The organism is uncultured Hymenobacter sp., from assembly GCF_964243305.1.
Lineage (GTDB): Bacteria > Bacteroidota > Bacteroidia > Cytophagales > Hymenobacteraceae > Hymenobacter.
This window is the reverse complement of the sequence record NZ_CAXTEF010000006.1, coordinates 55293-108623: the sequence shown is the minus strand read 5'-3', so window position 1 is coordinate 108623 and position 53331 is coordinate 55293. Positions and strand designations below refer to the sequence as shown.

Annotated in this window: 61 protein-coding genes (1 of these 61 cut by a window edge); 39 read left to right on the top strand and 22 right to left on the bottom strand. The window is 62.6% G+C overall.

What is annotated here, in order from left to right:
* A protein-coding gene (locus ACFE70_RS06150; RefSeq protein WP_375416846.1) for a septal ring lytic transglycosylase RlpA family protein crosses the window boundary here: on the top strand, positions 1 to 575 show its 3' portion. The gene continues 277 nt to the left of window position 1, outside the view; the window shows 575 of its 852 coding nt (coding positions 278-852); its start codon lies beyond the left edge, outside the window; its stop codon occupies positions 573 to 575.
* A gap of 135 nt (positions 576 to 710) precedes the next feature.
* Here ACFE70_RS06150 and ACFE70_RS06145 read toward each other — a convergent pair whose 3' ends face one another.
* Positions 711 to 1415, bottom strand: a complete 705-nt coding sequence (locus ACFE70_RS06145; protein WP_375416845.1) for a TIGR04283 family arsenosugar biosynthesis glycosyltransferase — start codon at positions 1413 to 1415, stop codon at positions 711 to 713.
* A gap of 35 nt (positions 1416 to 1450) precedes the next feature.
* Between ACFE70_RS06145 and ACFE70_RS06140 the strand changes: the two genes are divergently transcribed.
* The 3 genes from ACFE70_RS06140 (at position 1451) to ACFE70_RS06130 (ending at position 4546) form a co-directional block, all read left to right on the top strand.
* A complete protein-coding gene (locus tag ACFE70_RS06140) occupies positions 1451 to 1783 on the top strand; it encodes an arsenosugar biosynthesis-associated peroxidase-like protein (RefSeq protein ID WP_375416844.1) in 333 nt (110 codons plus the stop codon).
* Between the two features lie 335 nt (positions 1784 to 2118).
* Positions 2119 to 3171, top strand: coding sequence for an arsenosugar biosynthesis radical SAM (seleno)protein ArsS (gene arsS, locus ACFE70_RS06135; RefSeq protein ID WP_375416843.1), 1053 nt, complete (start codon positions 2119 to 2121; stop codon positions 3169 to 3171).
* A gap of 103 nt (positions 3172 to 3274) precedes the next feature.
* Positions 3275 to 4546: a M16 family metallopeptidase gene (locus ACFE70_RS06130; protein WP_375416842.1), complete on the top strand. Its 1272-nt coding sequence runs from the start codon at positions 3275 to 3277 to the stop codon at positions 4544 to 4546.
* Positions 4547 to 4700: 154 nt separating this feature from the next.
* On the opposite strand, the gene ACFE70_RS06125 is transcribed toward ACFE70_RS06130, so the two are convergent.
* The 3 genes from ACFE70_RS06125 to ACFE70_RS06115 all read right to left on the bottom strand — a co-directional run bounded on the left by ACFE70_RS06125 (position 4701) and on the right by ACFE70_RS06115 (position 6187).
* Positions 4701 to 5087, bottom strand: a complete 387-nt coding sequence (locus ACFE70_RS06125; RefSeq protein WP_375416841.1) for a hypothetical protein — start codon at positions 5085 to 5087, stop codon at positions 4701 to 4703.
* A gap of 43 nt (positions 5088 to 5130) precedes the next feature.
* Positions 5131 to 5559: a hypothetical protein gene (locus ACFE70_RS06120; RefSeq protein ID WP_375416840.1), complete on the bottom strand. Its 429-nt coding sequence runs from the start codon at positions 5557 to 5559 to the stop codon at positions 5131 to 5133.
* A 175-nt stretch (positions 5560 to 5734) separates the two neighbouring features.
* Positions 5735 to 6187 (bottom strand): hypothetical protein, encoded by a 453-nt coding sequence (locus tag ACFE70_RS06115; protein WP_375416839.1) that lies wholly within the window; start codon positions 6185 to 6187, stop codon positions 5735 to 5737.
* A 91-nt stretch (positions 6188 to 6278) separates the two neighbouring features.
* On the opposite strand from ACFE70_RS06115, the gene pheS reads away from it, so the two are divergent.
* From pheS to ACFE70_RS06070, 9 genes are all read left to right on the top strand, one after another.
* Positions 6279 to 7430, top strand: coding sequence for a phenylalanine--tRNA ligase subunit alpha (pheS, locus tag ACFE70_RS06110; RefSeq protein ID WP_375416838.1), 1152 nt, complete (start codon positions 6279 to 6281; stop codon positions 7428 to 7430).
* Between the two features lie 51 nt (positions 7431 to 7481).
* Positions 7482 to 8111 (top strand): Uma2 family endonuclease, encoded by a 630-nt coding sequence (locus ACFE70_RS06105; protein ID WP_375416837.1) that lies wholly within the window; start codon positions 7482 to 7484, stop codon positions 8109 to 8111.
* Between the two features lie 50 nt (positions 8112 to 8161).
* Positions 8162 to 8383: a DUF4160 domain-containing protein gene (locus ACFE70_RS06100; RefSeq protein WP_375416836.1), complete on the top strand. Its 222-nt coding sequence runs from the start codon at positions 8162 to 8164 to the stop codon at positions 8381 to 8383.
* Positions 8384 to 8385: 2 nt separating this feature from the next.
* Positions 8386 to 8646 carry a DUF2442 domain-containing protein gene (locus ACFE70_RS06095; protein WP_375416835.1) on the top strand — a complete coding sequence of 87 codons (261 nt, stop codon included), beginning with the start codon at positions 8386 to 8388 and terminating at the stop codon, positions 8644 to 8646.
* Between the two features lie 88 nt (positions 8647 to 8734).
* Complete coding sequence (gene rimO / locus ACFE70_RS06090; protein ID WP_375416834.1) at positions 8735 to 10060, top strand: 30S ribosomal protein S12 methylthiotransferase RimO; 1326 nt, start codon at positions 8735 to 8737, stop codon at positions 10058 to 10060.
* A 200-nt stretch (positions 10061 to 10260) separates the two neighbouring features.
* Positions 10261 to 11859: a bacillithiol biosynthesis cysteine-adding enzyme BshC gene (gene bshC, locus ACFE70_RS06085; protein ID WP_375416833.1), complete on the top strand. Its 1599-nt coding sequence runs from the start codon at positions 10261 to 10263 to the stop codon at positions 11857 to 11859.
* A gap of 81 nt (positions 11860 to 11940) precedes the next feature.
* Positions 11941 to 12801 carry a carboxypeptidase-like regulatory domain-containing protein gene (locus tag ACFE70_RS06080; RefSeq protein WP_375416832.1) on the top strand — a complete coding sequence of 287 codons (861 nt, stop codon included), beginning with the start codon at positions 11941 to 11943 and terminating at the stop codon, positions 12799 to 12801.
* Between the two features lie 22 nt (positions 12802 to 12823).
* Positions 12824 to 13426, top strand: coding sequence for a 5-formyltetrahydrofolate cyclo-ligase (locus ACFE70_RS06075; protein ID WP_375416831.1), 603 nt, complete (start codon positions 12824 to 12826; stop codon positions 13424 to 13426).
* A gap of 331 nt (positions 13427 to 13757) precedes the next feature.
* Positions 13758 to 14582, top strand: coding sequence for an energy transducer TonB (locus tag ACFE70_RS06070; RefSeq protein WP_375416830.1), 825 nt, complete (start codon positions 13758 to 13760; stop codon positions 14580 to 14582).
* 111 nt (positions 14583 to 14693) lie between these two features.
* Here the strand turns inward: ACFE70_RS06070 and ACFE70_RS06065 are convergent, their stop codons facing one another.
* The 3 genes from ACFE70_RS06065 to mnmD all read right to left on the bottom strand — a co-directional run bounded on the left by ACFE70_RS06065 (position 14694) and on the right by mnmD (position 17193).
* Positions 14694 to 15212: a GDYXXLXY domain-containing protein gene (locus ACFE70_RS06065; RefSeq protein WP_375416829.1), complete on the bottom strand. Its 519-nt coding sequence runs from the start codon at positions 15210 to 15212 to the stop codon at positions 14694 to 14696.
* A gap of 2 nt (positions 15213 to 15214) precedes the next feature.
* Entirely contained in the window at positions 15215 to 16420 is a 1206-nt protein-coding gene (locus tag ACFE70_RS06060; protein ID WP_375416828.1) for a DUF2157 domain-containing protein, read from the bottom strand.
* Positions 16421 to 16518: 98 nt separating this feature from the next.
* Positions 16519 to 17193, bottom strand: coding sequence for a tRNA (5-methylaminomethyl-2-thiouridine)(34)-methyltransferase MnmD (gene mnmD / locus ACFE70_RS06055; protein ID WP_375416827.1), 675 nt, complete (start codon positions 17191 to 17193; stop codon positions 16519 to 16521).
* Positions 17194 to 17250: 57 nt separating this feature from the next.
* Here mnmD and ACFE70_RS06050 point away from each other — a divergent pair, with 57 nt between their 5' ends.
* A complete protein-coding gene (locus ACFE70_RS06050) occupies positions 17251 to 17676 on the top strand; it encodes a thioesterase family protein (RefSeq protein WP_375416826.1) in 426 nt (141 codons plus the stop codon).
* Positions 17677 to 17695: 19 nt separating this feature from the next.
* On the opposite strand, the gene ACFE70_RS06045 is transcribed toward ACFE70_RS06050, so the two are convergent.
* Positions 17696 to 18025 (bottom strand): type II toxin-antitoxin system PemK/MazF family toxin, encoded by a 330-nt coding sequence (locus ACFE70_RS06045; RefSeq protein WP_375416825.1) that lies wholly within the window; start codon positions 18023 to 18025, stop codon positions 17696 to 17698.
* A gap of 72 nt (positions 18026 to 18097) precedes the next feature.
* Entirely contained in the window at positions 18098 to 18322 is a 225-nt protein-coding gene (locus ACFE70_RS06040) for a hypothetical protein (RefSeq protein WP_375416824.1), read from the bottom strand.
* A gap of 143 nt (positions 18323 to 18465) precedes the next feature.
* Between ACFE70_RS06040 and rlmN the strand changes: the two genes are divergently transcribed.
* From rlmN to ACFE70_RS06020, 4 genes are all read left to right on the top strand, one after another.
* Positions 18466 to 19551, top strand: coding sequence for a 23S rRNA (adenine(2503)-C(2))-methyltransferase RlmN (rlmN, locus tag ACFE70_RS06035; protein WP_375416823.1), 1086 nt, complete (start codon positions 18466 to 18468; stop codon positions 19549 to 19551).
* Between the two features lie 16 nt (positions 19552 to 19567).
* Positions 19568 to 19840, top strand: coding sequence for a hypothetical protein (locus ACFE70_RS06030; protein WP_375416822.1), 273 nt, complete (start codon positions 19568 to 19570; stop codon positions 19838 to 19840).
* 122 nt (positions 19841 to 19962) lie between these two features.
* Positions 19963 to 20565: a DUF3575 domain-containing protein gene (locus ACFE70_RS06025; RefSeq protein ID WP_375416821.1), complete on the top strand. Its 603-nt coding sequence runs from the start codon at positions 19963 to 19965 to the stop codon at positions 20563 to 20565.
* A 118-nt stretch (positions 20566 to 20683) separates the two neighbouring features.
* A complete protein-coding gene (locus ACFE70_RS06020; protein ID WP_375416820.1) occupies positions 20684 to 21250 on the top strand; it encodes a DUF3575 domain-containing protein in 567 nt (188 codons plus the stop codon).
* 99 nt (positions 21251 to 21349) lie between these two features.
* Here ACFE70_RS06020 and ACFE70_RS06015 read toward each other — a convergent pair whose 3' ends face one another.
* Complete coding sequence (locus tag ACFE70_RS06015; protein ID WP_375416819.1) at positions 21350 to 22315, bottom strand: YihY/virulence factor BrkB family protein; 966 nt, start codon at positions 22313 to 22315, stop codon at positions 21350 to 21352.
* Between the two features lie 217 nt (positions 22316 to 22532).
* Between ACFE70_RS06015 and ACFE70_RS06010 the strand changes: the two genes are divergently transcribed.
* Entirely contained in the window at positions 22533 to 23354 is an 822-nt protein-coding gene (locus ACFE70_RS06010) for a hypothetical protein (RefSeq protein ID WP_375416818.1), read from the top strand.
* Positions 23355 to 23411: 57 nt separating this feature from the next.
* On the opposite strand, the gene ACFE70_RS06005 is transcribed toward ACFE70_RS06010, so the two are convergent.
* Positions 23412 to 24173 (bottom strand): DUF3891 family protein, encoded by a 762-nt coding sequence (locus ACFE70_RS06005; RefSeq protein WP_375416817.1) that lies wholly within the window; start codon positions 24171 to 24173, stop codon positions 23412 to 23414.
* Positions 24174 to 24308: 135 nt separating this feature from the next.
* Positions 24309 to 25313 (bottom strand): NAD-dependent epimerase/dehydratase family protein, encoded by a 1005-nt coding sequence (locus tag ACFE70_RS06000; RefSeq protein ID WP_375416816.1) that lies wholly within the window; start codon positions 25311 to 25313, stop codon positions 24309 to 24311.
* A gap of 162 nt (positions 25314 to 25475) precedes the next feature.
* Between ACFE70_RS06000 and ACFE70_RS05995 the strand changes: the two genes are divergently transcribed.
* The 4 genes from ACFE70_RS05995 to kbl all read left to right on the top strand — a co-directional run bounded on the left by ACFE70_RS05995 (position 25476) and on the right by kbl (position 29032).
* A complete protein-coding gene (locus tag ACFE70_RS05995) occupies positions 25476 to 25913 on the top strand; it encodes a BLUF domain-containing protein (RefSeq protein WP_375416815.1) in 438 nt (145 codons plus the stop codon).
* Between the two features lie 76 nt (positions 25914 to 25989).
* Positions 25990 to 27111, top strand: coding sequence for a patatin-like phospholipase family protein (locus tag ACFE70_RS05990; RefSeq protein ID WP_375416814.1), 1122 nt, complete (start codon positions 25990 to 25992; stop codon positions 27109 to 27111).
* A 12-nt stretch (positions 27112 to 27123) separates the two neighbouring features.
* Positions 27124 to 27762, top strand: a complete 639-nt coding sequence (locus ACFE70_RS05985) for a hypothetical protein (protein ID WP_375416813.1) — start codon at positions 27124 to 27126, stop codon at positions 27760 to 27762.
* 16 nt (positions 27763 to 27778) lie between these two features.
* The gene (kbl, locus tag ACFE70_RS05980; RefSeq protein ID WP_375416812.1) at positions 27779 to 29032 is read left to right on the top strand and encodes a glycine C-acetyltransferase; all 1254 of its coding nucleotides are present in this window, start codon (positions 27779 to 27781) and stop codon (positions 29030 to 29032) included.
* A 102-nt stretch (positions 29033 to 29134) separates the two neighbouring features.
* On the opposite strand, the gene ACFE70_RS05975 is transcribed toward kbl, so the two are convergent.
* The 3 genes from ACFE70_RS05975 to folP all read right to left on the bottom strand — a co-directional run bounded on the left by ACFE70_RS05975 (position 29135) and on the right by folP (position 31508).
* Positions 29135 to 29497: a hypothetical protein gene (locus tag ACFE70_RS05975; RefSeq protein WP_375416811.1), complete on the bottom strand. Its 363-nt coding sequence runs from the start codon at positions 29495 to 29497 to the stop codon at positions 29135 to 29137.
* Between the two features lie 101 nt (positions 29498 to 29598).
* Positions 29599 to 30522, bottom strand: coding sequence for a diadenylate cyclase CdaA (gene cdaA / locus ACFE70_RS05970; protein WP_375416810.1), 924 nt, complete (start codon positions 30520 to 30522; stop codon positions 29599 to 29601).
* Positions 30523 to 30638: 116 nt separating this feature from the next.
* Positions 30639 to 31508, bottom strand: a complete 870-nt coding sequence (gene folP / locus ACFE70_RS05965; RefSeq protein ID WP_375416809.1) for a dihydropteroate synthase — start codon at positions 31506 to 31508, stop codon at positions 30639 to 30641.
* Positions 31509 to 31645: 137 nt separating this feature from the next.
* Between folP and ACFE70_RS05960 the strand changes: the two genes are divergently transcribed.
* The 6 genes from ACFE70_RS05960 (at position 31646) to ACFE70_RS05935 (ending at position 38818) form a co-directional block, all read left to right on the top strand.
* Entirely contained in the window at positions 31646 to 32191 is a 546-nt protein-coding gene (locus tag ACFE70_RS05960) for a DUF1599 domain-containing protein (RefSeq protein WP_375416808.1), read from the top strand.
* 220 nt (positions 32192 to 32411) lie between these two features.
* Positions 32412 to 33566, top strand: coding sequence for a BT_3928 family protein (locus tag ACFE70_RS05955; RefSeq protein ID WP_375416807.1), 1155 nt, complete (start codon positions 32412 to 32414; stop codon positions 33564 to 33566).
* A gap of 242 nt (positions 33567 to 33808) precedes the next feature.
* Positions 33809 to 36043 (top strand): TonB-dependent receptor family protein, encoded by a 2235-nt coding sequence (locus ACFE70_RS05950; RefSeq protein WP_375416806.1) that lies wholly within the window; start codon positions 33809 to 33811, stop codon positions 36041 to 36043.
* A gap of 184 nt (positions 36044 to 36227) precedes the next feature.
* Complete coding sequence (locus ACFE70_RS05945; protein ID WP_375416805.1) at positions 36228 to 37307, top strand: ABC transporter permease; 1080 nt, start codon at positions 36228 to 36230, stop codon at positions 37305 to 37307.
* A gap of 198 nt (positions 37308 to 37505) precedes the next feature.
* The gene (locus tag ACFE70_RS05940) at positions 37506 to 38060 is read left to right on the top strand and encodes a shikimate kinase (RefSeq protein ID WP_375416804.1); all 555 of its coding nucleotides are present in this window, start codon (positions 37506 to 37508) and stop codon (positions 38058 to 38060) included.
* Positions 38061 to 38161: 101 nt separating this feature from the next.
* Complete coding sequence (locus tag ACFE70_RS05935) at positions 38162 to 38818, top strand: sterol desaturase family protein (RefSeq protein ID WP_375416803.1); 657 nt, start codon at positions 38162 to 38164, stop codon at positions 38816 to 38818.
* A gap of 89 nt (positions 38819 to 38907) precedes the next feature.
* Here ACFE70_RS05935 and ACFE70_RS05930 read toward each other — a convergent pair whose 3' ends face one another.
* Together ACFE70_RS05930 and ACFE70_RS05925 are read right to left on the bottom strand one after the other, a co-directional pair.
* Positions 38908 to 39093 carry a hypothetical protein gene (locus ACFE70_RS05930; RefSeq protein WP_375416802.1) on the bottom strand — a complete coding sequence of 62 codons (186 nt, stop codon included), beginning with the start codon at positions 39091 to 39093 and terminating at the stop codon, positions 38908 to 38910.
* 153 nt (positions 39094 to 39246) lie between these two features.
* Entirely contained in the window at positions 39247 to 39972 is a 726-nt protein-coding gene (locus ACFE70_RS05925; protein ID WP_375416801.1) for a 2'-5' RNA ligase family protein, read from the bottom strand.
* A gap of 447 nt (positions 39973 to 40419) precedes the next feature.
* Between ACFE70_RS05925 and ACFE70_RS05920 the strand changes: the two genes are divergently transcribed.
* Positions 40420 to 41478: an aldose epimerase family protein gene (locus tag ACFE70_RS05920; RefSeq protein ID WP_375416800.1), complete on the top strand. Its 1059-nt coding sequence runs from the start codon at positions 40420 to 40422 to the stop codon at positions 41476 to 41478.
* Between the two features lie 92 nt (positions 41479 to 41570).
* A complete protein-coding gene (locus ACFE70_RS05915) occupies positions 41571 to 42596 on the top strand; it encodes a LacI family DNA-binding transcriptional regulator (protein ID WP_375416799.1) in 1026 nt (341 codons plus the stop codon).
* 82 nt (positions 42597 to 42678) lie between these two features.
* On the opposite strand, the gene ACFE70_RS05910 is transcribed toward ACFE70_RS05915, so the two are convergent.
* Entirely contained in the window at positions 42679 to 44589 is a 1911-nt protein-coding gene (locus tag ACFE70_RS05910) for a DUF294 nucleotidyltransferase-like domain-containing protein (RefSeq protein WP_375416798.1), read from the bottom strand.
* 161 nt (positions 44590 to 44750) lie between these two features.
* Positions 44751 to 45404 carry an exonuclease domain-containing protein gene (locus tag ACFE70_RS05905; protein WP_375416797.1) on the bottom strand — a complete coding sequence of 218 codons (654 nt, stop codon included), beginning with the start codon at positions 45402 to 45404 and terminating at the stop codon, positions 44751 to 44753.
* 131 nt (positions 45405 to 45535) lie between these two features.
* Here ACFE70_RS05905 and ACFE70_RS05900 point away from each other — a divergent pair, with 131 nt between their 5' ends.
* Together ACFE70_RS05900 and ACFE70_RS05895 are read left to right on the top strand one after the other, a co-directional pair.
* Complete coding sequence (locus ACFE70_RS05900) at positions 45536 to 45730, top strand: YqaE/Pmp3 family membrane protein (protein WP_375416796.1); 195 nt, start codon at positions 45536 to 45538, stop codon at positions 45728 to 45730.
* A gap of 236 nt (positions 45731 to 45966) precedes the next feature.
* Complete coding sequence (locus ACFE70_RS05895) at positions 45967 to 46308, top strand: hypothetical protein (protein WP_375416795.1); 342 nt, start codon at positions 45967 to 45969, stop codon at positions 46306 to 46308.
* A 185-nt stretch (positions 46309 to 46493) separates the two neighbouring features.
* Here the strand turns inward: ACFE70_RS05895 and ACFE70_RS05890 are convergent, their stop codons facing one another.
* A complete protein-coding gene (locus ACFE70_RS05890) occupies positions 46494 to 47192 on the bottom strand; it encodes an XRE family transcriptional regulator (RefSeq protein WP_375416794.1) in 699 nt (232 codons plus the stop codon).
* 206 nt (positions 47193 to 47398) lie between these two features.
* Here ACFE70_RS05890 and ACFE70_RS05885 point away from each other — a divergent pair, with 206 nt between their 5' ends.
* The 6 genes from ACFE70_RS05885 to dnaB are packed head-to-tail and all read left to right on the top strand — an operon-like array spanning position 47399 to position 51247.
* Positions 47399 to 47548 carry a hypothetical protein gene (locus ACFE70_RS05885; protein ID WP_375416793.1) on the top strand — a complete coding sequence of 50 codons (150 nt, stop codon included), beginning with the start codon at positions 47399 to 47401 and terminating at the stop codon, positions 47546 to 47548.
* Complete coding sequence (locus ACFE70_RS05880; RefSeq protein ID WP_375416792.1) at positions 47545 to 47928, top strand: hypothetical protein; 384 nt, start codon at positions 47545 to 47547, stop codon at positions 47926 to 47928. The genes ACFE70_RS05885 and ACFE70_RS05880 overlap by 4 nt, the downstream gene beginning before the upstream one ends.
* On the top strand, positions 47925 to 48311 hold the full coding sequence (locus ACFE70_RS05875; RefSeq protein WP_375416791.1) for a hypothetical protein: 387 nt from the start codon (positions 47925 to 47927) through the stop codon (positions 48309 to 48311). Before ACFE70_RS05880 ends, ACFE70_RS05875 begins: the two co-directional genes overlap by 4 nt.
* A 39-nt stretch (positions 48312 to 48350) precedes the next feature.
* Positions 48351 to 48929 carry a hypothetical protein gene (locus ACFE70_RS05870; RefSeq protein WP_375416790.1) on the top strand — a complete coding sequence of 193 codons (579 nt, stop codon included), beginning with the start codon at positions 48351 to 48353 and terminating at the stop codon, positions 48927 to 48929.
* The gene (locus ACFE70_RS05865) at positions 48926 to 49807 is read left to right on the top strand and encodes a DUF1376 domain-containing protein (protein ID WP_375416789.1); all 882 of its coding nucleotides are present in this window, start codon (positions 48926 to 48928) and stop codon (positions 49805 to 49807) included. The genes ACFE70_RS05870 and ACFE70_RS05865 overlap by 4 nt, the downstream gene beginning before the upstream one ends.
* Before the next feature lie 6 nt (positions 49808 to 49813).
* Positions 49814 to 51247, top strand: a complete 1434-nt coding sequence (dnaB, locus tag ACFE70_RS05860; protein WP_375416788.1) for a replicative DNA helicase — start codon at positions 49814 to 49816, stop codon at positions 51245 to 51247.
* A 19-nt stretch (positions 51248 to 51266) separates the two neighbouring features.
* On the opposite strand, the gene ACFE70_RS05855 is transcribed toward dnaB, so the two are convergent.
* Both ACFE70_RS05855 and ACFE70_RS05850 read right to left on the bottom strand, forming a co-directional pair.
* Positions 51267 to 52961 (bottom strand): hypothetical protein, encoded by a 1695-nt coding sequence (locus ACFE70_RS05855; RefSeq protein ID WP_375416787.1) that lies wholly within the window; start codon positions 52959 to 52961, stop codon positions 51267 to 51269.
* 19 nt (positions 52962 to 52980) lie between these two features.
* Positions 52981 to 53229, bottom strand: coding sequence for a hypothetical protein (locus ACFE70_RS05850; RefSeq protein WP_375416786.1), 249 nt, complete (start codon positions 53227 to 53229; stop codon positions 52981 to 52983).
* Positions 53230 to 53331: the final 102 nt, after the last annotated feature.

Sequence of the window (53331 nt, the reverse complement as noted above, 5' to 3'; positions counted from 1 at the left end):
ACGGCAAATCAGTAGTGGTGCGCGTCAGCGACCGCGGACCGTTCCGCCACCAGCGCATCATCGACTTGTCGGAGGTTGCCGCCCGCCCCCTGAACATCGTCTGCTGCGGCGCCGCCACCATCATTGCCGAAGTCGTGCCGGCCTCTACTCCCCTCGGCCCCACGAAAGCCCCCGCCAACCTGGCCGCGCTGCAAGCTGCTGACCCCGCCCCGCAGGCCCCCTTCACCACCTACGGTGCACCCGCCGCTGAGCTGGCCGCCGAGGTCGCGTCCATAATCCCTACCCCCCTCATCACGCTCGAAGTGATGCTGGCCAGTGTGCCGGCCGCCCCCAGGTCTTATGTGGTGCAGGCCGGCACCTTCGCCGACGTAGCGAATGCGCGGGCGGTGCAGACGCGCCTGCAGGCGCTGGACCCGAGGCTGGAGGTGCGGGTAGTGGATGAAACCGTTGCCGGGCGGCCACTCAGCCGGGTGCTCATCGTCAACTTTGCCGAGCGCCCCGCCGCCGAAAACCTGCGCCGCCGCCTGCAGCTCTGGGGCATCGGCGGGCTGGTGCGCGATGTGGCGCAGCTGTAGATTCTACAGTGATTCCCAGGTGCGGGTACGTCCTTGTGAAAGAAGTTAAAAGGTGAGAGTCAAAAGTTAAAATGCTGATTTATAAAGGTTTTGACTCACAGCTTTTAACTCACAGCTACTGCTCTCAGAGCCGAGTTAAATCTTGCCCTGCCGAATCAGCCGCCGGTACAGCCGCACCAGGGTGGCCTGCGCCACGCCCAGCCGGTAGAGCAGGCAGAGCAACCCGAACGTGAGCTGAAGCCGGTATACGCCGTTGGCGCGGTATTTCCGGGCGGAGGTGATGACGGCGCCCGGCAGCACGACGAAGCGGCCCTGCCGCCGCAGCCGCCCGATGATTTCCTGGTCCTCGAACACGATGAGCCGCTCGTTGTAGCCGCCAACTGCGGCCCACACCTCGCGGCGCACGAACAGGCTTTGGTCGCCGAAGCGCAAGGCGTCCCAATCGAAGCGCGTGCACCAGGCACTGAGCTGCAAAAACCAGTGCGGGTCGTCGAAGGCGAGGCGGTAGCAGCCGCTGGCGGCGCAGGCCCGGCGCAGGTCGGTTAGCAGCGTGGCGGGGGGGTAGGAATCGGCGTGCAGAAAGTAGAGCAGGGCGCCGCGCGCCCGCGCTGCGCCGTAGTTAAGCTGGGCGGCGCGGCCCTTGCGCGGACTATGCACGAGCTGGGCGCCGGCCGCAGCGGCTTCGGCGGCGGTGGCATCGGTGCTGCCGCCGTCGGCCACGATAAGCTCAACGGCGGGGGCCGCGGCCCCCAGCCGGCGCAACGCCCACAGCAGCGGCCCGATGTGGCCGGCCTCGTTGAAAGTAGGAATGATAATGCTGAGCCAGGGTGCCGAAGCCATGAGGAGGGTCAAGCTGGTTGGCGTACATTCAGGGCATGAAAACCTATTATAACCCCGACGACCTGGCCAAATTCGGCCAAATCAGCGAGTATGGTCCCGACCTGGCCCGCAAGTTCTTCGACTACTACGGCGAAGTATTCAAGGAAGGCGCGCTGAGTGAGCGCGAAAAATCACTGATTGCCCTGGCCGTGGCCCACGCCGTGCAATGTCCCTACTGCATTGATGCTTACACGACGGATGCCCTCCAGAAGGGCGCCGACGAGCAGCAGATGATGGAGGCCATCCACGTGACGGCGGCCATCCGCGGCGGCTCGTCGCTGGTGCACGGCGTGCAGATGATGAATAAAATCAAGGAAGTGACGATGTAGGGCGGTTGGGGTTGTGAGAGGGGGTAGGGTATTCTATCCATCTGTCATGCTGAGCTTGCGAAGTATTCTATCACGCTAGAATGATGTAGTACTCAATTATATACTGCTCGTTGAGGCGTGACAGGATGCTTCGCAAACTCAGCATGACTGGACCAATGAGTTGATTGCTCCCTCACGTTAATCCAGCCAGCTTCTGATGCCGCCGCGAACAATCCGGCCCCGCCGCCCGAATCCACGGCTGAGCAAACTGTTGCCGGGAGTCCGTGGTTGTGGCAAGATTGAAAACCCGGCCGCGCGCCTACCCCCTCCCGCCGGCCGCTGGCTTCTTACTGCTCATGAAATCACTGCTCGCAACCCGCCCCGAGGCGGCCAATCCCGTCTTCCAGCTTGACGTGCTCAACCAGGCACGGCGCCAGGGCGACAGCTTTCCCGCCTTTGCCGGCAAGCTGCGCGAGGCGGGTCTGTTTCCGTTGCAAGCCACGGGCATCAGCACCTTGCAGCTCAACGTGGGCAAGATGTGCAACCAGGTGTGCAAGCACTGCCACGTCGATGCCGGCCCCGACCGCAAGGAAATCATGACCCGCGACACCATGCGGCAGTGCCTGGCCGCGCTGCGGGCCGCCCCCGGCATCCGCACCGTCGACCTGACCGGCGGCGCCCCCGAAATGAACCCCGACTTCCGCTGGCTGGTCGAAGAAGTCAGCGCCCTGGGCCGCCAGTTGATTGTGCGCTGCAACCTGACCATCATTCTGGCCAACAAAAAATATTACGACCTGCCCGACTTCTTCGCCCGGCACGGGGTGCGGGTCGTCTCATCGCTGCCCTACTTCACGGCCTCGCGCACCGACGCGCAGCGCGGCGAGGGCGTGTTTGAGAAATCCATCAAGGCCTTGCAAATGCTCAACGCCGCCGGCTACGGCCTGCCCGGCTCGGACCTGTCGCTCGATTTGGTGTTCAACCCCAGCGGGGCCTTTCTGCCCGGCAACCAGGCCGCGCTGGAAAAGGAGTTTAAGCGCCGCCTGGCCAGCTACGGCATCAGCTTTCACCAGCTGCTCACCATCACTAACCTGCCGGTGAGCCGGTTTCTGGACTACCTGCTCGAAAGCGGCAACTACGATACGTACATGAGCCAGCTCGTGCAGGGCTTCAACCCGGCCGCGGCGGCCAACGTGATGTGCCGCAGCACCCTTTCCGTGGGCTGGGACGGGCAGCTCTACGACTGCGACTTCAACCAGATGCTGGACCTGCCCGTGGGCGGCGCCGTGCCGCGCCACATCCGCGACTTTGAGCTGGCCGCGCTGGCCGGCCGGGCCGTGGTGCTCAACCAGCACTGCTACGGCTGCACGGCCGGCGCCGGCTCCAGCTGCGGCGGCGCGACAGCCGCTTAAATCTTTTCCCTTTATTTCAAGTGGTCGGCCGCGGACCAGGTTTTTGGCGCATTGCCGCGCCGGCCCGGCCGCTAACGCCATTCCCTACCCCCTCCTTTTTTTCATGATTCAGTTCGAAGAATTCACCCTCGCCAACGGCCTGCGCTGCCTCGTGCACGAAGACCATACGACGCCAATGGCCGTGCTCAATGTGATGTACGACGTGGGCTCGCGCGACGAGGACGCCGGCCACACCGGCTTCGCGCATCTGTTTGAGCACCTGATGTTTTCGGGCTCCGTCAACATTCCCTCCTACGACGAGCCCTTGCAGCGCGTGGGCGGCGAAAACAACGCCTTCACGTCCTCGGACGTGACCAACTACTACCTGTCCCTACCCGCCGCCAACCTCGAAACCGGCTTCTGGCTCGAATCCGACCGGATGCTGGACCTGGCCTTTTCGGAAAACGGGCTCGAAGTGCAGCGCAAGGTTGTGGTCGAGGAGTTCAAGCAGAGCTACCTCAACCAGCCCTACGGCGACGTCTGGCTCAAGCTCAAGCCCCTGGCCTACCAGGTGCACCCCTACCAGTGGAACACGATTGGCAAGGAGATTTCGCACATCGAAAACGCCGTGATGGATGACGTGCGCAGCTTCTTCCGCCAGCACTACGCCCCGCAGAACGCCATCCTGGTGGTGGCCGGCGCCGTGAGTGTGACCGAAGCTAAGCAGCTGGCCGAGAAGTGGTTCGGGTCAATATCGGGCGGGGTGCCCTACCGCCGCCAACTGCCTACGGAGCCCGCCCAAACCGAAGCGCGCCGGCTGGAGGTGACGGCCGACGTGCCGCTCCCGGCGCTCTACAAAGCCTACCACATGCCCGCCCGCCGCGACCCCCGCTACCACGCCGTCGACTTGCTGAGCGACATCCTGGGCCGGGGCAAGTCAAGCCGCCTGCACCAGCGCTTGGTGAAAGAACAGGCGTTGTTTAATAATATTTCCGCCTCACTCACCGGCTCGCTTGACGCGGGCCTGCTGGTCGTCAGTGGCAAGCTCAATGCCGGCGTGGATTTGGCCGAAGCCGATGCCGCTGTCGAGGCGGTAGTGGCAGAATTCGTCAGCGCCGATGTCGACTCGCTGGAGCTGGCCAAGGTGAAAAATCAGGCCGAGGCCAGCCTCATTTTTGGCGAAATCGACCTGCTCAACCGCGCCCTTAACCTGGCCTACAGCAAGCTGCTCGGCGACGCCAACCTTGTCAATCAGGAAAGCCAGCTCATTCAGGCCGTGGACGTGGCCGCCGTGCGCGAGGCCGCGCAGCTCGTACTGCGCCCCGAGAATTGCAGCACGCTGTATTATCAGGCTGAAAAAGCAGCGCCGGCCGAGCTGGCCGACGTAAAAGCCTGATTGCTACCGCCAGTTTAGCTTTAGAATCTGAATACAACCAAAATCAAGCGAGGGACGGTAAAAAGCATGATTAGCTTTTTGCCGTCCCTCGCTTGATTTCTATATAATTAGCTTTTAAATACTCGTTGCGATACTCGTCAAAAAATAATGCCCGCTAGGGGCGGCGCCGGGCCTTGGCGGGCGCGGCGGATTTGGTGCCGCCGTTAAGCGTGGTGTTGGCGTTGCGGGTAGTAGCGGCGCCGAGCGCCGCCGCGCGCGGGGCGCGGTTGCTGTAGCTGCTCTTGGGCAGGTAGGTCGAGCGCTTGCGCATCGGCACGCCGGGGGCCAGATACACCTGGTCTTTCAGCTCCGGATGCTGGGCCAGCGCCTCGCCGTAGGGACGGCCGGTGCGGGGCGAGATGCCCGGCCCAACCGCCCGGCGCGGGCCGCGCACCGAATAGGCCGCGCGCTTTTTGGCGGTTTTGCGGCGGGTGGTAGTTTGGGCACTGGCCTCAGTCAGGCCAGCCAGCAGAAGCGCGGCAACGAGCAGGTAGCGGAGCATGATGCGGGAGAGGGGGGTAGGAAGTTCGCCGGAAAGCTGCTGCCTACTGCCCGTTGGCAAGCGTGGTCTGGGAGTGGCTGGCGGGGCGGGGCGGGCGTACGCTGTAGGGTACGGCCTTCTTGCTGGTGCGGATGTTGACTGGCATTCCGGGAGCGGCATACACGTTGTCGCGGCCGTAGGGCGACTGGCTGGCGCCGTAGCTGGCATCGGTGGGCGTGGTGCTGGCTACCATCGTGGTGCTTTCATCGAGCGGAGGCCAGCCGTCGTTAAGGGCGGCGGCCGACTTGGCGGCGGCTTTGCGGGCCACCCGGTCGGCTTGCTTGTCGGCTTTTTTGGCGGTGCGCTGGGCTTTTTTGGCCGTGCGGTCCGCTTGGGCGGCGGCCTTCTTGCTGGTGGCCGTGGGGGTGGTCTGGGCCTGGGCGCCCGCCAGCAGGCAGACCGATAAGGCGAGGGTGGTGAGCGTGCGAAGCATGGCGAAAAGAGGAATAAAGTGGAAGATGCCAGCCTGAAAAACGAAAACTGTGCCGCTTTCTCGCCATTCCCTACCCCCCTTACTGGCGCCAAGCCCGCTTAAAGCCCAATAAGCCCCCACTGCCAGGCAATGAGGGCTTATTGGGCCTTTGAATAATAGTCAAAAACGGGTGAGTTTACCGCTGGCCCGCCGGCTTGAGGGTGCTGCTTTTCTTGGTAGAAGAAGCGGGCTTGGCCGCTTTGCCATCATAAGAGTCGGTTTTCTGGCCCCTTACCGGGTTCACGGGCTGGCCGGGCGCGGCATACACGCCCTGGCCCTTGCTATCGGCCGATTCCTGCGAGCCGATGCTGCCGTTGGCGTTCACGGTGTTGGGCGTGTCGGGGTTGTTTTTGGAGTCGCTGGCGGCGGTGCCGGTAGCGGTGGCCGCGGCCGAGGTGCTGTTCGCGCCCGACGCTTTCGTGGTGGAGGAGCTGCGCTTGGCCGTGCCCGAAACGGGCTGGCCAGGGGTTGGTTTCCGGGCCGGGGTGCCCTGGCGGGTGCCGGCCGGAGCTTGCTGCGCCTGGGCGCTGGCGACGCTTAGCAGCCCGCAGGCGCCGAGCACGAAAAGAGATGATAGAGAGCGTTTCATTGGCTGAATAGAAGAAGGTTAGACTTAGCGGACAAACCTTCATACGCCCAAATCGGGTCACAGGGTATGACCCCGGTCTTACCTTTGCCTTATGATAGCCGAATCCATTGCCCGGCTCGCCGCCGACCTCAGCGCCGCCGACCTCACTTCCGCCGCCGCCCTCGACCAGTTCCGGCTAACTTACCTGGGCCGCAAAGGCCAACTGGCCGACTTGTTTGACTTGCTCAAAACCGTGCCCGCCGACGAGCGCCGCGCCGTGGGCCAGCAGCTGAATCAGCTCAAGCAGCAGGCCCAGGCCCGCTACGACGAGGCCCAGCAGGCACTGGAAGCGGCCAGCGCCAACCAGCCCGCCGATGCTGGCTTCGACTACACCCTGCCCGTGGTGCCCGGCCAGCTCGGCACGCGCCACCCGCTCATGCTCGTGCGCGAGGAGATGCTGCGCGTGTTTGCCCGCATCGGCTTCAACGTGCAGGAAGGCCCCGAAATTGAGGACGACTGGCACAACTTCACGGCCCTCAACTTCCCCGAAAACCACCCCGCCCGCGACATGCAGGACACGTTTTTCGTGCAGGGGGGGGTAGGACAGGAGGGTAGGAGGGTAGGAGTAAGAGGAGTTGATGGTGAGCGAGAAGCCGCTACTGATTCCTCTTCGCCGGCACCCGAACAAGCACTACCAACTCCTGCCCTCCCACCCTCCCACCCTCCTAAACTCCTCAGAACCCACACCAGCAACGTGCAGGTGCGGGTGATGGAAACCCAAAAGCCGCCCATTCGCTGCGTGGTGCCGGGGCGCGTGTTTCGCAACGAGGCCATCTCAGCGCGGGCCCACATGATGTTTCACCAGGTCGAGGGCCTGTTCGTGGACGAGGGCGTGAGCTTTGCTGACCTCAAGCAGACCATTTATTACTTCGTGCAGGAGATGTTCGGCGAGCGGGTGCAGGTGCGGTTTCGGCCCAGCTTCTTCCCCTTCACCGAGCCCAGCGCCGAGGTCGACATCACCTGCCTGATTTGCGCCGGCGCGGGCTGCAACGTGTGCAAATACTCCGGCTGGGTCGAGATTCTGGGCTGCGGCATGGTCGACCCCGCGGTGCTCGAAAACTGCGGCATCGACCCCGAAACGTACTCCGGCTACGCCTGGGGCATGGGCATCGAGCGCATCGCCATGCTCAAGTACCAGATTAAGGATTTGCGCCTCTTTACGGAGAATGACCTGCGGTTTTTGCGGCAGTTTGAAAGCGCGTAAATCATTGGCTCGCTGAATCATTCGGCGCTCAAAACCTGTTGAGTCTTTCCTATGAAAACGATGACCCTCACCCTGCCTTTTCCTTCCGACCAGGAGCTGGAGGAGGGCTCGCGCTTCAGCGTGGCCGAGCGGCTGCAAAACATGACGGAAGACGAGTTCTTCGCCTTCTGCCAAGCCAACCGGGAATCCAAATTCGAGCGCCGCGCCGACGGCACCATTGAGCATATGGCCCTAACCGGCGGCGACACGGGTCGCCGCAACAGTGAGTTGGTCACTGACCTGACCATTTGGAACCGTCAGGCCCGTCTGGGCCTCGTGTTTGATTCCTCCACGGGCTTTCGGCTGCCGAGCAGCGCGGTGCGCTCGCCCGATGCGGCCTGGGTGAGCACGGCCACCTGGGAAACGCTCAGCGACGAGCAGCGCCGGAAGTTTCCGCCGCTGTGCCCGGAGTTCGTGGTGGAGCTGATGTCGGCCCGCGACTCGCTAGACGAGATGACGCCGAAGATGCAGGAGTACATGGCCAACGGCTGCCGCCTGGCCTGGCTCCTGGACCCCAAAACCCAGACTGCCCGCGTCTTCCGCCCTGATGGCTCGGTGAGCGTGGTCAAGTCATTCGAGGAGATTTTGAGCGGCGAGGACGTGCTGCCTGGCTTTGCGTTCGCCCTGACTGCTTTACGTTAACGTCCGCTTAAATGTCCGAAATCTGTCGGTTTTATGGAATCATTATTTGAATGTTTTTCCGCCACCACAATCCGTCGCATTTTCACGCTGAGTATCAAGGAGAAGAAGCCTTGTTTGACATTCAAACCTTAGAGATACTAGGAGGCAGCCTACCCAAGCATGCTCGTCTGCTGGCTACCGAGTGGGCTCTAGAACACCGGGCCGAGCTGCTGACAAACTGGGAAAAAGCAGCCCGGCCAGAACCACTTCTCAAAATAGAGCCTTTGTCTTAGCCATGATTCATATTATTGACTTGCAGCCGTTGCCCAACGCGCAACTGCTACTGCGCTTCGATGATGGCACCGATAAAGTGGTTGATATTAAACTATTTATCGGCTCTGATGCTCTGACGGCGCCCCTGGCCGACCTGGCTTTTTTTCAGCAAGCTGCCCTGTACCCGAATGGTCGGGGAATTTTTTGGCCCAACGACTATGATATGTGTCCCGATTACCTGCGCTACCATGCCGTGGATGCCCGCGCCGGACAGCCGGCCTAAGCCCCCTCGAGCTATTCATAATTCCTGCCAGATGTTCCTACCCCTCTTAATCAGCGACATCCGCCCCATCTGCATCATCTGTGATTAAATGAAGGTCCGCAATCAAACTCAGAATAAAGTAAACGTCATCACCCTCGGCTGCTCCAAAAACCTGGTCGACAGCGAGGTGCTGATGGGTCAGCTTCAGGCCAATAAGTTTGAAGTCACGCACGAGGCGGAGAAGAACGACGCCAACATCGTGGTCATCAACACCTGCGGCTTCATCGACAACGCCAAGCAGGAAAGCATCGACACCATCCTGCGTTACGCCGACGAGAAAGAGGCTGGCCGGCTCGACAAGCTCTACGTCACGGGCTGCCTCTCGCAGCGCTACAAGGATGAGCTGGAAATCGAAATCCCGCAGGTCGATGCCTATTTCGGCACCCTGGAGCTGCCACAGCTGCTCAAGACGCTGAACGCCAACTACCAGAAGGAGCTGGTCGGCGAGCGGCTGCTGACCACGCCCAAGCACTACGCCTACTTCAAAATCGCGGAGGGCTGCAACCGGCCGTGCTCGTTCTGCGCTATCCCGCTCATGCGCGGCAAACACGTGGACCGGCCCCTGGACGAGCTGGTGCGCGAGGCCACGCGCCTGGCCGGCCTGGGCGTTAAGGAGTTGATTCTCATTGCCCAGGACCTGACTTACTACGGTCTGCAAGCCTACGGCGAGCGCAAGCTCGCCGAGCTATTGCAGCGCCTCTCCGACGTGCCCGGCATCCGCTGGATTCGGTTGCAGTACGCCTACCCCTCCCAGTTTCCGCTGGACGCGCTGGACGTGATGGCCGAGCGCAGCAACATCTGCAAGTACCTCGACATGCCCTTGCAGCACGCTTCGGATAATATGCTGCGCATCATGCGCCGCGGCATCGGCCGCCGCCGCACCTTGGAGCTGGTGGACACCATGCGGCAGCGCGTACCGGGTATTGCCTTGCGCACCACGCTCATCGCTGGCCACCCCGGCGAGACGGAAGCTGATTTCGACCAGCTCTACGACTTCGTGGAGCAGACGCGCTTCGACCGGCTGGGCATCTTCACGTATTCGCACGAGGAAAACACCCACTCGCACACCTTGGTTGATGATGTGCCGGCCGACGTCAAGCAGCAGCGCGCCGACGCCATCATGGAGTTGCAGCAGGGTATCTCTTTGGAGTTGAACGAGGCTAAAATTGGCCATACCTTCCCCGTGCTCTTCGACCGGCAGGAGAGTGGCTACTTCGTGGGCCGCACCGAATTTGACTCGCCCGAAGTGGACAACGAAGTGCTGGTGCCGGTGACGGCGACGGGCCGGACGCAGATTCAGTTGGGCGACTTCGCCAATATCAAAATCACGAGCGCGTCGGATTTCGACTTGTACGGCGAGCTTGCTGGTGTCTGAACCACGGATTTATCGGATTTCGGGGACGATTGGCAGCTTAGTTGACCAAGCTTTTGAGCAAACAGGACGTTAATGCTGAGCAAAAGGCAGCCATGCGGCTGCCTTTTCTGTTTAACCCCGACCTTCGCCGCGCGAGTGCAAGCCTGCCCAAAGCCGAATCGTCCCCGAAATCCGACCAATCCGATAAATCCGATAAATCCGTGGTTCAGACAACTTCTTACGCCGCTACCGGCGCCTTTTCCGGCCTCGTGCTGGACTATATTGAGCAGGCGCCGGCCCTGGCCGGATTCTACCACCGGCCGCCCACGCTGGCCGCCTTCGCGGAGCAGATTGCGGAAAAAAAATCCCACTACGACGCCGCCAGCCGGCAGCGGCTCGTGGCGGCGCTGCGGGCGCAATACGAATCCCTACCCCCCGCCTCGGTGCCACAGGCCGTGCAGGCCAACCTGGATTTGCTCGCGCGCGACACCACGTTCACCGTCACGACCGGCCATCAGCTGGCCTTGTTCACGGGGCCGCTGTACTTCGTTTATAAGATTATTTCGGCCGTCAAGCTGTGTCGGGAGTTAAAGACTACCTATCCCGATTACGACTTCGTGCCCGTGTACTGGCTGGCCAGCGAAGACCACGACTTCGCTGAAATCAATCACTTTCAGCTCTTTGGCAAGCGCTATGAGTGGCAGGCCGAGCAGACTGGCGGGCCCGTCGGCCGCCTGCCCCTCGCCGGCCTGGAAGCCCAGGTGCTGAGCCAGTTGCCGGCCGAAATGCCGGCCTCCTTCCTGGCCGCCTACCGCGAAGCTGCCACGCTGGGCGAGGCCACGCTGCGGCTGGTGAACGCGCTGTTCGGCGAGCTGGGCCTGGTGGGACTGGATGCCGACCGGCCCGAGTTGAAGCAAGCGCTGGTGCCGGTACTGGAGCGCGAGATTCTGCATCAAGCATCCAACCAGGCCGTGCAGGCCACCAACGCTCGCCTCGAAGCGGCCGGCTACCGGCCGCAGGTGTATTCGCGTCCGCTAAACCTGTTTTTTCTCACCGAGGAAGGCCAGCGCGAACGGCTGGAGCCCGACGCGGCCGGCGCCGACTGCGTGCAAATCATGCTGCGCGGCACCGGCAAGTGCCACACGCAGCAGGATCTGCTGGCCCTGGCCCGGCAAACCCCCGAGCTTTTCAGCCCCAACGTGGTGCTGCGGCCCGTGTATCAGGAGCTGCTGCTGCCCAACCTGTGCTACATCGGCGGCGGGGCCGAAGTAGCTTACTGGGGCCAGTTGAAGGAGGTTTTTGCCCTGAATGAAGTTCCCTACCCCCTCGTTTTGCTGCGCAACTCGGCCCTTTACCTGAGCCGCGCCAACGCCAGCAAGCTGCGCAAGCTGGGCCTGAGCGCGCTGGACATGTTCAAGCCCTTGCCGGAGCTGAAAAAGCAGGTTGGCGCCGCGCTGGGCCAGGAAGAAGTCAGCCTGAGTGAGGCGCAAATGCAACTGAAAGCCGCCTTCGACCAGGTGGCGGCCCTGGCCCAGCGCCTCGACCCGACGCTGGTACGCACCGTGGCCGCCGAAGCTCAGAAAGCCGCCGCCGCTGTGGCCGGCCTCGAAAAGCGCCTGGGCAAAGCCGCTGAAGCCAAGCACGAAACCGCCTACACCCAGCTCAGCGCCCTCAAGGACAAGCTCTTCCCGGATGGCGGCTTGCAGGAGCGCACCGACAATGTGCTCAGCGTATTAATTAACAATCCCGCGTTTTTTGAGCAATTGCTGGCCGCGTTTGAGCCGCTGGCGCTGGAGTTCACGGTGCTGGAGGAAGACTGAGCCGATTCGGCCAGCCAAACCGCCTATCCTGGCCGCTGGCTGGCAGTCAGCTGCTGGCCATTCCCTACCCCCCTCTTCCGCGTGAAGCCAACCCTCCTGCTCGCCTTTTTCCTGCTGCTCACGGCCGCCATGTTTGCCCAGTCCATCAGCGGGCGCATCACGGACGCGGAAACCCACGAGGCGCTGCCATTTGTGAACATCGGCGTGGTGGGCAAAGCCCTGGGCACGGTGGCCGACGAGCACGGCGCCTACCAATTGGCTTTCCGAGAAAACCTGGCGGGCGAAACCGTGCGCGTATCGAGCCTGGGTTACGCCCCGCGCACCCTCACCCTGCGCGAGCTGGCTGCCCGGCCCGACTTGGCGCTGACGCCCGCCGCTGTGGCGCTGGCCGACGTGCAGGTGCGGGGCAAGTCGGGGCTGCGGCGCCGGCACACGCTGGGCAACACCGGCAACTCTGATAACGCCACCAACACGCTCGGCCGCAATGATTTGGGCGGCGAAGTAGGCACGGTTATCAAGCTCCGGCGCCGGCCCACGCGGGTGCTCAGCGCCCACTTCAACATTGCGCGCAGCTCGCCGGGCCAGGTCACGTTTCGGGTCAATATGTACCGGCTTGATAGTCAGGGCCGCCCGACCGACTTCAAACTGCTGACCCGCGACGTGATTGTGAGCGCGCCCATCGTCAAAGGTCCCATCACCGTCGATTTGCAGGCCGACCAGCTCGTGCTGAACGAAGATTTTTTCCTTTCCCTGGAAATGCTCAAGTGGGTTGATGCAGCTGATAAGGGCGCTGAGTTTGCCTTCTCGGCCGCCATCGGCTACACCGGCAACGAGATTTACGCCCGCCGCGCCAGCCAAGCCACCTGGGAGCGGCAATCGGTGGGCGCGCTGCTGGCCGGGATGCAGCCCAAGCTCAGCTTCTACGTAACGGTGAGCGACTAGCGCCCGGTCGCTGCCCCGCCGCATGGAGGAAAACCTGAAAGCCACCCGCCGCCGCGCCGCCCTGGCCCGCCGCCGGGCCTTGGCTCCTGCCGAAATAGCCCGGCGCAGCGCGCAGCTAGCCGACCAATTCTTCGCCCATTTTCCGGTGGCCGAGTGGCGCTGGCTGCACGTGTTTCTGCCCCTGGCCCGCCAGCACGAGCCCGACACCTGGCTCATCATCCGCCGCCTCTGGGCCGAGGTTCTACCCTTCCGTTTGGCCGCGCCCGTGGTGCAGCCCGATGGCATCTCGCTGAGACACTACGAGTTGACCCCGGTCACGCCGCTGCAAGCCAACCGCTGGGGCATCCCGGAGCCCGTCCCTACCCCCCCTCACCTGGCCGAAGTGCCGCCCGAAGCCTTCGATGCCGTGCTGGTGCCGCTGCTGGCCGTGGACGCCACGGGCCACCGCGTGGGCTACGGTGGCGGCTTCTACGACCAGTTTCTGGCCCGGTGCCGGCCCGGCTGCGCCTTCATCGGCCTGCAAGTGCTTGATGACGAGGCGCCTGTGCCGCCCCTGATCGACGTGCTGCCCACCGACATCCGCCTCACCGCCTGCCTGACGCCGGGCAGCGTGTGGCGGTTTTGAGGGGGTAGGGATTTGGTGAATGGAGTTTGCAGCGGCGGGTATTCTGCTGCCCAGCCGGGGCCCGCACTGGCAAGGATAGCTAACGCGGCGATGGCGCTCAAATTGTGCGAAAAATAAATACTTGCATGGCTGTAATTAGCTCGCAATAAGCCATTCAGGGGTCGCGTTGGCCGGATATTCTCCACCTAATTTTTCCCTAGCTATGGCAGAACTCCAACCGCGCCCGGCCCATCCTGAACCAGCGAAAGGCGGCCGACGACGAGCCGTGCTGGCTCCCACTTCTCCCGCCGACTTAAGCTTGCTTCACCCGTTTTAAACCCCTACCCCCCTCATGATGACCAATGCCCAGCTGGCCGCCGCCAGCTTCGATGATATTATCTTCGACGGCCGCAACAAAGGCTACGGCGCTTACCAATTGCGGGGCCTGTATCAGCGGCACGTGTCGCGGGCCCTGGCCATTGCCACCACCATCTTTGCGCTGCTGGTATTTTCGCCCATTCTGGCCAATTATCTGAAGGACACTACTCTGGTAGTGATAACCAAGCCGCCCATTCCGGTTGGTCCCATCAACCCGCCGCCTCTCGACGAGCGCAAAGAGGAGGTGCTACCGCCCCCGCCCGCGGTAGCCCCGCCGCCACCGCCGGTGCCCCAAATTCGGTTTACGCCGCCCGTGGTAGCCAAAGAAACGGAGGTGACGGAAGAAATACCGGATGCGAAAGTGCTGGAGGGCCAAAAAGTCGGTCCCGAAACTATAATCGGCCCCAGTATGCCTGCTACTCTGGAGCCGGTAGAGCTAGCCGAAGCGCCCAACGAGACGGCTGGCATCGTGGAAGAAAAACCCTTTCTCACCGCCGAACAGATGCCGGAGCTGCCGGGCGGCGGCGGCGTAGCGGCCATCGTGGCGGCCATTCAGAAGGCGGTGAAATACCCCAGCCGGGCCATCAGCGCGGGCGTGGAGGGCAAGGTGTACGTGCGCTTCGTGGTGAATAAGCAGGGCGAAGTGGTTGACATAGAAGTGGTCAAAGGGCTGGGCGCCGGCCTGGATGAGGAAACGATTCGCGCCATCAGGACGCTGCCGCGTTTCATTCCCGGCAAACAGAATGGCCGCGAGGTGAGCGTATCGTACAGCGTGCCGATTACGTTTAAGATTCAGTAGAGGGTAGGGAAACCTGCTTTCAGTAAAGTGAAATAAACTCCCGAATCTGGCCGCGCGCCGGGTTCGGGAGTTTTTGGTTAAAACAAGGGGGTAGGGATTGGACCCCGAGCCTTAGCGCACGCTGGTGATGCGCGACTGCCCCCAGGGTGCGATGCTGACCCGCACCCGCAGCGGGCGCCGCCGGCCAGCGGCTTCGAGGCGCAGGCCGTTGCCCTCGGGCACGTAGTAGCGCTCCAGGCCGTAGCGCAGGCCCAGCGAGCGGGCGTACACGTCGGTTATCCAGCCGCGCAATACTGCCTGGCCCGCGGCCGGCCGCGGCGCGCTGGCATACACGCCAATGGCGGTGCTGAGGCTGTCGGGGCCGGCGGCCAGCAGCACGTACACGTTCTGGCGCCGCCGGGGCGACGTAGCCGGCTCGCGCCAGAGGCTGGCCGGCACCTCGCTGATGCCGTAGCGCAGGCGCACGAAGTCGCCGTAGAGCAAGTCGCGCGGGTCGATGGGCCGGGTGCTGAGCACGATATGCTGGCCTAGGGCAGTAGTGGCGTAGCCCGCGGCGGCCACGCCCAGCACGTAGAGTGCCTGCGCCAGCACGAGCAGCGCCAGCAGCGAGCGGCGGCGGTCAGGGCTCATTTTCACTGCTCACTGATAACTACCTTGTTGCGGCGCCGCAAATACCAGCTCAGCCCCAGCAGCAGCACGCCGCCGAGCAGGAAAAACAGCGACTGGTCGAGAAAGCCCCAAGTCAGCTTAAAGTACGCCACCATCGTGGCCACCACAAACAAGACCGTGCCCAGCGTGAGCTGCTCCGACTGCCCCGGCTGCTGCGCCCGCGCCAGCACCGAGCCCGCGTGCAGATACAGCACCACCAGCGTCGCTACGGCCAGCGGCAGCCCGCCGGGCAGGTAGAAGCCGGGCAAAAGCAGGAGCCAGTCGGGCAGCGAGGCCCGGCGCTGCTGGCGCAGCTTGCCGGCCACCGAGATGGCGAGCACCGCCGCCAGCGCCACCAGGTAGGGCAGCACGGGCGCCCGCAGCTCGCCGGCGTACGATTCGGTTTCGCCGAACACGGCCAGGCCCAGCGTGAAGAGATAAGCTGCCGCCAAGGAAGGATTCTGGATGGCGCGGCCGGCGGCGGGCTCGCGCTGCCAGTCGCCGGCCGCATAAACGAGCATGGCGGGAATGAAAAACCAGGTGATTTTGGCGTGCAGCGCCGCCACCAGCAAGGCCGCCTGCCAGAGCAGGCCCGTAGCCAGCAGGCTGCCCATCAGCGGATTGGGCCGGCGCCACCACAATATCCCTACCCCCCCTGCCACCAGCAAGGCCGTGGCGTAGCTGAACGAGCCCAGCGCCTCGACGCAGTACGTTTGGACGCCCGCCCCGATGACGATGGTCAGGCTAAGGAGCTGCCGGCTGCCGTAGAGCCAGCTCAGAGCCACGCCCGCCACCACCCAGGCCAGCAGTCCGCTGGCGTCGTAGCCCACCAGCTGATAGAGCTGCGAGGTGAGAATAATGCTGGCCCCGAACCCCATCAGCCCCAGCCCAATGAGCCCGTAGCCCAGCCCGAAGTTGCCGCGCCGGAGAAAGTAGCTGCCCGCCGCGTAGGCGCCCACCAGGAAGCCCAGCAGCAGGCTCAGGCGCAACGCGGGGGGTAGGCCCTGCCAATTGGCCGCCACCACGCTCAGCACGCTCAGGCCTACCAGGCCGCTGCCCAGCAGCGGCAGCAGCCCCACGGCACCAGCGTCGGCGGGGTAGCGGGCCAGCAGCTTCTGCCGCTGCTCTTCGCTGATGAGACCCTGAGCCACCCAAGTGGGACTGTCAGTTTCCAGAAATTTGCGGCTCATAGGCAATGAGGGAATGAGCAAATGAGCGAATGGGTGAATGAGCCGCTGGAAATGCAAAGGAACAACATCACTCATTCACCCATTCGCTCATTCCCCCGTTACTTCACCGCCCGCGTCATCTCGCGCTTGCCGGGCGGGCCGGGCAGCTTCTCTACCAGCCAGCCGGCCGCCCGCAAATTGCGCCGAAACTGCCCCTGCGCGCAGTAGCTCACCAGCACCGCACCGGGCGCGGCTGCGGCGTAGAGCTTCGTAAAAACGGCTTCCGTCCACAGCTCCGGCTGCTTTGCGGGCGCGAAAGCGTCGAAATAAAGCAGGTCGTAATAGCCGGCGGGCAGGGCAGCATCCTGCACCGGCTGGGCCAGCTTGGTGAGGAAAAAGTCCGGCGCCAGCGGGCACGGCTCGCCCCAGGGCGCGGCGTGCAGCGCCCCAAACCAGCCGCCCGCCGCGCCGGGCTGCGCGGCCCACTCGGGCAGGAGCCTTGCCACCACGGCGGGGGGTAGGGAATACGTTTCGAGCGCGTCGTAGGCCACGGCGGCGCCCGCTGCCTGCGCCGCTTGCAGCGTCAGCAGCGCGTTCAGGCCGGTGCCCAGGCCGATTTCGAGCAGGCGCAGCGGCGGCCGGCCGGGCTGCCCCAGCCCCGCCGCCAGCCGCACCAGCAGTCCTGCCCCGATGAACACGTGCCGCGACTCCTGCCGCGCGCCGTGCGTGGAGTGGTAGTGCTCATTCAAAGCCGGCACAAACAGCGTGCTGGAGCCGTCCCCGGTCAGCCGCACCTCTACCTTTGAAGAACCAATGAATTTCTCATTGCTCATTAGTAATTGCCCATTAAAATGGCCCGCGTAAAAGTAGAGCTGCCCGCTACGTTCCTGCTCACGCTCGAAATTCCGGTGCGCATCACCGACCTCAACTACGGCGCCCACCTGGGCAACGATGCGCTGCTCAGCATTTTGCACGAGGCGCGGGTGCAGCTGCTGGCGCACCTGGGCACGGCCGAGTTTGACGCGGCCACCAAGCTCGGCTTCATCATGGCCGACGTGGCGATTGAGTACAAAGGTGAGGCCTTCTACGGCGACGTGCTGCACCTGCGCCTGGGCACGCTGGATGCGCACAAATACGGCTTCGATGTGGTGTATGAGGTAAGTAACCAAGCCGGCAAGGCCGTGGCCCGCGCCAAAACCGGAATGCTCTGCTTTGACTACAACATTCGCAAGCTGCGCGGCCTGCCTGAGGAGCTAGCGGCGCGGGTGAGCGGGTAAGGCTACACTAAACTATTATTCAGACAGGAAATTTGATGTCAAGCGACTGCACAAGTCCGGCGTCAACTGCCACAATTTCAGCCGGAATTATTTCTCCCAACTTTCCGTGGGTAAGTTGCTGATTTAGCGTGGCAAATTTACCTGTCCGAACGACGGAAGGCAATTTCAAACCATTGAGGCTGCTTAGAATTAGTAGCACATCAGCAGGTCGAGCTTGATGTGTCTGAGTTGCAATAAATGCAAGCGTGGCATCACTACCATCTTCTGTCAAGAATAGCGCAGGCTGTCTTTTAGTACCGGATAAATCCGTGAAGGGAAAATCGACCGAAACAATGTCTCCTTTTTTCACTCCGTGTTTCTTTTCCAGATTTACGGAATAAAAATACTCCCGTTACCAAGAAATTAAAAGGTAAGTAAAAAGTTATTTGTAGCGCTCTATTAAGTCGTTGTCGGTGTAGATATCTGGCTCGTCGTGGAGCCAGTCGAACGACCCGCTGTAGCTTACGATAGCGGCGATGTCGGCCCGTAATTCTTCCTCAGTTTCGTCCGCAATGGAGGGGTCATCTACCACCGGAAGATTATCCCAGTGTTGCCGCGCGAGAAAAGCTGCAAAATCGCGCACGGTCTGGGCTTTATCTGCGGACAAAGCGGCTAACAAGCGGCCGGTTTCAGCAATTAGAGCTTGGTTATGCATAACGCAACAAGTTTAATGTGACTGCAAAATACGCCCCCACACTAAATAGTTCTTTTCCCGGAACCTAGGACTTTGAGCAGTTGTATCTTTACACTATGCTGCTCGAACTGCCCCTACTCCCTACCCCCCCTGCCGCCGCCAAACGCGACATTCGTAAAGTCTCGGCCGAAGACCTGAAGGCTTTTATGGTGGAGCACAGTGAGAAGCCCTTCCGTGCCAAGCAGGTGCAGGAGTGGCTGTGGAAGAACACGGCCGCCTCCTTCGAGGAGATGAACAACCTGAGCCTGGCCACGCGCGAGCTGCTGGCGGCACACTTCGTCATCAACGGCGTGACGGTGCAACAGCAGCAGCTCAGCAACGACGGCACCATCAAGTCCGCCTTCCGCCTCTACGACGGCAATGTGGTGGAGGGCGTGCTCATCCCCCACGACACGCGCATGACAGCCTGCATCTCCAGTCAGGTAGGCTGCTCGCTGACGTGTAAGTTCTGCGCCACCGGCTACATGGACCGCAAGCGCAACCTCGACGCGGCCGAGATATACGACCAGGTGGTGCGCATCCGCGAGCAGTGCGAAAGCCAGTACGGCACGCCGCTCACCAACATCGTGTACATGGGCATGGGCGAGCCGCTGCTCAACTACGCCAACGTGGTGGAGAGCGTGCGCCGCATCACCGCCCCCGACGGGCTCAACATGGCCCCGCGCCGCATCACCATCAGCACGGCCGGCATCGCCAAGATGATTAAGAAGCTGGCCGACGACGACGTGAAAGCCAACCTGGCCCTGAGCCTGCACGCGCCCACCGACGCCAAGCGCAACGAAATCATGCCCATCAACGAAGCCAACTCGCTGGCCGCGCTCCAGGAAGCTTTGCAGTACTACCACCAGAAAACCGGCCGCAAAGTCACCTACGAGTACATCGTCTTCGAGAGCTTCAACGACACGCCGGAGGACGCCGAAGCGCTCCTGCAAATCACGAAGTGGCTGCCCTGCAAAGTCAATCTGATTGAGTACAACCCGATTGACCACGCCGACTACCGCAACACCGGCGAAGTCAAGCTCATGGCCTTCCTCAAGTACCTGGCTGACCGCGGCGTGCAAACCAACCTGCGCCGCTCGCGCGGCAAGGACATTGACGCCGCCTGTGGGCAGCTGGCGGGGAAAGAGAAAGCGGCGGCTTAATTCGGGCAGGGCCGACTTGGCAACCCACCGATTCCCTACCCCCCTCGTCTTACTCGACCCGCCCAAACCGTCACGTCGCCTCAGCGAAGGGCACCGTCCTGCCACCGCCGCCGACGCCGGTGCTGCAATAGTAGCTAATGAAGCCATGCCGCAGGCCCAGGCTGCCCCTCAGGCGCGGCTGGCCACGCTGCACCCCGGCAACGCTGCCAGGCAGAAGCACCGGCGGGCTCAGGAACTTGCCCTGCCCAAAAGCGTAGCCCACGCCGGCCGTCAGGTGGTTGGCGCTTAGGTTGCGAAGCCTGCCCGCTCATGCAACCATTAGCCGGGCAGCAGGCTCCTGGGGGTGCCAAAGGCTTTATCACTTTACTAAAGTGGTAATACGTGTCTTTAAATATTTAAGCACCTCATTTTATGAAGAAACTTCTTCTCTTGCCCGCTATGCTGCTGACTGGTGCGGCTCACGCCCAAACTAACGCGCTGAAAGTGGACATCTTTCAGCCCGTCATCAACACGCTGGCGGTTTCATTCGAGCACAAACTGAGCGAAACCAGCAGCTTTCAAATTGGGCTCTCAGGCACCTTTAGCTACAGCGAAGACGGTGATTCCTTCACCAATGAGAGTGGCCGCAAAACGTCCGGCTTTGCCATCACGCCCGAATACCGGCTCTACCTGTCGGAAAAGCACCCGGCACCGGAAGGCTTCTACGTGGCGCCGTTTGTGCGCTACCAGTATCTGAGCCAAACTGGCTTTGCCGATGGTTATTACTCGGGCGGCGGGGCGCCTAGCGGTCAGCCCTACGAAGCCAGCCTCAACGCTTTTGGCCTGGGCGTGACTGTAGGACGGCACTGGATTTTCAAGCAGCGGTTTTCGCTCGACATTTTTGCCGGGCCCGCCTACACCGTCACCAGTATTTCTTCTGACAACGCGGCTATCGACAAAGACTATTTCGTGAGCTATTTTGAGGGCACAAATTACGATTTCCGGGGTGGAGTTACGTTCGGCCTTGCATTTTGAGGAGATTTAAGTTAAACATTTTTAATACAATCGGATATGGTCTGATTGTTGATTTTCGATTGTTGTACTTAGTTTTATATAAAATTATCCTTTTTCCTCCCTTTCTCCCTTTTTCTGTATGAAGAAAATTCTTCTCGCTACTATCCTGATGGCTGGCGCTACGGCGGCTCAGGCGCAGGATAATGCTATCAAGGTCAATATATTTAGTCCCATTGTTAAAACCGGCTCGTTTTTCTTTGAGCACAAGCTGAGCGCATCCAGCAGCCTGCAACTCGGTGCCTCCTTTACCAAGACCAGCGCGGATGACGCAGACCTGTCTGGCTTCGCCATTACGCCAGAATACCGACTTTACCTATCAAGCAGCAAAGAAGCTTTGGAGGGCTTTTACGTGGGGCCTTACCTACGCTACCGCCATCTGAAGCTCATGGATACGAGTGATAACGGCACCGGCTCGCCAATGGCTGAGGCTTCTCTCAACACATTTGGGGGCGGCGTTCTTATCGGCCGCCAATGGATTTTCAAGCAGCGTTTTTCGCTGGATACGTTTTTGGGACCTTCGTATGGTGCGGGTTCCTTGAAGTATGAGGAAAACGACGGCACCCGTAGAGACTTCAGCGACAATAACTTTCTACTGGGAATAGGTTTCGGCATCCGTACCGGCGTCACCTTCGGGCTTGCCTTCTAAGAAAAGCTTCGCGGCCCGGCACTCCTCGTGCCAGCAGAGCCCTAAAAAAGCTCCTTCGGGTTTTTCGAAGGAGCTTTTTTAGGGCTCTAAGCAGCTCGCTTACTTGCGCCAGCGGCCCGTGCTGCGGGGCCGGCCGGTGGCCACTTCCTGGGCGGATTCGCCGGGGGCTACTTCCTCCAGCTTCACGCGCACAGCGTGGGCCTTGGGCTGCACCTTCTGGCCGAAGGCGTCGGCAAACTCCTGGGTGAACTCGGCACCGAAGAAGATTATCAGCGACGAGTAGTTGACCCACAGCAGGAGCACGATGGCCGAGCCCGCCGCCCCGAAGGCCGAGCCGGGGTCGGCCTGCGAGATGTAGAAGGCAATCAGATACTTGCCGATGATGAAGAGCAGCGCCGTGATGAAGGCGCCAATCAGCACGTCGCGCCAGCGGATGATGGCGTCGGGCAGGAACTTGTAAATCAGGGCGAAGAGCAGCGTCGTAATACTGAGCGAAAGCAGCACATCAACCGCCTTGATGGCCACTACGCCCACATCGGGCAGCAGGCGCTCCAGATAGCCGGTGAACACGCTCAGCACGGCGCTAACCACGAACGAGACCAGCAGCAGCAGCGCCACGCTCAGAATCAGCCCGAAGGAGAGCAGCCGGTCCTGCACGAACTGCCAGACGCCGTTGCGCGGCTTCACCTTCAGGTTCCAGATGTCGTTGATGCTCTCCTGAAGCGTGACGAAAAACGTGGTGGCCGCGAACAAGAGCGTGGCCAGGCCAATGGCCGTGGCGATGCCGCCCTTCTGCTGCTTGGTGAAGCTGGCGATGCTGTCCTGCAGGAACTTGGCCGAGTCGGCCCCGACCAGGCCCTTGAGCTGCCCGTACACCTGGCCCGTCACGGCCTCGGCGCCGTAGGCCGTGCTGGCCACCGTGATGACGATGAGCAGCAGCGGCGGCAACGAAAAAATGGTGTAGTAGCTCAGGGCCGCCGCGTGGCGAAACGAGTTGTTTTCGGTGAACTCCGTCGCCGTGGACTTGAAGATGGCCAGGATATCGGAGAATTTATAGTGGGTCATAACGCGAAAGGGAGGGGGTAGGGGCTGCCGCTACCTACGGGCCGGGCGCGGTGGGGTTAGCAGGCAGTAGTTAATGGGGAGCGGTTAGCGGTCAGTTTTGAACAGTCGCTAACCGTTAATCACTACCTCCTGCCGTTTCGCGCTTAGCTGTATCTTGCTGACCGACCGCCGCCGGCGGTCAGGTTTTTCTGTTCTCCAACCTGTTTGCCCCTGTCCTATGCCTGTTCTCTCCCGATTTGCGCGCGCCGTGCTGGCCGTTGGTGCCGGCCTGCTGCTGGCCGTGCCGGCCCCGGCTCAAAGCCCGCCCGCCGCCCCGAAAACCGCCCTGTCCGCGTCCTACCCCCCCGCGCCGGGCTTCGACGCGGCGGGCTCCGATGCGCGCGCCGTGGCCCTGGCCGACCGGGTGATGCAGCAGATGGGTGGCTTCGACGCCTGGAAAAAGGCCCGCTACTTCGGCTGGGGCTTCTTCGGCGGGCAATACCAGATTTGGGACAAGTACACCGGCGACTTTCACTGGCAGAAAGACACGCTGGTGGCCAACTACAACCTGCAAACCAAGCGCGGTCGCGTCTTCAGCCGGGGCAAAGACATTTCGGCCACGCCGGCCGGCCGGAAGCTGCTCAGTGACCTCACGCCCATCTGGATTAACAACTCGTGGTGGCTGCTGATGCCCTTCAAGCTCAAGGATACGGGCGTGACGCTCACCTATAAAGGGCCTGGCAAGCTCATGAGCGGCGCCCCCGCCGACGTACTCCAGATGACGTTCAAGAACGTGGGCGTGACGCCCGACAACCGCTACGAGGTGCTGGTGAGCCGGGCCAGCGGCCTCGTGGAGGAGTGGGCCTACTTCGAGAAGGCCCGCGATGCCAAGCCCGCCTTCCGCCGCCGCTGGAACGACTACCGCCGCCACGGCGCCCTGCTGCTGGCCTCCGGCCGCGGCGAAGCCGCCAAGCCCGCCCGCCTCGACGACATCGCTCAGGTGCAGACCCTGCCCGCAGGCGTGATGAGCAGCCCTACCCCCGTCGCCAAGCTCAAGTAGCCGGGCTCGCGCCGGAGCAGGGGGGTAGGGAGTTCGCCGGGCTCCTGGCTAGCTGATTTAGCTGATTTGCTTGCCCGGCGCCCGGCGCAGCTCCCAGCGCAGCGTCTCGACGGGCGCCGCGCGCAGGGCCTCGGCCAGCTCAGCATCGTCCTTGAACTGCAACTGACTCAGCGCGCTGGCCTCCACGCTCACCGAAAACGCTTCCTCGCGGAACGGCCACGGGCTGACTGCCAGCGGTCCCTCGGCGGCGGGCTGGCTGAGCGTGTGGGTGATGGTGCCACCGGGGCCGTGGTAGATTTCCACGGCCCGGCCCATCTCCGGGATTTCCTGGCGGCACAAAATCAGCGAAAGCCGGTCGCACCAGTGCAGCAGGTCGTAGGCCTGCTGAGCGTCTTTCTGGTTGATTTTCAGGCCACGCCGCCACGTTTCCTGGCCCGTTCGCAGCTCATCCAGGAAGGCGTCAGTTTCTTTTTTCTGCCCCCGCAGATTTTCGTAGAGCACGCTCAGGTGCATACTGGTCAGCAGGCTGCGCCAGCGGCCCTGGAAGCGGGCGGCGGCCAGCAGACTCTGCGCTTGCTCCAGCGAAAACGCTTTCTGAGTGAAGTTGGCCGGGGCGCCCGCGGGCGTCAGGCCGTAGTGGCCGCCGCGGCCGTGCCAGGCGGCCTGCTCGTCGTCGTGCTGCGCCACGGCCGCCAGCAGCCCCACAAACCGGTCCGGGGGGCCCAGCGGCGGCCACTGCCACATGAGCTGCGCCGCCAGCAGCGCGTGGGCCTGCTGGTAGATGACTTGCCAGCCGGCAGGAGCAGGGTTTACAATCATGAGGGGGGTAGGAAGACAGCTATTGCACTTACTGCCAGCGCCCGAAGCGGGTTTTAAAATTTAAAAAGCCCGGCCCCACTTCAGGCGGGTGAAGCGGGGCCGGGCTTTGCCGGATAAGCGCAGTAAGTCAGTCACTTAGGCTGGTTGCAGCTCGCGCAGGTGCACCAGCATGTCGTGGGTCATCTTATTGAGGTCAAACCGGGGCTGCCAGCCCCAGTCCTGCCGGGCGGCCGAGTCGTCGAGGCTGGCGGGCCAGGAGTCGGCAATGGCCTGGCGCTGGTCGGGGGCGTAGCTGATTTGGAAGCCGGGCAGCTCTTGCCGGATGCTGGCCGCGATGTCGGCGGGCGTGAAGCTCATGGCACCCAGGTTGTAGCTGGTGCGCACCTTGATGCTTTCGGCCGGGGCGTGCATCAGGTCCAGCGTGGCCGTGAGCGCATCGGGCATGTACATCATGGGCAGGGCGCTGTCTTCCTTCAGAAAGCACGTGAAATGTTCTCCCGCCACTGCTTTGTGGTAGATGTCGACGGCGTAGTCGGTGGTGCCGCCGCCGGGCAGGCTTTTGTAGCCAATCAGGCCGGGGTAGCGCAGGCTGCGCACGTCGAGGCCGTGCTTGCGGTGGTACCACTCGCACCACTGCTCGCCGGCCAGCTTACTGATGCCGTACACCGTGTTGGGGTTCATCACCGTGAGCTGCGGCGTATCATGGCGGGGCGTATCGGGCCCGAACACAGCAATTGAGCTGGGCCAGTATACCTGCCCGACGCCCTCGGCCACGGCCACATTAAGCACGTTGAGCAGGCCGTCCATGTTCAGCTTCCAGGCAAACAGCGGGTCCTTCTCAGCCGTGGCCGAGAGCAGGGCCGCCAGGTGATACACTTGCCGCGGCCGGTACTGCTGCACCAGCTCTTCGAGGCGGGGCTTATCGAGTACGTCGAGCAGCTCGAAGGGGCCGCCGGCCAGCAGTTCCATGTTTTTAAGCGGGCGCACATCGGCGGCAATCACGTTTTCGGGACGGTAGCGCTGGCGCAGGGCAGCCGTCAGCTCCAGGCCAAGCTGGCCGCAGGCGCCAATGACGAGCACCGGGCCGGGCAGCGGGGGGGTAGGGGTGGTAGTAGCGGGGTCGCCGGAGGTGGTATCCATAAGCGAAGGCAAAAAAGCGGGGCGGGAGTGGTTCGGCGGGCAGGCCGAAGCCCACCGCAAAGATACCGCCAGTAAGCCCGCGGCAGCCCGGCGGAACTGGCGCCGCGCGGTTGGCGTATGAGTCTGCTATCAATTCGGCCCCGGCCACCGCGCCCGCGTTTTATGCCCGCTTCCGTTCCCTTATTCAGCCTGGTTTACTCCAGTCGTGCCAGCGGCAATTTTCGGGATACCTCGCTCACCGCCCTGCTGCGCAATGCCCGCGCCTACAACCAGCAGGCGCGCCTGAGCGGGCTGCTGCTTTACGGACAAGGGCAGTTTTTGCAGGTGCTGGAAGGCGTTGAGCCTGCCCTGAGCGAGCTGTACGCCCGCATCGAGGCCGACCCGCGCCACCGCGAGGTGCGGCTGCTGGCGTATGGGCCCATCGCCGCCCGCTCATTTCCCGACTGGCGCATGGGCTTCGCCGTCACCGATGAAAACCTGCTGGCCAGGGTGACGGGTTTCCTCCCCCTGCCCGCCGCGCCGGGCCTCACCACCCATCCGCCCGCCGCGCTCGGCCAGCTGCTGCGCGACTTCGCGCGGGGCCAGGCGCGGGACCACTGAGCCGGGAGGGGGGGTAGGAAAAAACGTAGTCGCGCCGAGCGCTAAGTCATTGCTACGGCGCCGGTATCTTTGGCCGATGCGCCTGCTTAGTGCTTTACTACATCTAATCTGGGGGCTGCTGCTGGCGCTGAGCGGCGACCGGGCCTCCGCCCAATCCCTACCCCCCTCGCCCTACCGCAACCTAGTGCTGGAGGGCGGCGGCATTCGCGGCATTGCCTACGGCGGCGCGCTGCAAGAGCTGGAGCGGCAGGGCGTGCTGCCCAAAATCGAGCGGGTCGGGGGTACCTCGGCCGGCGCGATTCAGGCGGCGCTGCTGGCCGTGGGCTACTCGCCCGACGAGATTATCGCGGTCGTGAACGCGACGCCCGTGCAGCGGCTCAACGACGGGCGGTTTATCTTTTTCGGCGGCAGCCACCGGCTCGTGAAGCAGTACGGTTGGTTTCGGGGCGACCAGCTCACCACGTACCTGAGCGAGCTGGTCGGCCGCCAAACGCAGCGCCCCGACCTGACGCTGGGCGAGCTGCACGCTCTGGCCCAGCAGCGGCCCGCGCCGGGTGCCGCCGGCCGCTTCCGCGACCTCTACGTGACGGGCACCAACCTCACCACGCAGCGCATGCAGGTGTTCAGCTACGAAACCAGCCCCGACCTGCGCGTGGCCGATGCCGTGCGCATCAGCATGAGCATTCCGCTCTACTTCCGGGCCGTGCTGCTCGACGCGCAAAACCACGTCATCACGGGTAAGCCTGCACCCGGCCAGCCCGTGCAGGTGCTGGTCGATGGCGGCCTGCTGGCGAATTACCCCATTGATTTGTTCGACTACCCGCGCTACCTGCCCACCAGCGCCGGCCTCTCAATCCCTACCCCCCTCGTGCAGGGCAAGGTCTTCAACCCCGAAACCCTGGGCCTGCGCCTCGACCGCGCCGAGCAGATTCCGCTCGACACGGCCGCCGCCGGCCGGCAGCAGCTCGCCCCGTATCAGATTCAGGATTTCAGCTCCTACGTCGGCGCGCTCTACACCGTGGCCCTGGAAAACCTCAACCCCGTGCAGCCCGCCGACTGGCGCCGCACGGTGAGCATCAACATCCTCGGTTTCAGCCCCAAGATTAAGCGCGTTTCCGACGCGCAAAAGCAACAGCTCATGGACAGCGGGCGCGAGGGCGTGCGGGCGTTCTTGAAACTAAACGACAAAAGAAAATAGCGCCGCTGCTAAATGATTGCTCTGATTCTGCTGCCCTTTGGGCTGCTTCTGCTGGCCTGGCCCTACCGGTTGTTTTTGGAAGCAAAAAGACACGATAGGCCGGTTGTGGAATTTGTTTACCGAGTTGGCCGTGAGGACCTTTCGCTGCTCTTTTTTTTGCTACTATACAATGCGGCTGCGACCGTCGCCCTTTACGAAACCGCCACGGAGCTTCAGCCGAAACTGGCGGCGCGAGGCAATCTCTTCAACTTAGCAATTAGTTTCTCTTTGCTCGCGCTACCGTGGCTGGCAATAGCTTTTATAGTCAACCGGCTGCATCTCAGCTACTGGCGGCACGACCGTGGCGCCCGACTCGAAATAGATAAGCTACAGCAGCGGGCGGTGTACACTAACCAAGGCAGGCAGTTAACGTTCGCCACGTCAGAGGTTGTGAGCATTGTGCACTATGCCTCTCATTATTACCATCGTATCCCCTGGAGTGCATATGGGTACCATGTGTACACGCTAGAAAACGGCACTGAAATAATTATCACATGTCTGCTTTATTATTCGACTAACCCGGCTGAGCTATTCTCAGCAGCGCAGCGCAAAACTGTGAATTGCCGCATATGCTGGCTGCCTAATAGCGGCTCTTCAACTCATAATTTTTAACTCATAATTCCTACCTGTGTACGCCACCCTCCAGCCCGACCTTCAACAGCAGCTTCAGGAAATTAAGGATGCCGGCCTTTTCAAAAAGGAGCGCATCATCACTTCGCCCCAGGGCGCCGAAATCGAGACCACGGAAGCCGGGGAGGTGCTGAACTTCTGCGCTAACAACTACCTGGGCCTCAGCTCGCACCCCGAAGTCATTGAGGCCGCCAAAGCCGCCATCGACTCGCACGGCTACGGTCTGAGTTCGGTGCGCTTTATCTGCGGCACCCAGGATATTCACAAAGAGCTGGAAGCCAAGCTGGCCGAGTTCCTGGGCACCGAGGATACGATTCTCTACGCCGCCGCCTTCGACGCCAACGGCGGCGTGTTCGAGCCGCTCTTCAACGAGCAGGACGCCATCATCTCCGACGCGCTTAACCACGCCAGCATCATCGACGGCGTGCGCCTGTGCAAGGCCCAGCGCTACCGCTACCAGCACAACGACATGGGCGACCTGGAAACCCAGCTGCAAGCCGCCACGGCCAAGGGCAGCCGCCACCGCATCATCGTCACCGACGGCTCGTTCAGCATGGACGGCACCATCGCGCAGCTCGATAAAATCTGCGACCTGGCCGATAAATACCAGGCCCTGGTGATGGTCGATGAGTGCCACAGCAGCGGCTTTCTGGGCAAAACCGGCCGCGGCACCCACGAGCTACGTGGTGTGCTCGGCCGCATCGACATCATCACCAGCACGCTGGGCAAGGCCCTAGGCGGCGCGATGGGCGGCTTCACCAGCGGGCGCAAGGAAATTATCGACCTGCTGCGCCAACGCTCCCGGCCCTATTTGTTCTCTAATACGCTGGCGCCGGCCATCGTGGGCGCCAGCCTGCGTGTGCTGGAGCTGCTCACCGAAAGCACGGCCCTGCGCGACCAGCTTGAAGAAAACACCACGTACTTCCGGGAACAGATGACCGCCGCCGGCTTCGACATCCGCCCTGGCGAGCACCCCATTGTGCCGGTCATGCTCTACGACGCCAAGCTGGCCCAGGAGTTCGCCGCCAAGATGCTGGCCAAAGGCATCTACGTGGTCGGCTTCTACTACCCCGTCGTGCCGCAGGGCCAGGCCCGCATCCGGGTGCAGCTCTCCGCCGCCCACACCCGCGCCCACCTGGACAAGGCCATTCAGGCGTTCATCGAAGTCGGGCAGGAGTTGGGCACGCTCAAGAACACGGCCGCCGCCGCGGCCACGCCGGCCGCGCCGCAGGTGGTGGAGAACACGCCGTGAGGAAAGCGGTCAAAAGCTAAGAGTTAAAAGCGAGAATCCCTACCCCCTTCGTTTGGCTTAGAGCCGAACAAGGGGGGTAGGGATTTTAACTTTTAACCCTTCTTACGCCGCTCGGAAGCCCGTGGCCTGCCGGATGTTGCGCTCGTTGCCGCTGGCCGGGTCGGCGTAGGAATGGTCGCCGACTTCCACCGATAAGCGCTTGCCGATGAGCTGCTTGGTGTCGAGGTCTTTGCCTTCTTCGGGCTTGATGCCGGCAGCGGAGTAGAGCTGAAGGATGATGGGGTGGCCGGCCGGCGAGTTGTAGAAGCGCTGCGAGACGAACCCGTCCTCGTTTTCCATGCGGGCGGCGAAGAAGGGCACCTGCTGGTGCTCGCTCACGCCCTCTTCAATGTCGGTGATTTCGACCGTGTGGCGGCCATCGGGCAGGAAGCCTTTGGCCTCGCCTTTGTCAACGGAGATTTTCATGATGCTAAATTCAGTGGGAATGATAAGCTAACCTGTTTGGGTTAAACGGCCGCCGGGCTTCAGGGTTGCGGGGGGTAGGGAACAGGCAAAATCCCTCCCCCCTACCCGACGGGCAGCTCGGCGCTGGCGGCCGAGCTAGCCGCGCGGGTGCTTTCCAGACCCAGCAGCTCGCTAAGTTTGGCGCGCAGCTCCGGCTGACCCAGGTTGCGGTAGATGTCGCCGCCCTGCACGAGGCTCATCTGGCCGGTTTCTTCGCTCACGACCAGCACCACGGCGTCGGTGATTTCGCTCAGGCCTAGGGCAGCGCGGTGGCGCAAACCCAGGGCGGCGGGCACGTCGGGGTTTTCGCTGACGGGCAAGATGCAGCGGGCGGCTCGCAGGCGGCCCCCCGTGATGATGACGGCGCCGTCGTGCAGGGGCGAGGTTTTGTTGAAGATAGTGAGTAGCAGGCGCTTGCTGACTTCGGCGTCGAGGCGGTCGCCGGTTTCGGCGTAGGGCGTCAGGTCGGAGGCGCGGCTGAAGCAGATGAGCGCGCCGGTGTACTTGGTGCCCAGGCTTTTGGCCGCCTCCACGAACGGACCGAGGTTGAGCTGTGGGCCCGCCGCCGAGCGGCCCCGCGCGAAGTTGCGCACCCGCTCAAACGCCGTGGCCTTGCCCAGCGTGAGCAGAAACCGCCGGATTTCCTGTTGAAACAGGATGATGCTGGCCAGCACGCCCACGCTCATAAACTGCCCCAGAATAGTGGTGAGCAGCTCCAGCCCGATGGCCTTCACCACCAGATAAAGCAAATAGAGCGAGCCCAGGCCCACGGCCACGTTCAGGGCCACCGAGCCGCGCAACAGCTTATAAAGCTGATACAGCAGGACGGTGACCAGCAGCACGTCGGCCGCATCAATCCAGCCGAAGCGCAGAAAATTGATGGGGAAGGGGCCGTGCATGGGCGTGGGGCGCGGAGGGGGTAGGAAAATCAAACGGGCCGCTGAGTCCGGCTGAACAGCGGGCTCAGCCGGCCAGGGAACGGCCATTTGCCAGCAGCTTGGCCGCCGACAAGGGGGTAGGGGATGCTGCCGGAAAAGACGGCTGCTTTCTTACTTAAGCTGCTTTGCCACCGCCGGGTCCGGCGCGGCGGCTGCTTGCGCGGCTACGCTTTCGGAAAGATATTCAAAAACAGCTCAATCGTCTGCCGGGCCTCGGCCACGTCATGCACGCGCAGCAGACGGGCGCCACCTTGCAGGGCCAGCGTGTTGAGGACGATGGTGCCGGGCAGGGCCTCGGCGGGCGTCAGGCCCAGCGGGCCATACACCATCTTTTTACGCGAGAGGCCCACGAGCAGGGGTAGGCCCAGGACTTGCAGTTCGGGCAGGCGGCGCAGCAGCGCGTGGCTTTGGGTGGGCGTTTTGGCGAAGCCCAGGCCGGGGTCGAGCAGCACCTGGGCCGGCGGGCCGGCGGCGGCGTGCAGCCGGCTGAGCTGGTCGCGGAAAAAGCGCAGCAGCGTCAGCACCAAATCAGCCTCGTAGTCGGTGAAGCGGGTCATGGTCTGGGGCGTGCCGCGCAGGTGCATCAGCACGTAGGGCACCCGTAGGCGGGCCACGAGGGCGAACATTTGCGCGTCGAGGGTGCCGCCGCCGATGTCATTAATCATATCGGCGCCGGTGGCCACGGCCTCAGCTGCGACGGCGGCGCGAAAGGTGTCGGCGGAGAGAAAGGCTTCCGGGAAGCTCAGGCGCACGGCTTCGAGGGCGGGCAGCAGGCGGCGCTTTTCCTCATCTTCCGGGATGTCTTCGGCGCCGGGCCGCGTGCTGTAGCCGCCCAAATCCAGCACGGCCGCGCCGGCACGCAGCATGGCTTCGGCGCGGCCCAGCAGGTCGGCGTCGGCGCCGGCACTGATGCGCGAGCCGGCGAAAAAAGAATCTGGTGTCAGGTTAAGAATGCCCATCACGGCGGGCCGGCGCAGGTCGAGCAGGCGGCCGTGAGGGCTTAGCAGGGAATGGGTGAATAGGTGAGCAGACATGAGGTTACTTTGTCATGCTGACGGAGGAAGCACCTTATCACGGCTGCCGACATCAGAATTTATAAACCCTTGCGGCGCGGGCATGATAAGGTCCTTCGCTGCGCTCAGGATGACAATATTAAGTTATCTCTACCCCCTTGCCCAGCACTCCCGACCACTACGACCTGCTCCTGGCTCGCTGCCGAAAATTATTTCTGGCCAAAACCCACGACTATGGCACGGCCTGGCGCATCCTGCGCCTGCCCTCAGTTACGGACCAAATCTTTATTAAGGCCAACCGCATCCGCACCATTCAGGAAGTGGGCAACCAGCAGATTGCCGACGATGTGAACGACGAGTTCGTGGCCATCATCAACTACTGCCTCATTGCCCTGATGCAGCTGCACCTGCCGGCAAATACTCCGCAGGACCTGAGCGCCGACGCCGTGGCCGCTGCCTATGACCACGAAGCCGCCGAAAACCGCCGCCTGCTGCTCGCCAAAAACCACGACTACGGTGAGGCCTGGCGGCAGATGCGCGTCGAGAGCATCACGGATTTGATTTTAATGAAGCTGCACCGCATCAAGCAGCTCGAAAACCTGGGGCCCGGCGCCGCCCAAGTGAGCGAGGGCGTGGAAGGCGGCTACCGCGACATGCTCAACTACGCGGTGTTTGCCCTGATTTTGCGCGGGGAGGGGGGGTAGGGAAGTGGGCAAGAGGCGGTCATGCTGAGCCCCGCGAAGCATCTCTACCGCGTAGGTAATCTGCTTATGCAACGATTGAGGTAGTGCTGCCCGCCAGATGCTTCGACAAGCGAACGTCAGATGGAGCCTGACCGCCTTTTTGCCCACTTCCCTACCCCTCCCTTCGCCCCCAAACTTTGCTTGCCGCGCGCGCGTTTGCCAACGGCTTACTTTGTATCTTATGGCTACCTCCGTTTTCGTCAGTGCGCCCCGGCCGGCTACCCACCCGCTGCGCGTTTTCACCCGCGTGTGCTGGCTGCTGCTGGGCGTGGTGTTCATCTTTTCCGGCCTCGTCAAGCTCAACGACCCGGTGGGCACGGCCCTGAAGTTTGAAGAATATTTCGACGTATTCTCGCGCGATCTGCCCGTGCTGAGCGGCTTATTCAAGTCCTTGGCCAGCAGCTCGCGGCTGCTCTCGATTCTGCTGAGCGCGGCCGAAGTGATTCTGGGCACGGCGGTGCTCTTGCGCTGGCATTTGCGGCCGGTGCTTTGGGTGCTGCTGGCCTTGCTCACGTTTTTCGGGTTTCTGACCTTCTACTCGGCCGCTTTTAATAAAGTCACCGACTGCGGCTGCTTCGGCGACTTTATCAAGCTCACGCCCTGGACCTCGTTTGGCAAAGACCTGTTTTTGCTTGGGCTCTGGGCGGTGGTGTTTTTCAATCAGCGCTTTCTGCGGCGCACCTTCGCCAAGGGCACGCTGGGGCTGATGATGATGACGTTTGCCGCCGCCATTGCCATCGGCATCGGGGTGCGGGCGCTGGGCCATTTGCCGTATTTCGACTTCCTGCCCTATAAGGTGGGCAATAATATCGGCCAGCTTATGAAGGCCAGCGCGCCGTTGCGCTACAAGTACATCATGGAGAAAAACGGCCAGACCCAGGACTTCACGACCTATCCCGACTCGACCTGGACGTTCAAGCAGATGGTGGCCCTCAACCCCGAGGCCGGCCCCAAAATCACGGATTTCCGGGTCTGGAATGATGCCGGCGACTACACCCAGGAGCTGCTGCAAGGCAACAAGCTGGTACTCATCGTGCAGAACACCGACAAAACCGACCGCGACCGGTTCGTGCTCATCAACCAGCTCTTCGCCGGCGCTCAAAAGTCGCGCCGCGGCATCACGCCACTCATCATCACCAGCTCCAGCCCCCAGGAGTTCGACGTGTTCCGCCACAATGCCAACTTCGCCGTGCCCTACTACTACGCCGACGCGACGGTGCTCAAGTCAATGATTCGCTCTAATCCGGGCTTTATTATCTTGAAAGATGGGGTCGTGAAAGCCAAGTACCACTACCACGATATCCCAACCATCGGCAAGGTGGAGGAGAAACTGTAGCGTTAGCCAAACGCTGCTTCAAATGGGTTTGAGATATTGGCCGCCTTGCGCGCTGTTCGGCGAGAAGTTCGGTGCGCTCGGCGTCGGTGATGGCAACGTTGGCGGGCATAGAGGGGTAGGGCCGATTTTATTTGTAATCATTCTAAATAAGGCTGTACCTTTGAGGCATCTGTTATCCTCAATGGTTCGTCATGCCACCCCGACTCATATCTCAAACTGTAGCTACTGCTTTATCAATTAACGTGTTAGCTGGCCTGGCCGCGCCGGTGCTGGCCCAGCAGCGCCCGGCGGCAGCCGACACCGCCAAGCTGCGCCAGAGCCTGACCGAAGTCACCGTGACCGGCGCCGCAACCCACTTCGCGGCCCCCGTCGAGGGCACGACCATCACGGCCGGCCGCCGCAACGAGCTGATTAAGCCCCGCGACGTGGACGCCAACCTGCCCCAGAACAACATGCGCCAGGTGCTGGCCCGCGTGCCGGGCCTGATGGTCTGGGAAAACGACGGCTCGGGCCAGCAAATCAACATCGCCACCCGCGGCCTGAGTCCCAACCGCAGCTGGGAGTTCAACGTGCGCCAGAATGGCTACGACATCAGCGCCGACGCCTTCGGCTACCCCGAAGCCTACTACGCCCCGCCTCTGGAAGCCGTCGAGCGCATTCAGCTCCTGCGCGGCGGGGCCGGCCTGCAGTTCGGGCCGCAGTTCGGCGGCCTGCTGAACTACGAGCTGAAGCGCGGCGCCCGCGATAAGCAAGTGCAAGTCGAAACCAGCAACACGGCCGGCTCGAACGGGCTGCTCAACTCCTACAATGCCGTGGGCGGCACCGTGGGCCAGGTCAACTACTACGCCTACTACCACCACCGGCAAGGCAACGGCTGGCGGCCCTCGAACCAGTTCAGCGTCGACAACCTGCACGGCGGCGTGCAGGTAGCCCTCACCGAGCGCCTGACCCTGGGCGCCGAAATCAGCTACCTCACCAACCGCCTGCAACAGCCCGGCGGCCTCACCGACGCGCAATTCGACGCCGACAGCCGCCAGAGCACCCGCACCCGCAACTGGCTCAGCACGCCCTGGCTGCTGCCGGCCCTGACGCTGGACTACCGCGCCAACGAAGGTGCTACCCGCCTGACCCTGAAGACTTTCGGCCTTGTGGCCGAGCGCAATAGCGTGGGCTTCGTGGCCGGCCTGCCCGCCCCCGACACCATCAGCCGCCGCACCCAGCAGTATGCCGCCCGCCAGGTAGACCGCGACGCTTACCGCAACCTCGGCGCCGAGCTGCGCCTGACCCATGACTTCAGCCTGCTGGGCCGCACGCACACGCTGGCCAGCGGCCTGCGGGCCTACCGCGCCAGTACCCACCGCCAGCAGCGTGGCATCGGCAGCACCGGCACTGACTTCGACCTGGGCCTGACGGCCCCTGGCCGCTACACGAACGAGTTTGACTTCACCACGACCAACGGCGCCGCCTTTGCCGAGGTGCTGTTGCGCGCCGGCACCCGCCTCAGCCTCACGCCGGGCCTGCGCTACGACTACCTGCGCAACACGAGCCAGGGCTACCTCGGCCGCGCCGCCAACGGCACCGAAAACCGCCTGCCCGACCAGGCCCGCCGCCGCCACGTGCTGCTCTACGGCCTCGCTGCCGAGTACCAGGTTTCGGCCGGCACCAACCTCTACGCCAACTATTCGCGCGCCTTCCGGCCGGTGCTGTTCGGCGATTTGGTGCCCCCGGCCACAGCCGACGTCATTGACCCCAACCTGCGCGACGCCCGCGGCTACACCGCCGAAATCGGCTACCGCGGCAACTACCAGAACTGGCTGCGCTTCGACGTGGGCTACTTTTTCCTGAACTACGAAGACCGTATCGGCCTCATCCGGCGGCCCGTGCCGGGCGGCACTGCGGGCCAGACCCAGCAGTTCCGCACCAACCTGGGCCGCACCCGCACCCACGGCCTCGAAGCCTACGCTGAGCTGGATTTGATTCACTCGATTACTGGCAACTTCGCCCTACCCCACCTGGATTGGTTCGCCGCCCTGAGTCTGCTCGATGCCCGCTACCAGAACCAGCCCGTAACGGAGCTGCGTGGCAGCGGCACGGCAGCCCAAATCGTGGAAACCAACCTGCGCAACAAGTACGTCGAGAACGCGCCCCGCCAGACGCTGCGCACCGGCCTCACCTTTGCCCACAAAGGCCTCTCCGTGACGGCCCAGTACAGCCACGTGGGCGAAGCTTTCGCCGACGCCAACAACACCGAGGCCCCAACCGCCAACGCCCAGACCGGCCGCATTCCCGCCTACCAGGTCGCTGACCTCTCCGCCACCTGGAAGATGGGCCGCGAGCAGCGCTACCGCCTCAGCGGCGGCCTCAACAACGTCTTCGACGCCCGCTACTTCACCCGCCGCGCCGGCGGCTACCCCGGCCCCGGCATCCTTCCCGCCGATGGGCGCACCTGGTTTGCGGGGTTAGGGTTGATGCTGTAGGGCGGCGCGGGCGTTAGAACAGTTAAGAGTTGAGAGTTAAAAGTTAAAAGTTAGAACCCTGGCCACCGCAATAGTAGCCAGGGTTTTAACTTTTCACTGTTTTAGGAGATTAGAAAGCGCTGCGCGAAATTTCAACAAACCGCTGCGGCGGGGCGCGGAATTGAATTCCACGTTACTTTGCCCTATGCTCTCTTTCCTGCTGCGCCGCCTCGCCCAGGGTGTCCTGGTGCTGTTGGGCGTGGCCCTGACGGTCTTCCTGCTCTTCAACGTGCTGCCCGGCGACCCCGCCGCGCTGCTGGCCGGGCAGCGCTCCGACCTGGCCACCAAGGCCGCCATCCAGGCTGATTTGGGTCTTGACCAGCCCTTGCCCGCCCGCCTGCTGGGCTATTTAAATGATGTCTCGCCGCTGGGCGTGCACCCGCGCGATTCGGTGAGCCGCGCCCGCTACGGCGGGCTGGCCTTGCTGCCGCTTGGCGGCCTGGGCAGCGCAGAGGGGGGTAGGGAATTGGTGCTCAAGGTGCCGTATCTGCGCCGCTCGTTTCAGAGCAACAAGGACGTGCTGAGCTTGCTCATCGACAACTTTCCCGGCACACTCTGGCTGGCGCTGGCAGCCATGCTGCTGGCTTCCACGGGCGGCATCGCGCTGGGCGTGCTGGCGGCGCTGCGGCCCCATTCCTGGCTCGACAGAATCCTGGTGAGTTCCACGGTGCTGGGCATTTCGGTACCCTCGTTCGTAGCCGCCATCGTCATCGCCGTGAGCTTCGGCTTCTACTGGAGCAGCTGGACCGGCCTGAGCCTGACCGGGCAATTGTTTGAAACCGACCCGTTTACGGCCGAGCGGCACCTGGTGCTGCGCAATCTGCTGCTGCCGGCACTGGCCTTGGGCATCCGGCCGCTGGCCATCATCACCCAGCTCACGCGCTCCAGTATGCTCGATGTGCTGAGCCAGGACTACATCCGCACGGCGCGGGCCAAGGGCCTTTCGGAGCGGGCCGTGGTGGTGCGTCACGCCCTGCGCAACGCCCTGAATCCGGTGGTCACGGCCGTGTCGGGCTGGCTGGCCTCGCTCTTGTCGGGCGCGTTTTTCATCGAATACATCTTCAACTGGAAAGGCCTGGGCACGGTGACCCTGCGCGCCGTCGAGAACCTGGATTTCCCGGTCGTGATGGGCGCCACGCTCTTCGTGGCCGCCATCTTCGTGCTCGTCAACATTGCCGTCGATGTGCTCTACGCCGTGCTCGACCCGCGCGTGAAGCTGGGGTAAGTAATGAGTAATGAATAGTAAATAAGAAAGCGGTCCTGCTGAGCTGGGCGCCGCGCAGCGCAGCCGAAGCATCTTGCCAGGGGAAGTAACTCAATCGTTGGTATAATTTGATTAGCTCACCACGCAAGATGCTTCGACTCCGCGGCGCGGCGCCCAGCTCAGCAGGACCGCCTTATTACTCACTGAAATAACCGTCAATTGAAAATCAGCTTAATCGGGATGCCCGGCTCCGGCAAGAGCACGCTCGGCCGGCGGCTGGCCGCCCACTTCGCCTACCCCTTCCTCGACCTCGATGCGGCTATCGTGGCCCGCGCGGGGCGGTCCATTCCGGCCATTTTTGCGGCCGAGGGCGAAGCGTATTTTCGGCAGTTGGAGGCAGACGCCCTGCGCGAGGTGGTGGCGCGGCCCGGCCCGCTGGTGCTGGCTACCGGCGGCGGCACGCCCTGCTTTCACGCCAACTTGGCGGTGCTACAAGCCGCGGGCCTTACGCTCTGGCTCGACGTGCCGGTGCCGGTGCTGGCGGCCCGGCTGCGCCGCGGGGGCCTGGCTAAGCGCCCGCTGCTAGCCGCTGCGCCGGCCGCCGGCCCTACCCCCCCCGGCGCCCCCGATGCCCTCGAAACCCAGCTGCGCGAAACCCTGGTGGCCCGGCGGGGGTTCTACGCCCTAGCACAGCTGCAGCTGCCCGATACCCGGCTGGCCGGCGTGCTGGCCCGGCTGGCGAAAGCCGGCTTCGGGGCCGGCTCGGCTGGCTAAGGTCCTCTAAAGCCGGTCTGGCGGTCCGGTCGTAAATTTGCCCTTTGCTTTGTCCTTCGTCAACTACTTCGTCAGCTACTCAACTTTTCTGGTAATCTGATATGGAAATGACCTCTGCCGCTCCGGCGCCGCCCGCGGTGCGCCCCAAGCACAAGGGCTCGGCTCAGCTGTTTAAAAATCCGGTGCTGGAGCGGCTCTCGCACACCCACATTGCCCTGCCAGTGGGCATCTTTCTGGCTACCACGCTGCTGAGCCTCTACTACGGCTTCACCCACGGCTTTCTGTCGGGCGCCTCGTCGCTGGGCTTGTTTCTGCTGGGCTTGTTCGGCTTCACGTTTCTGGAATACGCCGTGCACCGCTACCTCTACCACCTGCCCGCCACCACGCCGGGCCGGGCCAAGATTCAGTATACCATGCACGGCGTGCACCACGAATACCCGAAAGACAAAACCCGGCTGGCCATGCCGCCCATCGTGACGGTGTTCGTTTCGTCGCTCTTGTTTTTCGTGTTCCGGCTGGTATTCGGCACCTCGGCATTCGGCATTCTGGCCGGCTTCACGTTCGGCTACGCCATGTATCTGTTTGTGCACTACGCCATTCACGCCTACGCGCCGCCCAAGAATTTCCTTAAAGTGTGGTGGACTCACCACGCCCAGCACCACTACCGGCAGGATGAGGTGGCCTTCGGCGTGTCGAGCACGCTCTGGGACCATATCGTCGGCACCATGCCCGGCCGCGAGCCGAAAGCGGGGGAGTAGGGAATCCGCTTCGCTTAATGAAGAATGAGGAATAGAGATTGAGGAATTGGCCACGGCGCTAATTCCTCATTCTTCATTACAGCGAAGCGTTAAGCCGGGCCACCGCCGCCGCGCATCTTGCGCACCAGAAACCAGAGCAGCAGCACGACCAGAAATACGCCGACGACGCCAAACAGGGCGCCGCCCTTGAACACGCCCTCAATGGCGTCGCAGCTGGTCAGGGCGAAGGAGAGCAGCACGAGGAAGGCTACCACGGGCAGACGAAGATTTTTCATGGGATGAGAGTAAGAAGGTGCGAAGTGCCGGAGAAGCCACGGCCTGATCGCCGGCCGGGCCGCCGGGTTCATGCTCGCATACTTGCCCGCCGCCGGAAAGGTTAAGGCCAGCCCGGAACGCAGCCTGACGCGCCGGCCGGAAAGGCGCGGTGCTCAGACCGGCGTGGCCCCGCCCAGCAGCGGCAGGCGGGCCAGCAGCTGGCTTCGGCCCTGGCGGTTATACCAGTCGTGGGCTACCAGGTGCAGCTCGGTGATGACTTCCTCGCCCAGCGGCAGCTCGCGGCGGGCCGCCACCCAGCCCGCCAGCGCCGCTGGCTGCCGCGGCACCTGCGCAAACCGTCCAATGGTGGCGTGGGCCGTGGGGCTGTGGTAGCGCTCATCGAGAGGCAGGCCGTGGGCGCCGGCTCCGCGGCGAATGGCCTCGCGCAGCGGCTGAAACGCCACATCGGGGTAGCCCTGCGCCAGAATCGCTTCGGCCGTGAGGGTGAAGCCCTCAAAGCGCAGGCGCAGCGGTGGCGCACCCGCCAGCAGCTCGCGCAGCAGCGCCTCATAGGCCCCCGAAACCGCCGGGTCAGGTTCGCGGCCGGACCGGGCAGTGAGCAGGCTGATGACGGTCACGTGCAGGTCGGCCGAAGGGTAGTAGTAAAGGTCGGGCTCGGCGGCGCGCAAAGCCGCCTGCTCCCGCGCGATGGCCGTGGCAGCCGGCCCGCGCACCGCCGCCAGCACCGTGAGGCCGCGGCGGGTATCGAGGTGGGGTGCCGCGCGCAAGTACGCGTCGGGCGTGGCCTGCCCGGCGCGCAAGGCCGCGCTGCCCGCCGCAAACAGGGCATCGTAGGTGGCGCGCAGCGCGGCATCAGGCAGGAGGAGGGGGGTAGGCAATGAAAACGAAGTGTTGGCTCCAACGGGGTGGCGTGCTGCCAGAACTAAATACGCCTGAAACGGGCAAAGCCTCAGCCAGACGAGCCCAAAATGGAGCGGTCAATAGTTCGCCCGCGAAGTGCTGCCTGACTCCCTACCCCCCGCTGCCGCCGCGAAGCCGCCTGGCCGAGCCAGCCGGCATTCTTTCGACCCGTGCCGGTATTATTTGTGCAAACGATTGCACAATTTCGAAAGGAATGCCTACTTTTCGGGCAGTATTGGTGCTTTTCCACTTTTATTCTCTCCTCGATGGCTTCTTTTTCCGTTGTTCGCTGGCTACCCGGCAGCCTGACCGGGCTGCTACTGCTGACCGGCTGCGATTCCCAGCCGGCCGCCACCCAAACGGCTGCTACTCCCGAATCATCCGCCGCTACGTCAGCTCCGGCAGCTTCCGCTTCTACTTCTACTATGCCCACTGTCACTTCCTTCGGTCAAACCAAAGACGGCACTGAAACGCAGCTTTTCACGCTCAGCAATGCCCACGGCCTCACGGCTACCATCACCAACTACGGCGGCATCATCACCAGCCTGCTTGTGCCCGACCAGGCCGGCCAGCTCGGCGACATCGTGCTCGGCTTCGACAAGCTGGCTGACTACCAGGGTGAGGGACCGCTGGCTTCGCCCTACTTCGGCGCCCTGATTGGCCGCTACGGCAATCGCCTGAAAAACGGGCAGTTCACGCTCGATGGCAAGAAGTATCAGCTGGCTAAAAACAACGGTCCCAACGCCCTGCACGGTGGCGTCAAGGGCTTTGATAAAGTCGTTTGGCAGGCCGAGCCCGGCACGTCGGCCGATGGGCAAACCCTCAAGCTCACGTACCTGAGCAAGGATGGCGAGGAAGGCTACCCCGGCAACCTGACCGCCACGGTGGTTTACACGCTCATCAACGACGATGCGCTCAAGATTGACTACACCGCCACGACCGACAAGCCTACCCCCCTCAACCTGACCAACCACAGCTACTTTAACCTCCACCACGGGCAGGCCAAAAACAACTTCGGCCACGTGCTGACCTTGAACGCGGACCGCTACACGGTGGTGGATAACACCCTGATTCCGACCGGCGAACTGCGCCCGGTGCAGGGCACGCCAATGGATTTCCGCCAGCCCCACGCCATCGGCGAGCGGCTGGCGAAGGTGGAAGGGCCGGCGCCCGGCGGCTACGACCACAACTGGGTGCTCAACGGCCAGGGAATGCGCGCCGTGGCCACCGTGTATGAGCCCACCACCGGCCGCACGATGGAAATGCTGACTGACCAGCCCGGCGTGCAGTTCTACTCCGGCAACTTCCTCGATGGCAAGCTCAAAGGCAAGGGCGGCACGGTCTATAATCAGCACTACGGCTTCTGCCTCGAAACCCAGCACTTCCCCGACTCACCCAATCAGCCCAAGTTCCCGAGCACCATTCTGCGGCCCGGCGAGACGTTTAAATCAACCACGATTTATAAATTTGGGGTGCGTAAGTAAAATCAGTGAACAGTGAGCAGTCGCCTAGTAACTGTCAGCCGCTTCCTATAAACTGCTCATTGTTCACTGTTCACTGCTAACTGAATCCTCCCGTGCGGGCTTCTATTGCCGACATGGCCAAGGCGCTGGGCATTTCGACGGCTACCGTGTCGCGGGCGCTCAACAACCACCCCAGCATCAGCGAGACCACCAAGGCGCGGGTGCAGCAGCTGGCCCAGGAGCTGCACTATCACCCCAACCACCTGGCCGCCGGCCTGCGCAAGGGCCGTAGCAACCTGCTGGGCGTGCTGGTGCCCCACATCGAGGGCACGTTCTTCTCGGCCGTGGTACACGGCATCGAAACCGTGGCCCGGCAGGCGGGCTTCAGCATCATGATTTGCCAGAGCAATGAAGATGTGGAGCACGAAAAGCAGAACATCGACATCCTCATCAAGGCCCAGGTCGAGGGTATTCTGGTGTCGCTGGCCCGCACGACCCACGACTTCAAGCACTTCGAGAAAGTACGCCAGCGCGAGATTCCGCTCGTCTTCTTCGACCGGATGCTGGAAGGCCTGAACGTGAGCGCCGTCGTGATTGACGACCATCAGGGCGCGTACCTGCTCACCCGCCACCTGATTGAGCAGGGCCACCGCCGCATCGGGCATTTTGCGGGCCCGCAGCATCTTAATATCTACCGCAACCGCCAGCAGGGCTACCTGGCCGCGCTGCACACCCACGGCCTGCCGGTGGAAGAGCAGCTCATCGTGACCGGCAATATGAAGCTTAAAGACGGGGCGGCCGGGATGCGCCAGCTGCTGGCCCTACCCCCCGCCGCCCGCCCAACGGCCATATTCTCCGCCAGTGACTTCGCCAGCGTCGGGGCCATGCAGGTGCTCAAGGAAAACGGCCTGCGCGTGCCCCAGGATGTAGCTCTAGCCGGCTTCAGCAACGAGACCTTCACCTCCTTCACCGAGCCGCGCCTCTCCTCCGTCGACCAGCGCTGCGAGCAGATGGGCCAGGAAACCGTGCGCCTTTTCCTGGAGATGCTGGCCGCCCGCCCCGGCACTTTTGAGCCCCGCCGCGTCGTGCTCGAGCCGCAGGTGCTCATCCGGGAGTCTTCGCTGAAAGTGGGGGGGTAGGGAAGTAGCGCGGACTTTATAGTCCGCGGGTGAACGACTTTAACGGCGCACTCGCGGACTGCAAAATCCGCGCTACTTCGCGCTACAGCGCCCTGGCAAAAACCAGCTTAATCTTGAGCTGGAACTCGCCAATAACTTTGAAAATCTCTTTCAGGGTCACCCGCTCTACTTTGGTCAATTGCTTGGGGTCGAGATAGTTGTCGGGCAAGGTTTTGTCGGTGATAATCTGGGTGGCTTGCTTTTTCAGGCGCAAACCCATCAGGTAGTAGTAGGCGTGGGCCAGCTCCTGGTGCTCGGGCTCGCTGAAGATGCCGGCCTGCTGCAAGGCGGCCAGGCGCTGGCCGGTGTTGGTGGCGAAGATGCGGTTTTTGAGCGCGTACACCCGCACCAAATCCACGATGGGCGACATGGTGCGCTTGAGGTTGATGACCTGCTGGCCGCCGCCCAAGTCGAAGGTGCGGATGTTGTTGAAAAACGTGAGCGGCGGCTCGTATTGCAGGGCGTTGCGGGCCATGAAGGTGAAAAACCGCTCCAGCGGCTGGGCCAGCTCCTCGCTCAGAAAGGCTTGCAGCTCCTCCATGATGGCGGCCTCGCCGTAGAGAAAGCGGCAGTCGAAGCAGGCCGCGAACTTCATTACCTTTTCGGGGTCCGACTCGGTGAGCCAGCTTGTGTAGTTACGCTTCCAGTGCGAGAGCGAGTGGGTCCACTTCGGGTTTTTGGCCATGAAGCCGCCGTCGCAGAAGCTGAAGCCGATGGCGTTAAGCTGGTCGGAGACCATCTCGGCAAAGCGCAGGAAGTAGTCGCGCACCAGCTCGCGCTGCTCGTTGGCCTTGTCCTCGTAGATGATGGCGTTGTCCTGGTCGGTGAGCAGGGTTTGCTCCTGCCGGCCCTCGCTGCCGAGCACCATAAACACGAACCGGGCCGGCGGCGGCCCCAGCTCCGATATCACGCTCTCAATGACTTTCAGGGCGATGGTGTCGGCCACGGTCGTGATGACCTGGTTCACGATTTCGGGCTTCACGCCCCGGTCCAGCAGCTGATACACCACTTCCGGCACCTGCCGCCAGCCCCGGCGCAGCTCGCCGGCTGTGCCGGCCTGCCGCACCGACTGAATAAACAAAAACGGCGACTGCGCCTGGTCGGTGAGCAGCTTATTGCGGGAGATAAAGCCCAGGTAGGCGCCGTCTTTCTCGACTAACAGATAGCGCGTTTTGGTCCGAAACATCAACAGCAACGCCTCATACACGTAGGCGTCGGCCGACACCTCCACGATGGGCGCGTCCATCACCGTGCGCACGGGCTGGCGGGCGTCGGCCAGGCCCGCCACCACCTTGTCGCGCAGCGTGATATCGGTGACGTAGCCGATGATGCGCTGGTCGTATTCATCGAGCACGAAGTAGCAGGAGCTGCGCGCCTCGGCCATGCGGCGAGCCACTTCCTGGGTGGGGGTAGGGGCCGGGCAGCTCAGCACCGGGCGCAGCTCCACTGTCTCCAGGCGCCGGGAGTAGAGCTGGTCGGAGGCCAGGTAGCTGGGGCCGCCTTGGTAGCGGGGCCGCACGAAATGGGCGTACTCGTCATTGAGCAGCAGCCGCCCGAAGCGGGTGGTGAAGAAGCCGAAAAACGCCTCGTTGCCCAAACACAAGGCCCGAAAATCGGCCCGCGGCAAGACCAGCACCCGCGTGCCCTTGTGGGCCAGTACGGTGCGCATCGAGCGTTTCTTGTTCAGCAGCAGCGACACGCCGCCGTAGCACTGGCCCGGCCCCACCAGCTCGGGCACCCGCTTCTGGTGCTGGCTGTCGTAGAAAAAAGCCTCGTAGCTGCCCTCCACAACGATATCGAGGCCGCGCATCTTGGTGGCATCTTGCTCATAGATAAAGGCTTCCTGCGCGTGGTAAACTTCTTCCAGCAGGCCGGCCACTTCGGCCAGCACCTCGGGCGGCAGCTCGGCAAAGGGCGCCACGGCGCGCAGAAAGTCAAGGCGGTCGGGTTTCATGGCGGGCAGGGGGGTAAGCGGCGAAGTTCGGGCCGCGGGCGGCAAAAGTCAGCCCAAACAGAATGGGCACCGGGTAGGGCAGGATAAAAATCCGGCTGGCGCTGACGGCCGAGTCAGTGGCTCCGGCCGGCCGTCGGCGTCATTTCCCTACCCCCCTTCGCTCAGCCAAAGAGCCGGCGCCAGCGCGATGCTACGGCTTCTGCCGGCGGGCGCAGTGGCACTTGGGCGGCCAGCATTTCCTCGTTGATATCACCCTTGCGCCACAGCTCAAAAAAACAGGCGGCCGTTGCTTGCGCGTCAAGCAGGGCGTCGTGCTCGCGCAGCATCGGCCGGTTGAAGAGGCGCTCATACAGCTCCGGCAGGCGCAGAAAGCGCTGGCCGGCGGGCCGCACAAACCGGTCGGTCAGGCGCATGGTGCAGAACGTGGGCAGCCCCAGCAGCCCGTTGGGCAGCCCGGCGCGGTGCAGCGTGACGCCGAGCATATGAAAGTCCAGCTCCATGAAGTGACCCACCAGCAGCGGCTCGTAGCGCCGCAAATCATCCAGCAGCTGCTGCATCACGAGGTGGCGGCCCTGGCCCTGCTGCTCCAGAAACTGCAAGGTCAGGCCATGAATCCGGCCGGCGGCGGGGCTGATGTCGTAGCCGCCGGGCTTGAGGTAGTAGCTCTCGGTTTTGATCAGCTCGCCCGCGCGCCCATAAATCACCCAGGCCACCTGCACCACGTGCGGCCAGGCCGCGCTGTGGGCGTAGGGTTGCTGCCAGTTGGCGGGCAGGCCCGAGGTTTCGGTGTCGATAAAGAGCAGGTAGTCGCGCACAGCGGCGTAGCAGAAAAGCGGGCCCTAAAGTTCGACTAAACCCAGGATATAGTGCACCGCCACCGGGCAAGTCAGCTCAGATTTCCGGCAATGGAAGTAGCTTGCACTATCAACTATTCCCTCTCTCAGTCATGCTCTTAGCCATTCTCATTCCCGGCCTCTCGATGATGCTCAACGGCCATGTGCTCAAAGGCATCATCTGCTTTATTCTGCAATTCACGCTCATCGGCTGGCTGCCGGCCGCCATCTGGGGCGTGGTGTCGCGCAACCAGGATTTGGCCGAAAAGCGCCACCGCGAGACGCTGGAGGTGATGCGGCGGGGGTAGACGTCGGAGTAAATTTCCAGCGCTACTCCGCCAGCCGCGTCCACCTGTGAACTGGCGGCACCTTTCCGGTTCCTTCGCCGATTTATAAGCCTGGGCCAGAGAGAGCATTTGCGCCGCGCAAACCAGCTTTGCTCCAAGTCGCCCGTAGCGTAAGCTAAGGCTTGGAGCAACCATCTGCGTATCGCATAGGTCCTCGTTTGCTGATTACCCTTCTTCACCTTTATTCCATCACTGCCATGAGCTTCCTACACGTTGTTCAAATTCTGGTTAGCCTGTTAGCTGGCCTACTCACGATTTACAGCAAGCGTCATCACTTTCCGAAGATATGGCAGCGTCTCACGCCGTACTTTACCTGGGCGGTAATGAACCGCGTGATGCGAGCGATAACCATTGCGGAGTGCGGGCTCATGCTTTTGGTGCTAGTGCTCGACCTTGCTAGTTATTGGAGCCGAGTATTCGACCCACAAATGTCTGTCGCCTTATTCCTTACCCATTTGCGCGCCACAGAAGCACCTCTAGTTGCCAGCGGAGCATGTATATTGGGCTATGGTTACTGTAACTGGCAGCTTTTCCGCTGATAAGCATATTTGCCACCCAAAATGCGCTCTCAATAGCCTGAAAACGAAGAATGCCCGCCGGTCAGGGCGGGCATTCTCGGTTATCGCGCTCCCTCCTGAGAGCGCGATAACCGTCTGTAACGTCAAAAAAGCATATTTTGGCAGATTATGTCCCGGTTTGTGTCCCGGTTCAGGCCAAATGCTAATTATTCTACCCTACCCCGGATAATATCCACAACTTTCCACAGGCCGCGAATATCTTCCCCGGCCACGGTCAGCATTCCCGCCCGCGGGTTGTCGGAGTTTAGCACCAGGTGCCGCTTAGCCATCAGGTCGTTGTCCTTGATGCGCTTTACAGTCAGCTGATTGCTGAACGCGACCACGTAAACCCCGCTCACGGCATACTTGATATCCTCAAATGCTATGGGTGTCACGGCTACCAGCATCCCGGCGCGAAGCTGCGGCTCCATCGAGTCGCCGTTAATCTCAAATACCAGCGTTCCATCTTTCCGCAACTCGGGGCTAGGGTTGTAGATGCGAATCATCTGCAGCTGGCCGTAGTCGCCGTCGTGCCCAATCATCTCCACGAAGCCGGCGCGCACCGGCACGGGCACAAACGGGCAGTCGATATAGTCGGCTACAACGAACGTGCCCTTGTAGAGCACGTCGCCGCCAACGCGACTGGCCTCTTCCATCGGCCCGCTGCCGAACCAGAGCCAGTTACGGCTGACCTCCAATTGCTTTACGATGGTTTCCAGCACCTCGCTGCTGGGCTGATGCCGGCCGCCTTCAAGTTGGGCCACCGTAGGACGCGAAATTTCCAATAGGTCAGCCATTTGCTGCTGGGTCAGGCCACGAGCCTGCCTGATGACTTTCAGCCGCTCGGCCATGCTCAATGAGGGCATTGGGCTAACCGAGCTGATTTTTTTGCGTTCAAGCGTAGTCATTTTGTAACATTTGGTAACTGTTGCCTACATTTGGGCCGTCCATTCGCACCCAAAGGTAACAGAACAAAACTAAAATGCAACTACTTGAAACTACCAGTACGCCGGCCACACTGCGGACTTTGCTGCCGCACGGCGCGATTTCCAGCATCGCCCGCTCGCTGAAAATGTCCCATACCGCCGTGTCGAAGGCCTTGCAGAAGGCCCGCCCTACCCACCCCGCCGTGGCCGAGGCCGTGCGCCTCATCAAGGAGGCCGGCAGCCAGGCCGTGCAGCACGACCTTACTCAGCTCAGCGGCCAGACTCCCACGCCATGAGTGCCGCCACTCACTTGCTCGGGGAGCCGCAGGACGCTACTGCCGCCCTCGAAACCACGCTGACCAACTGCCCCCGGCCTACGCATTTCGGAGAGTATAAATTCTCGACCCCCACGCAACGCAGCCAGCTGGATAAGCTTCTGGCCTCTCACTATCTGCTGCCTTTTGAGCATAAATGGGTGAACTGGATGCGGGTGCGCTTCGACGTAGCCACGGCCGACACCGTGCTTCAGCTGCTGGAGCGCATCATTGCCTACCGCCAGGCGACGGGCATTGCGCCCGTGTACCGGGAGCGGGGCTACTACTGGCCCGAAGCCGCCGACTCCGCCAGCGCCGACCCGGTCACCCCACCAGCCCCGCAACCCCCATCCCGGCCATGACTGAGCTAACCACTACCACCCCCGACGGCCTGCACATCACCGTGCGGCTGCCCGACCACCACGCCTGGGTGCGCGAGTCGCTGGAGAAAGCCTGCGCCGCCGAGGCCCGCCGCCAGCTTGAATCTGCCCCTACCCCCGACCCGGCCTACGCCGTGCCCCGCGCCGCCGACCTGCTCGACCTGCACCCCGAGACGCTGCGCGACTACATGCGCCTGCCCGACCAGCACCCGCGCCGCCTGCACTACGTGCCCGGCGAGTCCAGCCGCGGCGACCGGATTCTGCTCTCCCAAATCCACGACTGGCAGCACCGCAACCGCACCGACGCGGCCCCCGCGGCCGTGCCCCCCGCTCGCATCCGGGGCCGCCGCCCCGCCGGCCAGTAGTCCAGTCGCCAATCGAACCATTCATTCCCTACCCCCCCCATGTCTCAGCTACTGCCCATCGTCGGCCCCGACAGCCCCGAAACCCACTCCATCATCACCATTCAGAAGGTCAAAGTCAAAGACCAGCACCTGACCTGCGAGTTCACCGAGCAGCGCACCCAGGACGCCCCACCCCGCGCCTTCGCCCTGACCTGCGCCGAGCAGGTGCACCCCGACCTTACGCACGCGCTGAGCCGCCTGGTGCCGCACCTGTGCCTGCTGGCCGAGCAGCTGACCGAGACGCCCGACTACTGGCCCGACGAGGCCGAGGACCTGCCGGCCCTCTTCGAGCCGTTCACCGTCACCGGCTTTTCGATGGGCCGCAACCAGGGCGGCGTAACCCTCATCGGCCAGCGCGAGCTAACCGCCGGCCGCGTCCTGAACCTCACTACCCCCTACCAGTCCTTCGAGGACGAGCAGACCAGCTACCCCTACTCGGGGCTGCTGGAAACCACGCTGACCGCCGCCCTGGCCGAGGTCGAAGCCGCCCTGCGCGGCAAGTGTACCGACCACCGCCAGCTTGACCTGTTCGAGCAGCCGGCCGCCATCCCCTACATTCCCGTTCCCAGCCTGGCATGAAGGCTCCCGCCTTTCTCTTCTACACGGGTGACTTCCTCAGCTCGCCCGACGTGCAGCTGATGGAGGCCCACGAAGTGGGGGCCTACTGCTTGCTGCTGTTCAATTCCTGGCAGTCCGACCGCCCCGGCTACCTGCCCAACGACGAAAGCCGCCTGCGCCGCACCGCCCGCCTCACGCAGGCGCAGTGGGCCGACAGCCGCGAGCTGCTGCTCGGCAAATTCCCGCTGGCTCCCGACGACCCTACCCACCGTCACAACCCGCGCCTGGTGCAGGAGGCCATAAAGCAAGCCACCAAGCGCGAGCGGCTGGCTGCCAACGGCCGCAAGGGGGGTAGACCCGAAAAGCAATTGCTTTCCGAAAATAACCAACTGGTTTCCGACAACTCGCCTGCCGCGCCCCAAATCCTGCCCGAAAAGCAAATGCTTGCTGCCGATAAGCAAAAGCTTTCCGGCGAAAAGCAATTGCCCCCGCAAGAGAAAGCAATTGAAAAGGCTTTCAATTTCAGTTTCACTACTTCTACCGAAGTAGAGGGAGGGGTAGGGGCTGGCGCCCCAGCGCCCGCGCCTGCCAAACCGGAAAGGAAGAAAATCCCTACCCCCCCGCTGCTGGCCGAGGTCCAGGCCTACGCCGCCGAGCAGCACCCCGCCAGCCCCGACGCCCAAACCGAGGCCGCCGCCTTCCACGACCACTACGCCAGCAACGGCTGGCGCGTGAGCGGCAAAACTCCAATGGCCGACTGGCGCGCCGCCTTCCGCGGCTGGATGCGCCGCCGTCCCCAGTTCCAGGCCCCGGCCGCCGGCCGCGCCGGCAGCAGCCCGCCGCCCCCGGCCCGCGCCCGCACCGCCCCCCGGCCCGCCGACCCCAGCCGCTACAGCTAACCCGCCATGTCGCCATCCCTACCCCCCCGCTTCCCCGACGCCGTGCGTCGGGCGGTCATCTCAGCTCCTACCGGCGGCCAGCTGCCGCCCCAGGCCCTCGACCTGGAAGCCGCCGTACTCGGCGCCGCCCTGCTCGAAGCCCACGCCCAGCGCACGCTGCTGGCCACGCTGCCCACCGAGGAAGTGTTCTACTCCGCCGCCCATCAGCAGGTGTACCTGGCCATCCGCGACCTCGTGCAGCAGGGCGACCACGCCGACCTACTCACCGTCGTGGCTCAGCTGCGCCACCGCGGCACCTTGGAGCGCACCGGCGGCGCGCACTTCGTGGCCCGGCTCTCGCAGCGCATCAACTCGGCCGCCCACCTGGATACCCACTGCCGCATCCTGCTGGAGCAGCACGCCCGCCGCGTCATCATCCGCGCCGGCACCGAGCTAACCGCCCACGCCTACGACGACGGCCGCGACCCGCTCACCCTGCTCACCGACGCCCAAACCCGCCTCACCAGCCTGCACCGGGCCCTCGAAACCCGCCCCGGCCAAACGGCCGCCGCCGCTTTCGATGCCACCTTCGACCGCCTAGCCCAGGCCATCGGGCAGCAGGGCCTGACCGGCATCCCCACCGGCCTCACCCAGCTCGACGGCCTGACCGGCGGCTGGCAGCCCGGCGACCTCATCATCTTGGCTGCCCGCCCCGCAATGGGCAAAACCGCCGCCCTGCTGCACTTCGCCCGCACCGCCGCCCTCGACCACGGCCACCACACCGCCGTCTTCAGCCTCGAAATGCCCACCCTGCAACTCATGCAGCGCCTGGTTGCCAGCGAAGTCCCCGGCTACAGCAATTCCGACCTGCGCCGCGGCAACCTGCCCGGCGGCCTGCCCCAAGTCGCCCACGTGCGCGAGCAGGCCCAGCGGCTTCAAACCCACGGCCACGCCCTGCACCTGGACGACACGCCCGGCCTGAGCATCCAGCAGCTGCGCGCCAAGTGCGCGCGCCTGCACGCCCAGCACCCTCTAAGTCTGGTCCTGGTCGACTACATTCAGCTCATGCGCGGCGACCAGAAAGGCAACCGCGAGCAGGAGGTAGGCAGCATCAGCCGCAGCCTGAAAGAGCTGGCGAAAGAGCTGAACGCGCCCGTCATCGCCCTCAGCCAACTTTCCCGCGACGTGGAGAAAAGGGGCGGGGAGAAGCGCCCGCTGCTCTCGGACCTGCGCGAGTCGGGTAGCCTGGAGCAGGACGCCGATTGCATCGCCTTCCTCTGGCGCGGCGAATACTACCACATCGCCGAATATGAGGACGGCACCCCCACCGCCGACACCATCCTCTTCGACATCGCCAAGCACCGCAACGGCGCCACCGATGAGGTCATCGCCGCCTGCAACCTGCGCCGCGGCGTGTTCAGCGACTTATCGCCTACCGGCGGCTCAGGCAGCTTCACTTAGCTGCCTGCCTCTCAGCTTGTCACTTGTCCATTATGAGCCTTGAAGCTCCAATTTTCATATCAAAGCGCATAGGCTTTGGTACCCCCTCTCTGTCTATCCGACGCTTCGGGTCAAAATAACGCAGGCAGAAATAGGCGGCCCCTAGCGGGTCATCCGGCTTATGATTCATACCAGTGGCAAGGGTAGCTATAAGTTGCGCCCAAGACCCCCACGCAGCTTTTTCACTTGGCTCTCCGCTTGTGAAATGTGCGGTATAACGATTAAGCACGATTATATAAAATCCTTTGAAGCTCGCGCGCTCCTCTCCCGCGACCTGTATTTGAAGCTTGTCAAAAAAAGTTGTCCTGGCATTTGGCGTCTTTACCCACGAGTGCACTTTTTCCACCCACTCATTGGCCTTACTGTAGTAGTTAGTCATGGCACTTTGGCGGCGGCGCATAGAGTCGCCATACCCGTCAGGCCATTTCAACTGTATTAGTGCAGCCGTTCCTGCATGTCTGTCATAAAGAACAGCATCAATATCAGTCGAGCCGAGTGGGGTACTCAGCATCATGCCTTTGTTAAGCTTGATAATGTGCTCTTGGGGAAAGAAGTTGAATAGGTCGCGTCGGAATTGGACTTCTCTGTTATTGACCGCGCGGAAGTAGTCCTTCTCGTAACGTCGTTTCAATTCGTAGTTAAGTAGCTGGAACGGATTGATCATACAGCCAGCAACCGACCTGAGTAAATTTCCCTCTGACATGCGGATGAATGGCGGCGGTGCCGCCGCCGTAAAGTCAGTGTAGCCCTCATAGTTGACCTTGTCTAGTGTTAGACAATCAAGTATTTGCCGGGCCTGACTTTCAGTTACATCTATCCCTTCGGCAAGCATTCCAATAAAGGAAGATTCCGGCCGTAGATATGGTAACAGGTTCGCTAAGAAGGTTTGAGGATGACGTTCAAGCACCGCAAGCGCATAGTGAACATGCATCAGCGCAACCCCCATCAGGTACTCCACGGCATCAACGTAGACCCGATAAGGTAAGCCGCCGAACAAGTCGTCGGGTCCAAAATTCTCGTGTTCCTGCAATCGCAGAATCATATAGTGGCCCTGCCGCCTGAAGAAGTCCGAAACCTCTTCTGGGGCTACATACGCCATGAATTGCGGGTGCGGCTTTTCAGCCGTTCGCCGTATCAACAGCTGGATGGTCTCAAAGGATAGCGAGTGTTGAGCCTTACGCTCTTCTATTATTCGTTCAATAATGTGCTCGGACAGAAAAGCTCGGTACTCTATGTCGAAGCGTTCGACACCAAAGTATTTGTAGTTGGGTTCAAATTCTACGTTCTGACCTGCAACCTCCGCAACCCGAATCATACCATACCGCAGATAATACAAGAATTGCTGGCATATTCCGACCCGTCCTGAAAAATTAAGAAGCATCCGTGCATCCTCGATGTGCTCCCTGCTGGAAGGAAAAAACATCGGCCGCGGCACCATATCGAAAAGTCGGTAAGCCTCTTTGAACAGCGATTGCCAGCCATGTTTGTAAAGGTCCAATACGGATGGATTGGCAACGTCACTTTTATAGGGTATGGTAAGCTGAACGTCCAACTCCCGAATTAGACCAATTAGCGTTATAAATGGAGGGTTTGCCTTTATGTGTTTGCTCACCTCGGCAAGGCCGGTTTTGATTTCTTCCCGCAAGAAATCCAACTCGTCGGCTTGCTTGGCCATAATAACTATAACTCTGCTGCTATTTACACTGAACCACCAGCACCGCCCCGCACAAAATTGCATCCTCGTCGTCCAACTCAAACGCTACCCCCGACACCGCCGCCACGGCCGCCATCGCGGCGCTGTTCGTCTCCCCCTCGCAGTCGAACACCGAGTAGGCGATGTATTCTGGCCCACTAGCCAGCACATCCACTAGGCCCGGCGCGCAGCCCAGCAACGCCGGCACTAACTCAGGTATCCGCGCAAAACCAGTTTTCGGGTTTGGCATACACAGCCCATCGGCAGGCACCGCCTGCGGCGGCTGTTGAGGCAGGTAAAGCGTGGCGTTCATTGTCGTATTGATTGCGTTAATCAAAGTTCGCAGATTTTA

Bases quoted from the DNA above. Each gene is read 5' to 3' on its own strand.
- ACFE70_RS05995 (WP_375416815.1), top strand. From the start codon at position 25,476: ATGCCCGCTTCCGTTCCCTTATTCAGCCTGGTTTACTCCAGTCGTGCC.
- ACFE70_RS06060 (WP_375416828.1), bottom strand. From the start codon at position 16,420: ATGAGCCGCAAATTTCTGGAAACTGACAGTCCCACTTGGGTGGCTCAG.
- ACFE70_RS06020 (WP_375416820.1), top strand. From the start codon at position 20,684: ATGAAGAAAATTCTTCTCGCTACTATCCTGATGGCTGGCGCTACGGCG.
- ACFE70_RS06095 (WP_375416835.1), top strand. From the start codon at position 8,386: ATGATTCATATTATTGACTTGCAGCCGTTGCCCAACGCGCAACTGCTA.
- folP (WP_375416809.1), bottom strand. From the start codon at position 31,508: ATGTCTGCTCACCTATTCACCCATTCCCTGCTAAGCCCTCACGGCCGC.
- ACFE70_RS06105 (WP_375416837.1), top strand. From the start codon at position 7,482: ATGAAAACGATGACCCTCACCCTGCCTTTTCCTTCCGACCAGGAGCTG.
- ACFE70_RS06100 (WP_375416836.1), top strand. From the start codon at position 8,162: ATGTTTTTCCGCCACCACAATCCGTCGCATTTTCACGCTGAGTATCAA.
- ACFE70_RS06015 (WP_375416819.1), bottom strand. From the start codon at position 22,315: ATGACCCACTATAAATTCTCCGATATCCTGGCCATCTTCAAGTCCACG.
- ACFE70_RS06025 (WP_375416821.1), top strand. From the start codon at position 19,963: ATGAAGAAACTTCTTCTCTTGCCCGCTATGCTGCTGACTGGTGCGGCT.
- ACFE70_RS05975 (WP_375416811.1), bottom strand. From the start codon at position 29,497: ATGAAAATCTCCGTTGACAAAGGCGAGGCCAAAGGCTTCCTGCCCGAT.
- ACFE70_RS06115 (WP_375416839.1), bottom strand. From the start codon at position 6,187: ATGAAACGCTCTCTATCATCTCTTTTCGTGCTCGGCGCCTGCGGGCTG.
- ACFE70_RS05875 (WP_375416791.1), top strand. From the start codon at position 47,925: ATGACTGAGCTAACCACTACCACCCCCGACGGCCTGCACATCACCGTG.
- ACFE70_RS06065 (WP_375416829.1), bottom strand. From the start codon at position 15,212: ATGAGCCCTGACCGCCGCCGCTCGCTGCTGGCGCTGCTCGTGCTGGCG.
- ACFE70_RS05985 (WP_375416813.1), top strand. From the start codon at position 27,124: ATGATTGCTCTGATTCTGCTGCCCTTTGGGCTGCTTCTGCTGGCCTGG.
- ACFE70_RS05900 (WP_375416796.1), top strand. From the start codon at position 45,536: ATGCTCTTAGCCATTCTCATTCCCGGCCTCTCGATGATGCTCAACGGC.
- arsS (WP_375416843.1), top strand. From the start codon at position 2,119: ATGAAATCACTGCTCGCAACCCGCCCCGAGGCGGCCAATCCCGTCTTC.
- ACFE70_RS05890 (WP_375416794.1), bottom strand. From the start codon at position 47,192: ATGCCCTCATTGAGCATGGCCGAGCGGCTGAAAGTCATCAGGCAGGCT.
- rlmN (WP_375416823.1), top strand. From the start codon at position 18,466: ATGCTGCTCGAACTGCCCCTACTCCCTACCCCCCCTGCCGCCGCCAAA.
- ACFE70_RS05920 (WP_375416800.1), top strand. From the start codon at position 40,420: ATGCCCACTGTCACTTCCTTCGGTCAAACCAAAGACGGCACTGAAACG.
- ACFE70_RS05945 (WP_375416805.1), top strand. From the start codon at position 36,228: ATGCTCTCTTTCCTGCTGCGCCGCCTCGCCCAGGGTGTCCTGGTGCTG.
- ACFE70_RS05870 (WP_375416790.1), top strand. From the start codon at position 48,351: ATGTCTCAGCTACTGCCCATCGTCGGCCCCGACAGCCCCGAAACCCAC.
- cdaA (WP_375416810.1), bottom strand. From the start codon at position 30,522: ATGGCCGTTCCCTGGCCGGCTGAGCCCGCTGTTCAGCCGGACTCAGCG.
- ACFE70_RS06140 (WP_375416844.1), top strand. From the start codon at position 1,451: ATGAAAACCTATTATAACCCCGACGACCTGGCCAAATTCGGCCAAATC.
- ACFE70_RS06145 (WP_375416845.1), bottom strand. From the start codon at position 1,415: ATGGCTTCGGCACCCTGGCTCAGCATTATCATTCCTACTTTCAACGAG.
- ACFE70_RS05935 (WP_375416803.1), top strand. From the start codon at position 38,162: ATGGAAATGACCTCTGCCGCTCCGGCGCCGCCCGCGGTGCGCCCCAAG.
- ACFE70_RS05990 (WP_375416814.1), top strand. From the start codon at position 25,990: ATGCGCCTGCTTAGTGCTTTACTACATCTAATCTGGGGGCTGCTGCTG.
- ACFE70_RS06130 (WP_375416842.1), top strand. From the start codon at position 3,275: ATGATTCAGTTCGAAGAATTCACCCTCGCCAACGGCCTGCGCTGCCTC.
- dnaB (WP_375416788.1), top strand. From the start codon at position 49,814: ATGTCGCCATCCCTACCCCCCCGCTTCCCCGACGCCGTGCGTCGGGCG.
- ACFE70_RS05895 (WP_375416795.1), top strand. From the start codon at position 45,967: ATGAGCTTCCTACACGTTGTTCAAATTCTGGTTAGCCTGTTAGCTGGC.
- ACFE70_RS05955 (WP_375416807.1), top strand. From the start codon at position 32,412: ATGGCTACCTCCGTTTTCGTCAGTGCGCCCCGGCCGGCTACCCACCCG.
- ACFE70_RS05930 (WP_375416802.1), bottom strand. From the start codon at position 39,093: ATGAAAAATCTTCGTCTGCCCGTGGTAGCCTTCCTCGTGCTGCTCTCC.
- ACFE70_RS05910 (WP_375416798.1), bottom strand. From the start codon at position 44,589: ATGAAACCCGACCGCCTTGACTTTCTGCGCGCCGTGGCGCCCTTTGCC.
- ACFE70_RS05855 (WP_375416787.1), bottom strand. From the start codon at position 52,961: ATGGCCAAGCAAGCCGACGAGTTGGATTTCTTGCGGGAAGAAATCAAA.
- ACFE70_RS06125 (WP_375416841.1), bottom strand. From the start codon at position 5,087: ATGCTCCGCTACCTGCTCGTTGCCGCGCTTCTGCTGGCTGGCCTGACT.
- ACFE70_RS06120 (WP_375416840.1), bottom strand. From the start codon at position 5,559: ATGCTTCGCACGCTCACCACCCTCGCCTTATCGGTCTGCCTGCTGGCG.
- pheS (WP_375416838.1), top strand. From the start codon at position 6,279: ATGATAGCCGAATCCATTGCCCGGCTCGCCGCCGACCTCAGCGCCGCC.
- ACFE70_RS05880 (WP_375416792.1), top strand. From the start codon at position 47,545: ATGAGTGCCGCCACTCACTTGCTCGGGGAGCCGCAGGACGCTACTGCC.
- rimO (WP_375416834.1), top strand. From the start codon at position 8,735: ATGAAGGTCCGCAATCAAACTCAGAATAAAGTAAACGTCATCACCCTC.
- ACFE70_RS06075 (WP_375416831.1), top strand. From the start codon at position 12,824: ATGGAGGAAAACCTGAAAGCCACCCGCCGCCGCGCCGCCCTGGCCCGC.
- ACFE70_RS06000 (WP_375416816.1), bottom strand. From the start codon at position 25,313: ATGGATACCACCTCCGGCGACCCCGCTACTACCACCCCTACCCCCCCG.
- ACFE70_RS06050 (WP_375416826.1), top strand. From the start codon at position 17,251: ATGGCCCGCGTAAAAGTAGAGCTGCCCGCTACGTTCCTGCTCACGCTC.
- ACFE70_RS06005 (WP_375416817.1), bottom strand. From the start codon at position 24,173: ATGATTGTAAACCCTGCTCCTGCCGGCTGGCAAGTCATCTACCAGCAG.
- ACFE70_RS06010 (WP_375416818.1), top strand. From the start codon at position 22,533: ATGCCTGTTCTCTCCCGATTTGCGCGCGCCGTGCTGGCCGTTGGTGCC.
- ACFE70_RS06070 (WP_375416830.1), top strand. From the start codon at position 13,758: ATGATGACCAATGCCCAGCTGGCCGCCGCCAGCTTCGATGATATTATC.
- ACFE70_RS05865 (WP_375416789.1), top strand. From the start codon at position 48,926: ATGAAGGCTCCCGCCTTTCTCTTCTACACGGGTGACTTCCTCAGCTCG.
- ACFE70_RS05885 (WP_375416793.1), top strand. From the start codon at position 47,399: ATGTCCCATACCGCCGTGTCGAAGGCCTTGCAGAAGGCCCGCCCTACC.
- ACFE70_RS05850 (WP_375416786.1), bottom strand. From the start codon at position 53,229: ATGCCAAACCCGAAAACTGGTTTTGCGCGGATACCTGAGTTAGTGCCG.